52 protein-coding genes, 1 tRNA gene and 4 pseudogenes (1 of these 57 cut by a window edge) are annotated in these 57,052 nt (G+C 61.5%); 33 read left to right on the forward strand and 24 right to left on the reverse strand.

Annotated elements, in window-relative coordinates:
* Positions 1-395 precede the first annotated feature (395 nt).
* Complete coding sequence (locus QRN22_RS24210) at positions 396-1,022, forward strand: LysE family translocator (protein ID WP_042552123.1); 627 nt, start codon at positions 396-398, stop codon at positions 1,020-1,022.
* Positions 1,023-1,082: 60 nt separating this feature from the next.
* On the opposite strand, the gene QRN22_RS24215 is transcribed toward QRN22_RS24210, so the two are convergent.
* From QRN22_RS24215 to QRN22_RS24235, 5 genes are all read right to left on the reverse strand, one after another.
* On the reverse strand, positions 1,083-2,705 hold the full coding sequence (locus QRN22_RS24215) for a methyl-accepting chemotaxis protein (protein WP_042552115.1): 1,623 nt from the start codon (positions 2,703-2,705) through the stop codon (positions 1,083-1,085).
* A gap of 208 nt (positions 2,706-2,913) precedes the next feature.
* A complete protein-coding gene (locus QRN22_RS24220) occupies positions 2,914-3,468 on the reverse strand; it encodes a DUF4124 domain-containing protein (RefSeq protein WP_052493744.1) in 555 nt (184 codons plus the stop codon).
* A 230-nt stretch (positions 3,469-3,698) separates the two neighbouring features.
* Positions 3,699-3,971, reverse strand: coding sequence for a type II toxin-antitoxin system YafQ family toxin (locus tag QRN22_RS24225; protein WP_042552112.1), 273 nt, complete (start codon positions 3,969-3,971; stop codon positions 3,699-3,701).
* Positions 3,971-4,231, reverse strand: coding sequence for a type II toxin-antitoxin system RelB/DinJ family antitoxin (locus QRN22_RS24230; protein WP_042552111.1), 261 nt, complete (start codon positions 4,229-4,231; stop codon positions 3,971-3,973). The genes QRN22_RS24225 and QRN22_RS24230 overlap by 1 nt, the downstream gene beginning before the upstream one ends.
* A gap of 694 nt (positions 4,232-4,925) precedes the next feature.
* Complete coding sequence (locus tag QRN22_RS24235; protein WP_042552110.1) at positions 4,926-5,198, reverse strand: hypothetical protein; 273 nt, start codon at positions 5,196-5,198, stop codon at positions 4,926-4,928.
* Between the two features lie 120 nt (positions 5,199-5,318).
* Between QRN22_RS24235 and QRN22_RS24240 the strand changes: the two genes are divergently transcribed.
* From QRN22_RS24240 to QRN22_RS26720, 8 genes and pseudogenes are all read left to right on the forward strand, one after another.
* Positions 5,319-5,534, forward strand: coding sequence for a helix-turn-helix domain-containing protein (locus QRN22_RS24240; protein ID WP_042552109.1), 216 nt, complete (start codon positions 5,319-5,321; stop codon positions 5,532-5,534).
* Positions 5,535-5,638: 104 nt separating this feature from the next.
* The gene (locus QRN22_RS24245) at positions 5,639-5,842 is read left to right on the forward strand and encodes a hypothetical protein (protein WP_156152640.1); all 204 of its coding nucleotides are present in this window, start codon (positions 5,639-5,641) and stop codon (positions 5,840-5,842) included.
* Positions 5,802-6,020 carry a hypothetical protein gene (locus QRN22_RS24250; RefSeq protein WP_156152639.1) on the forward strand — a complete coding sequence of 73 codons (219 nt, stop codon included), beginning with the start codon at positions 5,802-5,804 and terminating at the stop codon, positions 6,018-6,020. Before QRN22_RS24245 ends, QRN22_RS24250 begins: the two co-directional genes overlap by 41 nt.
* Positions 6,021-6,282: 262 nt before the next feature.
* The gene (locus QRN22_RS24255; RefSeq protein WP_042552107.1) at positions 6,283-6,543 is read left to right on the forward strand and encodes a hypothetical protein; all 261 of its coding nucleotides are present in this window, start codon (positions 6,283-6,285) and stop codon (positions 6,541-6,543) included.
* Positions 6,544-6,727: 184 nt separating this feature from the next.
* The gene (locus QRN22_RS24260) at positions 6,728-7,594 is read left to right on the forward strand and encodes a hypothetical protein (RefSeq protein ID WP_042552106.1); all 867 of its coding nucleotides are present in this window, start codon (positions 6,728-6,730) and stop codon (positions 7,592-7,594) included.
* 2 nt (positions 7,595-7,596) lie between these two features.
* Entirely contained in the window at positions 7,597-8,604 is a 1,008-nt protein-coding gene (locus QRN22_RS24265; RefSeq protein WP_042552105.1) for a GGDEF domain-containing protein, read from the forward strand.
* A 291-nt stretch (positions 8,605-8,895) separates the two neighbouring features.
* Positions 8,896-9,525, forward strand: a pseudogene (locus QRN22_RS26715) (PAS domain S-box protein); the annotation flags it as partial.
* Between the two features lie 150 nt (positions 9,526-9,675).
* Positions 9,676-10,110 (forward strand): annotated as a pseudogene (locus QRN22_RS26720) (methyl-accepting chemotaxis protein); the annotation flags it as partial.
* Between the two features lie 138 nt (positions 10,111-10,248).
* On the opposite strand, the gene QRN22_RS24280 reads toward QRN22_RS26720, so the two are convergent.
* Complete coding sequence (locus QRN22_RS24280) at positions 10,249-10,785, reverse strand: hypothetical protein (protein WP_042552103.1); 537 nt, start codon at positions 10,783-10,785, stop codon at positions 10,249-10,251.
* Between the two features lie 356 nt (positions 10,786-11,141).
* Between QRN22_RS24280 and QRN22_RS24285 the strand changes: the two genes are divergently transcribed.
* Positions 11,142-11,762, forward strand: coding sequence for a LysE family translocator (locus QRN22_RS24285; RefSeq protein WP_042552102.1), 621 nt, complete (start codon positions 11,142-11,144; stop codon positions 11,760-11,762).
* On the opposite strand, the gene QRN22_RS24290 is transcribed toward QRN22_RS24285, so the two are convergent.
* Positions 11,759-12,544, reverse strand: coding sequence for a class I SAM-dependent methyltransferase (locus QRN22_RS24290; protein ID WP_042552101.1), 786 nt, complete (start codon positions 12,542-12,544; stop codon positions 11,759-11,761). The two genes, QRN22_RS24285 and QRN22_RS24290, sit on opposite strands and share 4 nt — an antisense overlap.
* Positions 12,545-12,878: 334 nt before the next feature.
* On the opposite strand from QRN22_RS24290, the gene QRN22_RS24295 reads away from it, so the two are divergent.
* The 3 genes from QRN22_RS24295 (at position 12,879) to QRN22_RS24305 (ending at position 16,645) form a co-directional block, all read left to right on the forward strand.
* Positions 12,879-15,425, forward strand: a complete 2,547-nt coding sequence (locus QRN22_RS24295; RefSeq protein WP_042552100.1) for an HWE histidine kinase domain-containing protein — start codon at positions 12,879-12,881, stop codon at positions 15,423-15,425.
* 141 nt (positions 15,426-15,566) lie between these two features.
* On the forward strand, positions 15,567-16,052 hold the full coding sequence (locus QRN22_RS24300) for a hypothetical protein (protein WP_042552099.1): 486 nt from the start codon (positions 15,567-15,569) through the stop codon (positions 16,050-16,052).
* A 149-nt stretch (positions 16,053-16,201) separates the two neighbouring features.
* Positions 16,202-16,645 carry an EF-hand domain-containing protein gene (locus QRN22_RS24305; protein ID WP_042552098.1) on the forward strand — a complete coding sequence of 148 codons (444 nt, stop codon included), beginning with the start codon at positions 16,202-16,204 and terminating at the stop codon, positions 16,643-16,645.
* Between the two features lie 68 nt (positions 16,646-16,713).
* Here QRN22_RS24305 and QRN22_RS24310 read toward each other — a convergent pair whose 3' ends face one another.
* Positions 16,714-17,109, reverse strand: coding sequence for a winged helix-turn-helix transcriptional regulator (locus QRN22_RS24310; protein ID WP_042552121.1), 396 nt, complete (start codon positions 17,107-17,109; stop codon positions 16,714-16,716).
* A gap of 94 nt (positions 17,110-17,203) precedes the next feature.
* Between QRN22_RS24310 and QRN22_RS24315 the strand changes: the two genes are divergently transcribed.
* From QRN22_RS24315 to QRN22_RS24325, 3 genes are all read left to right on the forward strand, one after another.
* Positions 17,204-18,124: an aromatic alcohol reductase gene (locus QRN22_RS24315; RefSeq protein ID WP_042552097.1), complete on the forward strand. Its 921-nt coding sequence runs from the start codon at positions 17,204-17,206 to the stop codon at positions 18,122-18,124.
* A 134-nt stretch (positions 18,125-18,258) separates the two neighbouring features.
* Positions 18,259-18,600, forward strand: coding sequence for a barstar family protein (locus tag QRN22_RS24320; protein ID WP_285404296.1), 342 nt, complete (start codon positions 18,259-18,261; stop codon positions 18,598-18,600).
* Between the two features lie 51 nt (positions 18,601-18,651).
* On the forward strand, positions 18,652-19,083 hold the full coding sequence (locus tag QRN22_RS24325) for a hypothetical protein (protein WP_042552095.1): 432 nt from the start codon (positions 18,652-18,654) through the stop codon (positions 19,081-19,083).
* 86 nt (positions 19,084-19,169) lie between these two features.
* On the opposite strand, the gene QRN22_RS24330 is transcribed toward QRN22_RS24325, so the two are convergent.
* From QRN22_RS24330 to QRN22_RS24340, 3 genes are all read right to left on the reverse strand, one after another.
* Positions 19,170-19,628, reverse strand: coding sequence for a DNA glycosylase family protein (locus tag QRN22_RS24330; RefSeq protein ID WP_231570104.1), 459 nt, complete (start codon positions 19,626-19,628; stop codon positions 19,170-19,172).
* 178 nt (positions 19,629-19,806) lie between these two features.
* Entirely contained in the window at positions 19,807-20,424 is a 618-nt protein-coding gene (locus tag QRN22_RS24335) for a nitroreductase family protein (protein ID WP_042552093.1), read from the reverse strand.
* An 85-nt stretch (positions 20,425-20,509) separates the two neighbouring features.
* Complete coding sequence (locus tag QRN22_RS24340; RefSeq protein ID WP_042552092.1) at positions 20,510-21,298, reverse strand: SDR family NAD(P)-dependent oxidoreductase; 789 nt, start codon at positions 21,296-21,298, stop codon at positions 20,510-20,512.
* Positions 21,299-21,439: 141 nt separating this feature from the next.
* Between QRN22_RS24340 and QRN22_RS24345 the strand changes: the two genes are divergently transcribed.
* Complete coding sequence (locus tag QRN22_RS24345; protein ID WP_042552091.1) at positions 21,440-22,324, forward strand: LysR family transcriptional regulator; 885 nt, start codon at positions 21,440-21,442, stop codon at positions 22,322-22,324.
* Positions 22,325-22,400: 76 nt separating this feature from the next.
* Here QRN22_RS24345 and QRN22_RS24350 read toward each other — a convergent pair whose 3' ends face one another.
* Complete coding sequence (locus tag QRN22_RS24350) at positions 22,401-24,425, reverse strand: methyl-accepting chemotaxis protein (protein ID WP_042552090.1); 2,025 nt, start codon at positions 24,423-24,425, stop codon at positions 22,401-22,403.
* A gap of 599 nt (positions 24,426-25,024) precedes the next feature.
* Here QRN22_RS24350 and yghU point away from each other — a divergent pair.
* A complete protein-coding gene (gene yghU, locus QRN22_RS24355; RefSeq protein ID WP_042552089.1) occupies positions 25,025-25,870 on the forward strand; it encodes a glutathione-dependent disulfide-bond oxidoreductase in 846 nt (281 codons plus the stop codon).
* Positions 25,871-25,903: 33 nt separating this feature from the next.
* On the opposite strand, the gene QRN22_RS24360 is transcribed toward yghU, so the two are convergent.
* Positions 25,904-29,518 (reverse strand): transporter substrate-binding domain-containing protein, encoded by a 3,615-nt coding sequence (locus tag QRN22_RS24360; protein ID WP_052493742.1) that lies wholly within the window; start codon positions 29,516-29,518, stop codon positions 25,904-25,906.
* 44 nt (positions 29,519-29,562) lie between these two features.
* Positions 29,563-30,189: a response regulator gene (locus QRN22_RS24365; RefSeq protein ID WP_042552088.1), complete on the reverse strand. Its 627-nt coding sequence runs from the start codon at positions 30,187-30,189 to the stop codon at positions 29,563-29,565.
* Between the two features lie 218 nt (positions 30,190-30,407).
* On the opposite strand from QRN22_RS24365, the gene QRN22_RS24370 reads away from it, so the two are divergent.
* The 10 genes from QRN22_RS24370 (at position 30,408) to QRN22_RS24415 (ending at position 42,948) form a co-directional block, all read left to right on the forward strand.
* A complete protein-coding gene (locus QRN22_RS24370; RefSeq protein WP_042552087.1) occupies positions 30,408-31,604 on the forward strand; it encodes an EAL domain-containing response regulator in 1,197 nt (398 codons plus the stop codon).
* Between the two features lie 440 nt (positions 31,605-32,044).
* Positions 32,045-32,782 carry a pilus assembly protein gene (locus QRN22_RS24375; RefSeq protein WP_042552086.1) on the forward strand — a complete coding sequence of 246 codons (738 nt, stop codon included), beginning with the start codon at positions 32,045-32,047 and terminating at the stop codon, positions 32,780-32,782.
* Positions 32,783-32,826: 44 nt separating this feature from the next.
* The gene (locus tag QRN22_RS24380) at positions 32,827-33,330 is read left to right on the forward strand and encodes a CS1 type fimbrial major subunit (protein ID WP_042552085.1); all 504 of its coding nucleotides are present in this window, start codon (positions 32,827-32,829) and stop codon (positions 33,328-33,330) included.
* 91 nt (positions 33,331-33,421) lie between these two features.
* Positions 33,422-35,947, forward strand: coding sequence for a CS1-pili formation C-terminal domain-containing protein (locus tag QRN22_RS24385; protein WP_052493741.1), 2,526 nt, complete (start codon positions 33,422-33,424; stop codon positions 35,945-35,947).
* Positions 35,948-36,009: 62 nt separating this feature from the next.
* Positions 36,010-37,191: a hypothetical protein gene (locus tag QRN22_RS24390; protein WP_179537621.1), complete on the forward strand. Its 1,182-nt coding sequence runs from the start codon at positions 36,010-36,012 to the stop codon at positions 37,189-37,191.
* A gap of 448 nt (positions 37,192-37,639) precedes the next feature.
* The gene (locus QRN22_RS24395) at positions 37,640-38,620 is read left to right on the forward strand and encodes a Bug family tripartite tricarboxylate transporter substrate binding protein (RefSeq protein WP_042552084.1); all 981 of its coding nucleotides are present in this window, start codon (positions 37,640-37,642) and stop codon (positions 38,618-38,620) included.
* Between the two features lie 118 nt (positions 38,621-38,738).
* Entirely contained in the window at positions 38,739-39,197 is a 459-nt protein-coding gene (locus tag QRN22_RS24400; protein WP_042552083.1) for a tripartite tricarboxylate transporter TctB family protein, read from the forward strand.
* 3 nt (positions 39,198-39,200) lie between these two features.
* A complete protein-coding gene (locus QRN22_RS24405) occupies positions 39,201-40,715 on the forward strand; it encodes a tripartite tricarboxylate transporter permease (RefSeq protein ID WP_042552082.1) in 1,515 nt (504 codons plus the stop codon).
* A 585-nt stretch (positions 40,716-41,300) separates the two neighbouring features.
* The gene (locus QRN22_RS24410; protein ID WP_082045697.1) at positions 41,301-42,362 is read left to right on the forward strand and encodes a serine hydrolase domain-containing protein; all 1,062 of its coding nucleotides are present in this window, start codon (positions 41,301-41,303) and stop codon (positions 42,360-42,362) included.
* Positions 42,363-42,645: 283 nt separating this feature from the next.
* Positions 42,646-42,948, forward strand: coding sequence for a hypothetical protein (locus QRN22_RS24415; RefSeq protein WP_042552081.1), 303 nt, complete (start codon positions 42,646-42,648; stop codon positions 42,946-42,948).
* Positions 42,949-43,027: 79 nt separating this feature from the next.
* Here the strand turns inward: QRN22_RS24415 and QRN22_RS24420 are convergent, their stop codons facing one another.
* From QRN22_RS24420 to QRN22_RS24430, 3 genes are read right to left on the reverse strand one after another with little or no spacing between them, the layout of a single operon-like run.
* The gene (locus QRN22_RS24420; protein WP_042552080.1) at positions 43,028-43,513 is read right to left on the reverse strand and encodes a hypothetical protein; all 486 of its coding nucleotides are present in this window, start codon (positions 43,511-43,513) and stop codon (positions 43,028-43,030) included.
* Between the two features lie 2 nt (positions 43,514-43,515).
* Complete coding sequence (locus QRN22_RS24425) at positions 43,516-43,980, reverse strand: ankyrin repeat domain-containing protein (protein ID WP_042552079.1); 465 nt, start codon at positions 43,978-43,980, stop codon at positions 43,516-43,518.
* A 44-nt stretch (positions 43,981-44,024) separates the two neighbouring features.
* Positions 44,025-44,780 (reverse strand): hypothetical protein, encoded by a 756-nt coding sequence (locus tag QRN22_RS24430; protein WP_042552078.1) that lies wholly within the window; start codon positions 44,778-44,780, stop codon positions 44,025-44,027.
* A 185-nt stretch (positions 44,781-44,965) separates the two neighbouring features.
* Between QRN22_RS24430 and QRN22_RS24435 the strand changes: the two are divergent.
* Positions 44,966-45,097: pseudogene (locus tag QRN22_RS24435) on the forward strand (phage integrase); the annotation flags it as partial.
* On the opposite strand, the gene QRN22_RS24440 reads toward QRN22_RS24435, so the two are convergent.
* Together QRN22_RS24440 and QRN22_RS24445 are read right to left on the reverse strand one after the other, a co-directional pair.
* Complete coding sequence (locus QRN22_RS24440; protein ID WP_156152638.1) at positions 45,068-45,316, reverse strand: hypothetical protein; 249 nt, start codon at positions 45,314-45,316, stop codon at positions 45,068-45,070. The pseudogene QRN22_RS24435 and the gene QRN22_RS24440 overlap by 30 nt on opposite strands.
* A gap of 410 nt (positions 45,317-45,726) precedes the next feature.
* Positions 45,727-45,816 (reverse strand) — tRNA-Ser (locus QRN22_RS24445).
* Positions 45,817-46,108: 292 nt separating this feature from the next.
* Here QRN22_RS24445 and imuA point away from each other — a divergent pair.
* From imuA to QRN22_RS24465, 4 genes and pseudogenes are all read left to right on the forward strand, one after another.
* A complete protein-coding gene (imuA, locus tag QRN22_RS24450; protein WP_042552077.1) occupies positions 46,109-46,729 on the forward strand; it encodes a translesion DNA synthesis-associated protein ImuA in 621 nt (206 codons plus the stop codon).
* A 1-nt stretch (position 46,730) separates the two neighbouring features.
* Complete coding sequence (locus QRN22_RS24455; protein ID WP_042552076.1) at positions 46,731-48,143, forward strand: Y-family DNA polymerase; 1,413 nt, start codon at positions 46,731-46,733, stop codon at positions 48,141-48,143.
* The gene (locus tag QRN22_RS24460) at positions 48,140-51,220 is read left to right on the forward strand and encodes an error-prone DNA polymerase (RefSeq protein WP_285404316.1); all 3,081 of its coding nucleotides are present in this window, start codon (positions 48,140-48,142) and stop codon (positions 51,218-51,220) included. Before QRN22_RS24455 ends, QRN22_RS24460 begins: the two co-directional genes overlap by 4 nt.
* Positions 51,221-51,680: 460 nt before the next feature.
* Positions 51,681-51,890 (forward strand): annotated as a pseudogene (locus QRN22_RS24465) (hypothetical protein); the annotation flags it as partial.
* 625 nt (positions 51,891-52,515) lie between these two features.
* Here QRN22_RS24465 and QRN22_RS24470 read toward each other — a convergent pair.
* From QRN22_RS24470 to QRN22_RS24490, 5 genes are all read right to left on the reverse strand, one after another.
* A complete protein-coding gene (locus QRN22_RS24470) occupies positions 52,516-52,971 on the reverse strand; it encodes a GNAT family N-acetyltransferase (RefSeq protein ID WP_042555012.1) in 456 nt (151 codons plus the stop codon).
* 71 nt (positions 52,972-53,042) lie between these two features.
* Positions 53,043-53,471 carry a group I truncated hemoglobin gene (locus QRN22_RS24475; protein ID WP_042555011.1) on the reverse strand — a complete coding sequence of 143 codons (429 nt, stop codon included), beginning with the start codon at positions 53,469-53,471 and terminating at the stop codon, positions 53,043-53,045.
* Positions 53,472-53,473: 2 nt separating this feature from the next.
* The gene (locus QRN22_RS24480; RefSeq protein WP_419761287.1) at positions 53,474-54,295 is read right to left on the reverse strand and encodes a DUF3034 family protein; all 822 of its coding nucleotides are present in this window, start codon (positions 54,293-54,295) and stop codon (positions 53,474-53,476) included.
* A gap of 41 nt (positions 54,296-54,336) precedes the next feature.
* Positions 54,337-56,643: a bifunctional diguanylate cyclase/phosphodiesterase gene (locus QRN22_RS24485; protein ID WP_042555009.1), complete on the reverse strand. Its 2,307-nt coding sequence runs from the start codon at positions 56,641-56,643 to the stop codon at positions 54,337-54,339.
* Positions 56,630-57,052, reverse strand: partial view of a hypothetical protein gene (locus QRN22_RS24490; protein ID WP_042555013.1) — the 3' portion only. The gene runs 258 nt beyond the window's last position; only the last 423 of its 681 coding nucleotides appear in the window; its start codon lies off the right edge, out of view; its stop codon occupies positions 56,630-56,632. Before QRN22_RS24490 ends, QRN22_RS24485 begins: the two co-directional genes overlap by 14 nt.

Here is a 57,052-nt window from a genome sequence, read left to right on the forward strand (position 1 = left end):
CGCAGGCGGCGTCTGGGCGAGCGCCATGAACGGCACGGCGGCGAAAAACAACGGGGAATACGAGCGCATGACATCCATACCTGGAAAATAAGTTCATCCTTGAGGCGAGGCATTTTGCCACCACCTTTGCCATCAACCTGAGACCTGCTGCTCACCTTCCAACCCGGCCATGTGTCGTGATTCACAACCTCAGCGAACGTGGCCTGGTTGACCGGCCGTCCATACTCCGATGGACGTGGTCGTTTTTTAGCCTAGCAAGAAAGCCAATTTATTGACTAGCCGCGGCCAGTGGCTATCAGGTGACGGGGCGGGCACCGTTGACGATTTCCTTCAATACAGCCCCATCGCGCGCCCCACAAACTTCCGGCATCTTTTCTCGAGAAGCGATGCCCGCCATGCAGCAGTTCCTGATCATTGCCGCCGCCCACTTCCTGGCGCTGCTTTCCCCCGGCCCGGATTTCTTTCTGGTGGCCCGTACGTCGCTGTCCGCCGGTTGGCGAGTGGCCAGTGGCGCGTGCCTGGGCATCGCGCTGGCCAACGCGGTGTTCATCGTGGCGGCGTTTACCGGAGTGTCGGTCCTGCAGCCAGGCAGCGCAGCCTTCATCGTGCTGCAGCTGGTTGGCTGCCTGTATCTGCTCTACCTCGGCGTGCTGTTCATTCGCCACGCGGGCAGCAGCGTGCTGCAGGCAGCGCAAGGCACCGCAGCGGCCAGGCCAATCACCTGGATGCAGGCGGCCGGCATGGGTTTTCTGTCGGGCATCCTCAACCCCAAGAACGCGCTGTTCTACGTCAGCCTGGCGAGCATGCTCGGCAACGCGCACGGCAGCGCCGGCTGGAAGCTGTTCTATGGTGCGTGGATGTTCGCCGTGGTGCTCGGCTGGGACCTGCTGGTGGCGCTGGCGATTGGCAACGGGCGCGTGTTGCAGCGTTTCCAGCGCGCGCTGCCGCTGCTCGAACGGCTCTCGGGGCTGGTCTTGATCGCCCTGGCACTGGGAATGCTGGGCCTGTTGCTGATCGGCTGATGGCACCCGGGCAAGCGCTCACCGCACACCCGATGGCAGGCATGCGGCGAGGAGCGGCGGTCAGTCCCGGAGGCGCGCGGCCAGGGTCGACAAGTCGCCGGACAGCCCCTGCATGGCGCGGCTTGCCGACTCGCTGCGCTGCAGGTCGGCCTCGTTGCTCTGGGCGATGGAAACGATCTCCGCCAGGTTGCGGGCGATGTCTTCGGCGACCGAGGTCTGCTCCTCGGCAGCGGTAGCGATCTGCCGGTTCATGTCACGGATCGCCTCCACCGCCTGGGTGATGCTGTGCAAACGCTCGCCGGCCATGCCGACCTGAGCACGGCCCGCAGCGCTCTGCTGCGCACCGGCATTGATGGCCGCAGTGGCTTCCTTCGAAGCGCTCTGCACATTGGCGATCAATTGGTGGATTTCGCTGATCGAGCTCGCGGTGCGGACCGACAGATTGCGCACTTCGTCGGCCACCACCGCGAAGCCTCTGCCCGCATCACCGGCCCGGGCGGCTTCGATGGCCGCGTTGAGGGCCAGCAGGTTGGTCTGATCGGCGATGCCGCGGATCACATCCAGCACACTGCCGATGCGCTCGCTGTCGCTTTCCAGGCGGGTGATCACCTCAGAAGTACGGGTGATCTCACTGTGCATCTGCTCGATGGTGGCGATAGTGCTGGCCATGGTCGCCTCGCCTTCCCCGGCAGCCTGATCGGCTTCGTCAGCGGCACGGGCCGCCGCAGCGGAATGCCGCGCCACTTCATCGGCCGTCGCACTCATCTCATGCATGGCCGTGGCGACCTGATCGGTACGCGAAAACTGCTCGCGAATGCCGTGGCCGATATGCCCGGCCACGCTGCTCAGGTCGTGGGTGGCAGCATCCAGCTCGCTGGTCCCGCGACGCAGTTGCTGGGACAGCGCCTGCATGAACTCGCGCAGGCGATTGGCGGCCTGGGCCAGGTGCCCTACTTCATCCTCACGGCCTTCGCTCAGGCGCTCACCGAACTGCCCACGGCTGAGCAGATCGAGCTGCCCGGTGGCCTGCAGCAGTGGTGTGGTGATGCGCCGGTTAACCAGCCAGGCACTGAACAGCGCCAGCAGTATTCCCAGCCCAAGCATCGCCAGGCTGCCGAACAGCACGCTGCGCCGGGCTATCTCGCTCAGTTGCGTGGCGCTCGCCTGGCTGCGCTCGTGCAGCTCGTCGACCAGCAACGACAACTGCTCGGTGGTCGCCCGGTCGATGCCCTTCACTGCCGCGTCGCCGGCCTGAGCGGAAAACCCGGCCGCGGCAAAGGCCTCATACCCACGACGATAGGCCTGGCCCATTTCGGCATGTGCACGGCGCAGTTCGCTCAATCGCTGGCGCAGCTCGGCGCTGCCTGCGGTTTCGATCAGGTGACCAATCTGCGCCTGTACGCGCCCCTCTTCTTCCTGAAACTGCTGCCAGTAACGGTTGCGCTGAGTCTGGTCAGCGCCGCGCAGCAAGACGTTCTTCCATTCCTGCACCTGAATCTTGAACGCCAGGTTGGCGGCATCCACCTGACGCGCCTCTTCGAGAGGGCCACCGAGCAGCGCCTGATAGCCATCCAGTTGCCGCGACAACAGCGCGAAACCCGCCAGCGCAATCAACAACATCAACACCAGACCACCGCCAATCAGCAACACCAATTGGGCACGCAGCGAACGACCAAGGCTCATGGAAAACTCGAACAGGAGGGGGAAGTGCGATGATTTTATGAAGGCTGTGTTACGGATATGTTGCAGTGCGGTAACCAGCGGTCAGGCGCACGGCACTGCGCAGAAAATCACCCAGCCGCCGATGCCCTCCGACTGTTCGCGAGCGCGATGAAGAATGTACGCGCGTCTTGGCAAGCAGCGCCCAATACGGCGCCGGCGCAGCTGAAAGTCAGCGCTTGTTCATCTTCTTCCTGGCCTCTTCCATGCCCTCCTCCATCGCCGCGGCGGCCAGGCCCGAGCAGACCATCACGCCGGCCCCGCGGGACAGGCATTCGTAGCGCTGCTGGTCCTCACCCGAACTGGTGACGCAGTTCTGCATGCTGATCCGCTCCTCGATGCCGGCGAAGTTCTTCTGCCCTTCCGCGTACTCGGCGGCAGTGATTCGCCCGGCTTCCTTGCGCTCCAGGGCCATCTCCTTGAGGTTCTCGATATCGATGGCCGTCCAGCGCATGGCGCTCTTGCACATCTCTCGCTTCGAGACCTTGGCTGGAGCGGCGTCAGCACCAGCACTGCGGGCTGGCAATGCAGGGGGGGCAGCCGCTCGGCCATCGCCCACATACCCATGGTTGATGTTCACAGGCTCGGCATGCCGCTCAGAGGCAGGGGGCTGGCTGCCGAAATGCTTCTGCCCATTCTCATCCACCCAGGTGTACACCTGGCTCAACGCCTGCGCGGAAAGGATGCTGCACAGCAGGAACAACGGAAGCGTCTTGCGACCGAGCATGAGTCATAAATCCTTCTACGAGGCGCGGGTTGCGCAGCGGGCAATCTAGAGCCGGGGGGGTTGGTTTGCCAAGAGACAACCCCGAGTTTCGCAGTCGGGGCTTTTGCAATGTGACGGGGATAAAGATTTGCAGCGTTCTCTGGGCGGTTTCGCCGCGCGCGTAGCCTCTGCCAATGCCTGGCTCGGTTTGCCTGAACCTGCCGATGCATCACTACGCGGGACGCATCAAACTACTTATTGAAAATATCGGCGTGTGTGCCGGTCCTGGCCAACTGGAGTTCGTCACCCTCCACCCGGTAAATCAGCAACCAGTAAGGCTCGATGTGCGCATCACGAAAACCCTTCCAGTTACTCTTCAGCGGGTGGTCAAGGTAGCGACTCGGTAATGGTTGCTGTTTCGCGAGCAGATTCAATAACGTCTTCAACTTGCCCATATCCTTGCCACGTTTCTGCGCCAGTTTGAAGTCTTTCTTGAAGGCGCTGGAAGGTACGAGCGTCAGCATCAATCACTCAGCTCATCGAACAGCGCATCAACGGACTTGGTCTTGCTGCCCTTGCCTGCGATCAACTCGGCGATGGCGGCAGCAGTGGCTTTGTTCGGGGTGCGGTCATAGGGTAGATCCTGGCCAGCTGCGATCTGAGTCATCATCAGCCGTATGGCTTCGGAAATGCTGAGACCCTGCTCAGATAAACGTCGGGCGGCGGCTTCTTTGGTGGCGGTATCGATCCGCGCACGAACAACGGTATCGGCTGTGACTGCCATGACGATGGCTCTCCTGCTTGATGTAGCTACAATTGTAGCTACAAAAAACGATACAACTATCGATTTCGAGTATTCAGGTTGATCCGTGCCTTGCAATTCCTATGCTCGATGCTGCCCTTCGCATAGGGGCAGTAATCGCTGAGCCTGGGATCTGCTTTGCCGACGACTACGACCTCTTGGCGCTTTTGCCGCGGCGGTACCAGCTCGCTAGCCACTCTGGTAGATGGCACAAGGTTCCTGGCACCTTGAGGCACATAATTGGCATCACTGAATGAGGTTTGCCGATCATGCTGTTCTTGCGCACGAGCACGTGACCACTCCTGAAGTTCTGCCTGGGCATCTCGATGCGCGTCATCGCTGGGCCTGATCCAGTTCTTCTCGTCGATCCTGGGGGATTCATAGGGCTGTTGATTGGCAGGCTAGGAGGCATGCACAGCCTCGGGCTTGCGTAACGCGTCAGCGCTAAAGCGCGACAGCTGCGCATGCGTTGCAGCGCTCGTCGTCATCTGCCCGGAAGCCAGATAAAGGCCACCACCAGTGATGCACAAGCCAAATGCCAGCGATACGCCCCAAACTGCGGCAGTTCCAGCTTTGCGCCGGATTCTCGAGGGCGCGTCGTCCCAATCTGCATTCATTCAATACCCTCCATGGCAAATCAATCGGCCGCGTCACGCTGCTGCCACGCCTTCGATGATTAATGCGTGTCCTGATCATCCTTGTCCGGGTCAGCCTTGTTGCACTCAGGGCTGATCTGCCCTTTGTCCGGCATGGCTTCACCGGTCATGAGCCACCATCGGTATTGCGGATGCGTCTTGCCTAACAGTTCGATTTCCCCGGGACCAAGCCGCGCTTTGCCCCGTTTGATGTTCTGCCAGCGCACATAGTCCTTGCTTCCCACCGTCGCCAACTCTTTGAGACTGGTGTTGTTGAGCAATAGAAGCGCCCTATCGGCCATCCCGTTTGCCATTGAAAAACGCCATTAATGTCTTATATACATCACAAGCGTCACGTGTATTATATACATGTGTATTTTTAACACGACGCAATTAAGTACTCGCAATATTGACATGAATAGGCACGGAACGACATGGGACTGGAAGAGCTGGACGCCTCCAAGTTGATAGGCCCGCAACAGGACGTTGAAACCATCGAAACCTGGGCAGATCGCAATGGCATCACTTACGACACCGCCCGCAGCTGGGCCATGCGCGGTGTACTCCCTACGGTAAAACTCGGTAAACGGCGCCTGGTGAACAGCGCGATGCTAAGGCGCTGGCTGCTCGGGCAGGAGTGGTCATCATGAGCGGCGGGCAGGGACCCGCGTCTGGCCTTTACCGTGGTCTAGGTTTGCTCTGCCTGTTGGTCAAAAGCCGCAGCGGCAAGGCGCGCGCCCTTCCCGTGCATACCATGCACCCGGTCCCGCCGCGTGCCGCCCTGAGAGGGCAATGGGCGTTGCGCTGCTACCCCTACCTGCTGATGCGCGAAACCCATGCCCGGCCCGCTGCGGCCGAGGTACTGGATCGCTGCGCCCGCCAGCGCCGCGGCAACGCACTGCGCCGTGCCCTGGGGTATGTTCGAGCAGGCCATGCCAGCCATGCGCACGGGGTCTGAGCGCCCGCTGGCGAAGGTGCTCGGTAACTGGGCCTGCCCGCTGGTGATCGGCATCGCCTTGGGTTCGGTCTTCAGTATTCTGCTGGCTGGCGAAGCCATGCTGCGCATGGACCAACAGTTATTCGACGCCATCAATCGAGTGATTCTCTCCTGCCTGAATGCGCAACAGGAGGCCTGATAAGCATCGATATATCCCTATACAAACTGTAGTTATCTGCTGATCAACTTCGATACATCTATCGCCTTTGAAGATCGGGTCGAATAATCTTTCGTAGTTCCCCGTTTCATGCCGGCGTTCAACATGGTAGATGCTGAATCACCCAGAAATGGTTACTCGGGCAGCATGGATATGCCATGAGTGGATGCGTAGCCTGCACTTATTCGAATCCGCGAGTTATTCGCGCGGGTTGCGGATTTTGTCAGGAATCAATCGAGTGCCTATGAACCTTCTTCTTAAATCACTGACGCGTACTTTCCAAGGCATCTACAACGTCAACACCGAGCGGCAGCCCGACCGACTTACCATTGTCTGCGAAGACCTGGATGGAAACGTCATTGCCGTGCGTGTATTCAGTGACGGGCAACTCAGAAACAGGCTCTTGGTCATGCAGGTGATGCTCGATCTCGAAAGAAGCCTGTTGCGCGCACGGGAATCACTTTGCAGCCAATCGAAACCAGCGCCTGATAATCCTTGCGCATGAACAAGCGGCGTCCCACCCGTTTCAGCTTGGCGCGTTTTTTGGTGCGCGCCCTATTTCTTCAAGGGTAGCAGCGATTTCTGGAACATTTCTGGGTAATCGTGGCGTTACTCCGAAGCCTGTGTATAGTGAGCCCTCAATGATAGCCACATGACATCTATGAATTATCGTGTGGCCTGAGGCCTATATGAAACACGCATGCATTCGGGAACGTGTAGATCGTATCACTAAACAATTACTGAATAGCGATATCGAAGCGGTCATCAACGATCACTACGATCTGATGATGGCCAGGTACAAATTAAACCCCCTGTTCTATAAAACACTTTTCAAGAGCGATCGCTACATGGTGGCGCTGGCCTTGCTATCGAAGTTCTATTCGACCAAAGGCATGACGCTTTCCGTCGTAAGGTCTTTCTGTGAAGAACGTGGGTATTTGTCAAAGAATACATTGGAGTCCTACTTTTCATTCTTCCTGATCACCAAACGCATGACCATAATTACCCACCCCAGCAATGGGCGCCTGCGCGTATACGAACCATCGGCTCAGGCTCTGGCCGAAACGAAAGCGATTCTGGACACCCATTTGCTACCCCTGGCGTCATTGAGCATGGAGAATCTGAGGTTTCTCACTACCTCCAATTCGTCATGCAGGTCCGAGCACTTCCTGAGAGGCTTCGCACAGCTTCTCGATGCCAGATGCACGCTGGATATCATCGTCCCGGACGCGCATTGGATGTTGAACAGAGATGGCGGCTACATGTTGGTACTTGCGCTGTACATCGACATGTCGAAGAACCGTAACGAACAGGGTGGTTACAAATCCTCAACCTACGCGGCATTGTCTTCACTGTTATGCGTATCCAGTACGCACCTGATGCGACTGGTTCGAGAGGGCGAAACCAGAGGTTATTTCAAAAATCATAAAAATATCGTCGAAGTAACCCCGAAGTTCGAGTCTTTCGTGCGAACGATGATGGCCTGCACATTTGCCATCACTCTAGTCAGCGTAGAACTGGGTGAGGTTCAAGAGCTTGGCTCCTTTGATGAGTGACTATGATTACCCTGACATTGGATCAGCAACGAACGATCGCGTTGCTGCGCAAAGGAATCGCCACTACTCAGTTACTGGCAATAATGAGTTGGGGGATTGTGCAATTGATTCGTGGCGCGGATTTTTTCTCGGCGTTCACGTTGCTTCCCCTGATGGCCCTGTTTTTTCTTCTTCTCATGCAGGCGTACGCGAAATCGATAGTTGCGTGGCGTTTCAGCGGCCTGTTGTTCGTTGCCGTATTCGTACTCAGCTATAAATTTTTATTCGACAGGGAGCCCTACCTGCACACCCATTTCTCTCTTGCATTCTCAATCATCTGCGTGACAGGTGAATCGCTTTTGATTCGGAAGAAAATAGACTTCGTGATCGCGGCCATTGCAACCTGGGCCATCGTCTTTCCGTTAACCGAGAATTTGTCAGGCAGTTCAGACCAGACCTACATCGCCGTTCTCTTCGTGAGTTCCATTTCGCTAGGGCTGATCAATAACCGAACTTACTGGCAGTCACTGGAAGACACGCTGGCGGGCGAGGCGCACTACAGAATGATTGCCGAAACGGATTACCTGACCTCGATCTACAACCGGCGTGCCTTGATGGAAAAGCTGAAGACTTTCACGGAAACCAGGCCCGGGGGCTTCTTTCTGATGATTGATGTCGATGACTTCAAAAAGATCAATGACGCCCATGGCCACGATGTGGGCGATCAAGTGCTCTGTGCCATGGCGAGTTGCTTTCGGGCCGTAGAGGGAAGTGCTGTCTACGGGCGCATTGGCGGTGAAGAGTTCGCGGTGGTCATCGATACGCTATCCGAGCAGACCGCCTTGGCCTATGCGCAACGATTGCTGGATGCAGTCAGGCACGGTGAGTGGTCTCCCGTGGGCTTCACCATCAGCGCTGGGCTGGTCCCGTTCGCGAAGGGAGAGCCGCTTTCCGACATTCTGGTGCGCGGTGACCGATGCCTGTACCGGGCAAAGCACACCGGAAAGAACAGAGTCAGCACCACCTGCTGAGTTTCTTCGCCGCAGGTGCAACCGTTACAGCGATTCTTGCGCGGCCGTACGTTGCGTTCACCCAGTTCAGTTCAAACAAAAACTCACTGCAGGCACAGACAAACCAACCCCAAGCATCGCGATGGCACGCCAGCCGCGAGAGAAGCTGCAACCTGCATCATGCATATATGCAGAGCCAGATAGACGCCTGAGTAGGCACTTTCACTCATTTTAGGAGCGAGCATGTTCAATCGACATCTGAAGCATGATCTGACGAAACTGGCTAACGATCTCGAGCAGTTGCAGCAGGCCATGGAGCTTTTGGAAGTGCAGTGCCCGACGATCAAGCTCGACGGTGAGTGCAGGGTCATCTCGGTAAGCGATGCACTGTGCGGCTTGATGGGCCTCGCCCGTGAACAGCTGCTGGGAAAAGGCATTTTCGATCTGCTTTGCATTGGCGAACTGGATAAAACCAAATTGAAAGGCCTCGCTGCGGGACCTTACCCGCAAGATGTGCTGCCCTTGCAATGCAACTATCACGGCGCCAGCAGGGCTGGCACCAAGCTGAATATCCGCTGGTTCCATTCGAGAACCGACAATGGGAAGCGAACCATACTGGGCTATGTATTCAGTGATGGCCTCGAGCTCTCGGCCGCGCTGACCAAATCCACTGCCGTCATCCAGTTCTCGCTCGATGGCCGCATTCTTTCGGCCAACCAGAACTTTCTCAACTCGATGGGCTATGCCTTCAATGAAATCGAAGGCAAGCATCATCGAATGTTCTGCACGCCCGAAGACATCGCCTCGCCCCATTACACCGAGTTCTGGAACCAACTCAACCGTGGCGACTTCGTCGCCGGGCGATTCAGGCGTATCGACAAGAAGGGCAAGACCGTCTGGCTTGAAGCCACTTACAACCCTATCGTCAATGGCAAAGGCCAGCTCTACAAAGTGGCCAAGTTCGCCAGCGTGGTAACTGATCAGGTCGAGAAAGAGAACGAAGTCAAACATGCCGCCGAGGTCGCCTACGAGGTATCGCAACGCACCGATGTAAGCGCGGAAAACGGCACTGCCGTGGTCGGAGAGGCCGTGGTGGCCATGAAAAAGATCGCCGAGCAGATGCAGTCCGTCACCCAGAGCATGGACGCGCTCGGCTCGCAGTCGGTGTTGATTAGCGCCATCGTGGAAACCATCAGTGGCATCGCCGAACAGACCAACCTGCTCGCACTGAATGCGGCGATCGAAGCCGCGCGGGCGGGCGAGCAAGGGCGCGGTTTTTCCGTCGTCGCGGATGAAATCCGCAAGCTGGCGGCACGAACCAGTTCCGCGACTCAGGAGATCGTCAACGTCGTCGACCAGAACCAGGAGCTGGCCAAGCGCGCGGCCGTGAATATCCAACAGAGCCGCGACCAGGCCGGCAAAGGCCTGGAGTTGGCTGAACAGGCGGGCGTCGCGATCACCAACATTCAGCAAGGCGCAAGGCAAGTGGTCGAGGCCGTCAGCCGTGTGGCACTGGACCTTCGCTAGGAACAGCAGCGCCCTGGGTCATGGGCAGGGCCTTCAGAATGCTCTGAAGGCCCGAACAGGCCACGAATCACCCGGTAGCGATGGTGGTCCTCGCCGCATCGCCATGAGCCTCTACACGAGCGACCGAGCTGGCTCGGTTCAAGGTCCGCATTGCCAGCGCCCCTCGAGGGTACGGCTCGGGTTGTCCTCGAGCAGGTAGGTCGCGGTAGCGGCATGGTGAGGCGACTCACCGCCGCCACCACCCTCCGCGTCGCCATTGAGCTTGACCTCGATCGCCAGTCGATCGCCTTTGAACGTCGTGCCGTGCAGCATGCCGTCGAAGCCACCAGGCGCCTGAATCGCCTCGACACGGTCACCGAGCTTCGCCACGCCCTGCGCATCGGCCGTACTGGCAACGTTGCCCGCTACATGGAGATAGGCATTACCCGCCACCGAGAAGGTACACACCAACTCACCCGGCAGTTTGGCCCCGGTGATGTCCTGCTCGCTCAAGGGCGCCAGCTTGGTCGATGCCCCGCTCTCGACGGATGCCCCCGGCGTGACGGCCTGGGCCTGGGCCTGGGCCGTCTCCTCCTCCGCCGAACACCCCACTTGAAGGGCCAGCGCGGAAAACAGCGCCATGCAGACCATTGCGTTTCGGCCCTGCCGGCCAACACCGTGGCGATTCTGAAACATCACGTCCTCCGTCATTCACATCTTCGTCTGGCAAGTAAGCTCAGCAGCGGATAATCAGCACGCGAGCAGCCTGCCTTTCAACCGACCGCATCGATGAAGGGACGTTTCTGCTAAATCTTGGTGAGCCATGGGGCGAGTCTTTTAAGGAGACTGGAAAGCACGCTGCGCAGGGTTATGCCGAACGGCAAAGGGCGCTATCCATTTGGAAACGGCAATTCAATCCGGTGCGTGCGCGTCAGTGGCGTCATGGTGAAACCTGGCCCGATCTTGCCAGACGCTGGGCGGCCTACAGGTGCAACTTCTAAGGGGGCACATTTTAGGAGTAACCTTCCTCCACCTCTCGCAGAGACTCATCCATGTCAATTTCCGACAGCCTCCTGGCTTTCACCCTTGCAGCGACGCTCCTGACGCTGACGCCTGGCCTCGACACAGCGCTGGTACTGCGAACGGCCACGGTGGAAGGAAAACAACAGGCTATTCGAGCGGCTCTGGGCATCAATGCAGGCTGCCTGCTTTGGGGCGCAGCCGTGGCTTTTGGACTGGGGGCACTTATTGCCGTGTCAGAGTTGGCGTTCAACGTTCTGAAATACTGCGGCGCAGCCTATCTGGCATGGCTTGGGCTAAATATGCTGGTGCGGCCTCGGAAGTCGTTATCACCGGCTGAGGGAGATGAGAAGGCAAGTCCGAACTGGTTTTTGAAAGGGATGATGGGAAATGTCTTGAACCCCAAAATAGGGATCTTTTACGTATCCTTCCTTCCACAGTTCATTCCACAAGGCCAGCCATTGGTTACCTGGACATTTGGCCTGGTGAGTATCCATGTCGTCATAGGATTGCTCTGGTCGATCACTCTAATTGCAGCGACACAGCCTCTGGCCAAGGTGTTGCGCAGTGAGAGCGTAGTTACATGGATGGACCGTGCGACCGGCCTGATTTTCGTCCTGTTTGCAATGCGTCTCGCCTTCAGTAAACGCTAGGCTCGCCTCGTGGCCACTGCAATCAACGCCGTCGAAGGAACAGAGAGGACAGGTCGATCAGCGGCCAGTCGGCGTACCTCGCCGATCACTGCTGCCTTGTCGGCAGCGCTCAGGCTCGTCCAGTCAGGCGACATGCCGAAAAGCTTGTCGGGCTCATCGAGCGCGGTGACATCGACCTGAAAGTCATGGGTCACGCTTTCGATAACCGGGTTGCTGTAACCCGCCTCGATCAACGCCGCGGCAAAATCATCCGGCTCGCTCAAGGCCAGTACGGCCTCGGGCATGGTCATCCCCACGCGCTCGGGAAATAGGTTGCGGCGTATACTGCCAAGCAGCAGAAAGGTCGCCGCGCCCTGCTTCTGCCAGCTAGCGACCACGCCAAAACCACCTGGCCGGGTTACGCGCTGCATCTCTGCCAGGCCTTTGCGCCAGTCGGGAAACATGATCACGCCGAAGATCGAGAACACGGCGTCGAAGCTGGCATCCGGCAGGTCGAGTGCCTGTCCGTCCATCACCCGCGTTTTTACGTTAGGCAGCCCTTGCGCAGCCACACAGGCCAACATGGCCGGCGAGAAGTCGGTCGCCAGCACCTGCGCCCCCGTTCGTGCAGCCGCCAGTGCCAGTGCTCCGGTTCCTGCCGCGACGTCGAGTACATGGCTGTGCGGCCCCAGTGCAAGGCGGGCCAGCGCCGCCCGTGCAAAGTGCGCAGTGAATGGCTCGGCTGTCTGCTGATAGTGCCTGGCTGCCACATTCCAGTGATCTGGATTCTCGTACTCGTTCATCGCGCTCGCCCCTTCATGTAACTACACAAGTAGCATGAAGACGATCTTTTGCCAACGCTGGATTCATGAACAGTACCGACATGGCCAACGCTGTACGGGCCCCGCAAAGGCCATGGCCAGCGACTGTTTCCGGTTCTTTGCCAAGGAGGGTGAGGGTGCAGCCAATCGTCATGAATGTCGTGCAAGCACGCCGAACCTCGGCGATACCGCCCTGAGTTGTCCTGCAGTGACGAACGCTGGATTGCCCTATAAACTGATTTTGCGGTGTTTTTCACCGCTCGATTTCCTTCGGTAGCCACTCAGGCAGCCGGCCTTCCATCAACCGGCAGTGCCAATGACTCTCGAACCTCGCGTTAACCTGACCAACTGTGATCGCGAGGCGATCCAATTTCCGGGCAGCATCCAGCCGCACGGCTGCCTGCTGGCCTGCAACGCATCGGCGAGCATCGTCCTGCGTCATTCCGCCAATGCCCCGGACATGCTCGGTGCGGCAGGCGATCTGAACGACCAGCGACTGGAAGCGGTGGTCGGGGTAGAAGCCGCTCATTCGATACGCAACTCGCTTGCCCGTACCCGGGAAGGCTCGCGCCCGGTGCTGACATTCGGCCTAACGCTGGCGTCGGGCCGGACCTTCGACATCGCGGCGCATCTGTTCAAGGGCACCGCGATCATCGAGTTCGAGCCCTGCGGCGCGAGCATCGCCGAACCGATCGAGCTGGCCCGCACGCTCATCGCGCAAGTCCGCGAGATCGATCGGACCGACAAACTCTTTCGCGATTCGGCACGCATGGTCCGCGCCATGCTTGGCTATGACCGGGTGATGATCTACCAGCTTGGCGCCGACGGTGCCGGCAAGGTGATTGCCGAGTCCAAGCGCAGCGACCTGGAGAGTTTCCTGGGGCAGTATTTCCCGGCCTCGGATATCCCTCAGCAGGCCCGCGCCCTGTACCTGCGCAACCCGATCCGGATCATCTCGGATGTCAGGTTCAAGAGCGTGCCGGTGCTGCCCGCGCTGGACCTGTCGGGCGAGCCGGTGGACCTGTCCTACGCCCATCTGCGCAGTGTCTCGCCGATTCACTGCGAGTACCTGAGCAACATGGGTGTGGGCGCATCGATGTCGATCTCGATCATCATCGATGGGGCGCTCTGGGGCCTGATCGCCTGCCACCATTACGCACCGCGCACGCTGACCATGGGGCAGCGGGTGGCGGCCGAGATGTTCGGCGAATTTCTTTCCATGCATATCGAGACGCTGCGCGCACGGCAGAAGCTGGAGGCCGCTGCCCAGACCCGTCAGGTGCTCGATACCCTGCTGCTCGATGCCAACAGCGCGACGGACATGGAAGAGTTCTTCCGCTCGCGCATCACGGATTTCAAGGCATTGATCCCCTGCGACGGGATCGGCATGTTGTTGCAGGGCCGCTGGTCCGAGGAGGGGCTGACCCCGCCCAAGCTCGCCGCTCCGGCATTGCTGTGCTTCATCGAAGGGGTCGCGCAGGGCCGTACCTGGGCCTCCAATCGCCTTTCCATGGCGCACGTGGCTGCCCAGGATTACGCCTCGGACGTCTCGGGCGTGCTGGTCATTCCCATGTCTCAGCACCCAAGGGACTACCTGATCCTGTTCCGCAAGGAAGTGGTCGAAACCCTGGACTGGGCGGGTGACCCGAACAAGACCTACGAGAGCGGATCCTTTGGTGAACGCCTGACACCTCGCAGGAGCTTCGCCATCTGGAAAGAGACGGTGCATCACCAGTCACTGCCCTGGACCGAGCAGGACCGCCAGTTCGGCGAGGCCATTCGCGTTGCGATCGTCGAGGTCGTGCTGCACAACAGCGAGCTGCTCGCCAACGAGCGGCTGAAGGCGGACGTGCGCCAGCGCATGCTCAACGAGGAGCTGAACCATCGGGTCAAGAATATCCTCGCGCTGATCGGCGCCCTGGTGGCCCACCCCACCGCGGAGGCGCAGACCCTCGGCGGTTATGTAGCGACCTTGAAGGGCCGCATCCAGGCACTGGCGCTGGCACACGATCAGGTCGTGCGTGGCGACGGCGGTGGCAGTCTCGCGGCGCTGCTCAATGCCGAGCTGTCGCCTTACCGCACGTCCGCCGATGCGATCGAACTGCACGGGCCCAATGTGGTGCTCGATGCCCGGGCTTACTCGGTCATGGCACTGGTCCTCCATGAACTGGCCACCAACGCCGCGAAGTACGGCGCGCTGTCTCGCGCGAGCGGCAAGCTGGTGGTCACCTGGTCAGTCGATGCTGGCGGCGCTTGCGATATCGCATGGAGAGAAGCCGGCGGCCCGCCCGTCAGAGCACCGGCGCATACCGGCTTCGGCTCCGTGCTGATCGACCGCAGCATCCCGTTCGACCTCGGTGGCACCAGTGCCCTGGAATTTTTGCCTGAGGGCCTCAGGGGCCATTTCAAGATTCCGGCCAAACATCTTTCTCTCGCAGACCCGGCCGAGACCGAGCAACCGGCAGCGCTCATCGCCCTGCCGACCCTGGACCTCAAGGACCTGGCCAACTCCAGCGTGCTGATACTCGAGGACCAGTTGGTGATTGCGGTCGGTCTCGAACAGATCCTGGCCGACGCCGGGGTCGAGGACGTGATCACGGCCAGCTCGGAAGTCGAGGCACTGAGACTGCTCACCAGCCGAAGACCGGATGTGGCAGTGCTGGACATCAATCTGGGCACGGGCACATCGCTGGCCGTCGCCGAGGAACTGCAGCGCCTGCAGATCCCGTTCATCTTCGCGACCGGCTACGGCGACAGCATCGCTCTTCCCGACGAACTGAAAGACGTCTGCATCGTTCGCAAGCCCTACGATGCCGCCTCGATTCTCGTGAACCTGCAAGGCTTGATCGATCGACCATCGTGATCCTCTGCCCGATCGACGTGCGGGCCACACCGCGAACTGCCATTCGCGCCTGGCAGGTCGATAGCGGCTGCCAGGTGCGCGGGAGACCGAATACAATGGGCGCCCGATTATCCTGGCTGCACGGACAAGGACCTCGCCCCCATGGCTTCCCCTGACAAACAGCAAAAACGCGCCCAGCGGGCCAAAGCCAAGGCCAAGCAGAACCGTATGGGCAAGCCGAAGCCCAATCTCCTGCACCCGGTTCTGGCCAACCCGCTGATCAACGAACCCTTCGATGATGTCGACATCGACCTGAGCACCTTCGATTTCAAGGATATTCAGGAGAACGGTTTCGACCCGGCACATTTCGATGACCTGTTCCAGGCCATGAAAATGGCCGAGGGCATCAGCTTGTTGGCAATGAGCCTGGTGTTCCTGCAATACCCGGTGCTGGAGCTGGTGATCGCCGAGGAAGAGGAAGACCCGGCAACCGACTTCATGATGGGGCTGCTGATCGTCTACCGCGCGATCTTTCACGATGAAGACGAAGACACGGCAGTGCAGTGGATCGGCAGCGATACGTTCCAGGCGGCCTACAACGAAGCCTCGATGATCCTGCAGAAGAGAAATGCCCGCGCCAGCACCTGACGGCGCAGGCGGCGTTATGCATCGCCAGCCAGGTCGACCCCACCGACTAGCACATGTGAGCTATGGAACATGAGCGCGGCCGCGGCTAGGGTGCCGAGCGAAGCGGCCCACCGTGCCGCCTTCTCATATCGACCTACAGGGAGTTCAACATGCCATCGCTTACCCGCACGCTCGCCAGCGGCCTGCTTCTAGCGCTCGCAGCCAGCAACGTGGCCGCAGCGGGGATCGACGAGATTTTCCGTGAGCAGGACAGCAACGGCGATGGCGCGCTATCCGTCGAGGAAGCTCGAGCCGCGGCGCCAGCGACCTTCCGCAGCATCGACCGCGATGGTGACGGTATCGTCACGGCAGAGGATATCGCGGCCTATACGGTCGCCGAGGGTGACCCTGACATGGTCTGGCCTGCCCAGGTGCTGGCGTCGGTGGCACAGGCAACGCTCGAGCTTTGGGATGGCAACCGCGACGGCAAGGTGACCGAGCAGGAGTACGCGCAAGCTGCAGTCGATCTGATGCTGCTCGCCGACACGGACGGCGACCGCCGGGTGACCCGTGAAGAGTTGCAGCGTTTTCGTGGCGAGCCGGTCACGCCTTGAGTGACCGGCGCCCACCTCGATCAGTCAGGCGCAGCAAACACCACCAGCGTCGATAAGCCCCGGCACGCTCACACCTGGTCGAATCGAACACGCGCTGCGCGAAAGTCTTCAGCGTGCTCCAGCAGCCAGGTCCACAGCGGCACCATGCGTACCAGAAAACTTCGCCCCAACGGGGTCAGCTCGTAATCGACACGTGGCGGCACCTCGCCGTGGTCGCAACGGGCGATCAATCCGTCCCGCTCAAGTTGTCGCAGGCTACGGGTCAGCATGCGCTGGGTAATACCCGCCAGGCGGCGACCGATTTCCGCGTGCCGCAGTTTTCCCTCTACCCCCAGTGTATGGACGATGCCCAGTGACCAGCGATTGCCCGCATGGGTCAGGACTTCGCGCTTGAGCCCGTCGTCCTCGTCACTCAGTGCGTCGCAGGTGGCTTGAGACAGGCGAATCACCTCTTCTTCGGTCATTGCGTTCATGCGGTATCACTCGTGTGCCTTCTTCTGAATGTTCGCCAATGGTGACAGGATAAAAACATCACTGACCATTCACTGCGAGTAACCGATGCAACCACAGTCTCCCGTTAAAACCGACAACATTCTCGTCCTCGGCGCCGGCGAACTCGGCATGGCCGTACTGCGCGAACTGGCCGCCCAGCCGGCAGCGCGGGTAACGGTCATGCTGCGAGCAGCCGCCCTCGACACCACCTCGCCAAGCAAACGCCAGACGCTCGAGGAACTCGACAACCTGGGCATCGAGGTCGTGTCGGCCGATGCCGCAAACGACGCCGAAGAGACGCTCGCCACCTTGTTCAGTGGTTTCGACACGCTGGTCAGTTGCCTGGGGTTCGCCGCCGGGCCAGGCATACAGCGCAAGCTGGCCAGGGCAGCGCTGATGTCGGATGTGAAGCGTTTTGTACCCTGGCAGTTCGGTGTGGATTACGACGTGATCGGCCGCGGCAGCCCGCAGAATCTGTTCGACGAACAGCTGGACGTGCGCCAACTGCTGCGCAGTCAGTCAAAGGTGCAATGGCTGATCATCTCCACCGGCATGTTCACCAGCTTTCTGTTCGAGCCGGCGTTCGGCGTGGTGGACCTGGATCAGAACACCGTGCGCGCGTTGGGCAGCTGGGAAACTGCCGTGACGGTCACCACGCCGGAAGATATCGGCCGTCTGACCGCTGCCATCCTGTTCGAACCGGAGCGGGTCGATCAGGTCGTCTTCACCGCGGGCGACACCCTCACCTACCGGCAACTGGCGGACACCGTCGATCGGCTACTCGACCGCCAGGTCCAGCGCGTGGAATGGACGCTGCCCGCACTCAAGGCCGAGCTGGCGGCAGCGCCCGACGACTCGTTGCGCAAGTACCGGGCGGTGTTCGCCGAAGGCAAGGGCGTCGCATGGCCAAAGGCGGACAGCTACAACGCACGAGCGAAGATCGATACCGTCGACGTCGCGCAATGGATCGAACGGCACTTGCGCTGATGCGCGATTCCGGCTGGGGCTTGAGCGGATCGGGATCTGGCGCCTAGTCTAAAGCGGTGCTTGGTGCATCAATTCAACGTCACCCGCCCATCCAGACATGGGCTCGGCTTTGCGAGAGAGGCGTTCATTTCACGATGGAGGTAGAGAAGATGGTGACGGTGGATGCGGACCTGATTACGGACTGGCGGACATTCCATGAGGTGTTCGTAGAAGCGTTCGGCTTCCCGAAGTTCTATGGCCATAACATGGATGCCTGGGTAGATTGCCTTTCATACCTCGATGACCCCAACGCTGAAATGACCACGGTGCACGTTCAACCAGGCCACACGCTCTCGTTGGTCGTCGACAATGCCAGGGATCTCAAGCGCCGTTGTCCCGAGCTGTTCGAGGCGCTCGTGGAATGCACCGCGTTCGTCAACTGGCGCGTCGTCACTACTGGCGGTAGTCCGCTCCTGGCCCTGGCCTTCTATGCCTGAGCCTGGTGCACCCTCGGCGGCGGAACGCTATCAATCCCCCGAGACCGAACCATGCAAATCGATAGTTACTGGCCCTTCCATCTTTTCGGCGCGACCTTTGCCAGTGATGCAGAGGCACGCCTGTATGTATTCGAACAGTGGGAGCCAGAGCCTCCTGAAAACGCGTCCGAAGCTGAATATGACGCATGGGAGGACCGTAATCCGAACTGGCGACTGGCTGAAGAGCTGGAATTCTACATGGACTCGGATTTCGTCGAGCTTGCAGATGCACCTTACAACGTCACTTCGCAAATCCGCAGCACAGTCGAGCGGGCACTGGTTAGCGACAAAGCCGCGGCATTCACTCACTTCATCATGGTCGGGCCAGATGCCATCTGGGGTGATCGTCGCCCAGCGGCCACTCGAGCGAAGCCCGTAGCACGCTCGCCCGAGAGCACAGCGACAATCACCTACCTCGGCCGATTCAATTGGGCAGACAGCTGATTCCGAACCAGCCGACGCCTTGCCATGCTGCAGTGCAGACGCCCGGCAACGGCTCAGGCTCGCTGGCGATGGGTTCGAACGCCCTCTCAGCCTGCCGACGAACTGCCGTACAACCCCGGTTCCGCCTCTGCCATGAAGATCTCCACGGTCTTCGGCCCTATGCCCTCGAACGCCATGAGCCGACGTGCAAAGTCGCCCGGACCGGGGCTTCGCAGACGCATGGTGGTGAGTTCACCGTCGTATTCGTCGAGCAGTTTTCTGCCGAGTTTCAGGAGGCGCTCGGCGGTAGAGAGGTCGTATCGCACGTAACGCGCCTGCCCGAGCATCCGCACCAGCTCATGCTGGCTACAACCGACCAGTTTCGACGGAGTGTCCACCCGGCGTTGCTCGACGATGACCCGGTAGGCCCGTTCGGCAACGGATTGCTGGATGGGCTTAGCGAACAGGAAGCTGGCAAGCAACCACTTGAACAGAGCCGCCTCCTGCACGCCGTCGAGCCCGGGCTTGAGCCCGAGTTGCTGCGCGGTAATACGCTTGTCGGTCACCCGTGCCCTCCTTCCGGACCTCATTGGACTCTGCCAGTTGACCGCAGCAGGCAGCCGCAAGGTTCAGGTATCGGAGCAGGGAGTCAACGTGCTGATCGGCGCCGCTCGTCTTCAGAGGGCGCCGAACGCCAGGCAAGAGCGCCTGAATGCAGCGGGCAGGCGCTCTTGAATGGGCCGGTCAGACGATGGTCAGCACGTCCTCGAGCGGCCGCCGCGGTTTCTGTGGCCAGTTACCGGGCAGCGGGTGCCCTACCGTGAGCAGCATCACGGGTATTTCATCCTCGGCCAGGGAGAACGCCTGCGCCACCGCTTCGGCATCGAAACCGATCATCGGCGAGGCCCCCAGCCCCAGCGCGTGGGCCGCATGGATCAAGGTGCCTGCGCCGAAGGTGGCGGTGCGTATCGCTTCGTCACGCTGGCGCTGGGGTTGCTCGAAATACAGCCCTTTCGCGGCAGACTCCCAGAGCGGCAGCATGCTCGCGGGCATGAAGCCCGCGTCGACGCTGGGCATCAGCCGGTGTTCGAGGGTTCGATGATCGGCGAGTTGCCCGCAGAGAATGAAGGTCACTGCAGCCTCGGTGACCTTGGCCTGGTCCCAGGCCAGAGCGCGCAGACGAGCCTTGGCTTCGGCGCTGCGCACGGCGATGAAGCGCCAGTTCTGCAGATTGAACGCGGTGGGCGCGGTGGTGGCCAGCCGAACCAGTTCCTGGATCTGGGCTTCGTCGATACCGCGGGAGGCGTCGAACAGGTTGATCGTGCGCCGCTCTTCGATTGCCTTGATGATCGATGTATTCATGAGAAACTCCGGGCGAGACAGCGCCGCCCCGGATCGGGCAGCGTCGGCTCTCGATTGACGTGAAGGGGAACGCGCTTGCTTGGCGTCAGACGATGCTGTCGACGACACCACCATCCACGCGCAGCGCCGCACCGGTGGTGGCCGAAGCCTGTTCCGAGCTGACGTAGATGATCATGTTGGCCACCTCATCGACGCTGGATGCTCGGCGGATGATCGAGGAGCCGCGATGGGCGACGACGAAGTCCGCCGCCACCTTCTCCAGGCTCTCGCCCGAGCGTTGCACCGCCGGCTCGAGCATCTCGGCGACACCTTCCGAGAGCGTGGGGCCGGGCAGCACGGAGTTGACCGTCACCCCGGTGCCCGCCAGGCGTTTGGCCAAGCCTCTGGCCACGGCCAACTGCGCGGTTTTGCTGAAGCCGTAATGGATCATGTCAGCGGGAATGTTCAGGGCCGACTCCGATGAAACGAACACGATGCGGCCCCATTGGCGCTCCACCATCCCGGGCGCGTAAGCCCTGGAAACGCGCACGCCTGACATCACGTTGGTGTCGAAGAAACGCTGCCATTCGCTATCCGGTGTTTCGAAGAAATCCTGCGGGTTGAAGATGCCGAGGTTGTTGACCACCACATCGAAACTCGGATGTTCGGCCAGCAGTTGCTGGCAGCCTTCGTCATGGCTCAGGTCGGCAGCGAAGCCCACGGCATTGGCCGCCAATGGCCCCAGGCGCTGCAGGGCGGCCTGCACGCTCGCCTCGCTGCGCCCATTGATGACCACCCGCGCACCTGCCGCGAGAAAGCCTTTGGCGGCGGCAAAGCCGATGCCGCTGGTGGACCCGGTGACCAGAACATGGCGACCGCTAAAATCGATATTCATTGCTGAAACTCCTGATCCAGTTGATGGGTTTCATGCTGGCGCATTTTGCCCCTCTCGATAACCGGGGCAGACTCAAGATGACTTTTCGAGATACTCGAACTATGGTCTTGCACTTCCCTCCTTTCTTCGAGGCTTACCGGGATGGACACGTTCGACGCACTACGCCTGTTCGTCAGCATCGCCGAAACCGGCAACCTGAGCGCCGCCGCCCGTCGAAACTCGGTAGCGAGCTCGACGGTCACACTGGCCCTGCAGCAATTGGAGGAGCAGACAGGTACGCCACTGATCATCCGCTCCACACGCAAGCTGACGTTCACCCACGAGGGTGAACAGTTCCTGGCCAACGCCAGGCGACTGCTCATTGACTGGAGCAACTCCATCGACTCCATACGTCCGGAATGTTCGCTGAGAGGACCAATACGCATCACCGCAACCAGTGATTTCGGGCGCCTGAAACTGGTTCCCATCATTGACCGGTTCATGGAGCTGCACCCCGATATCCAGGTCACCTTGCTGTTGAGCGATGGAGTGGTCGACTTCATCGAAAACAACCTGGACATAGCCCTACGCAACGGCCCGCTGGTGGACTCGAACCTGGTGTCTCGGGGGCTGATTCGCAGCCAAAGAATCATCTGCGCGACACCTGGCTATTGGCAGTCCAGGGGCAAGCCGGAGCACCCCGAGCAATTGGTCGAGCACAACTGCTTACTGCTGCACCGCCCGGGCGTGGCTTTCTCCACCTGGCCCTTCTTGGTCGACGGCAAGACGGCCTCGATCCGCGTCAGCGGCAACCGCATCGCCAACGACGGTGGCGTGCTGCGTAGTTGGGCCATGCAGGGCTACGGAATCATGATCAAGAATCGCTGGGAGGTGCGCAGGGAGTTGGAAAGCGGCGCGCTGGAAACGGCTCTGGACGACTTCGCCCTGCCCCACGTCGACCTGTACGCCGTGACGGCGACCAGCAACCCAAGCCGCCGAGTGCGGGCGATGGTCGAGTTTCTTGCCGATCAGTTAGCGAACGATTAGCGGCCTGCTGCAAACAGTTGCTTGCACTGAGCAACCGCGGCAGGCCTAGATGCCGCGGAGCCCCGGAACGACCTGGTTAGATTTTGAACCGGGAGACTACCGTTCGCAGCTCGCCTGCCAGCTGCGAGAGCTCATCAGCGGTAAGGGCGTTCTCCTCTATCCCCTCGATCAACACGACGCTGCCATTACGGATTTCGGTGACGTTACGGTTGATGTCCTCCGCTACGGCATGCTGCTGCACGGCTGCGCTGGCAATCTGCGTATTCATGCCGACGATTCGCTCGACCTCATCGTTGATCGCTCCCAGGCTAGTTGATGCCTGATCGGCAGACAGCACACACTCCTGCGCTCTGTTTTTGCCCGTCTTCATTTGCTCCACGGCGGCCGACATCGCGAGCTGCAGCTCCTGGATGATTCGGCGGATCTCTTCGGTCGAGCCCTGCGTACGCGATGCCAGCGTTCGAACCTCATCGGCAACCACGGCAAAGCCACGCCCCTGCTCACCGGCACGGGCTGCTTCAATCGCTGCGTTCAAGGCCAGCAAGTTGGTTTGATCCGCGATGTTGCGGATGACTTCAATGACCCCGCCGATTTCCTGACTGTGCACGGCAAGGGCCGAGACCTTTTGCGCGCTGAGATCGACCTCGCTGGCCAGGGCTTCGATGGTCATGCGGGTGCCCGCCATGACCTCAAGACCGTGGGCCGAAGCCTGACTCGCCTGTCCGGCCGCGCGCGCAGCACCCTCGGTGTTCTGTGCCACGTCGGCAACACTTGCGGTCATCTCGTTGATCGCGGTGGCGACTTGCTCGGTTTCCCCTTGCTGCGCGTTCATCGATTGCTTCGCACGATCGATGGACAGGCCCAGGCGCTGGGCTGCATCCGATACCATCTGCGAGCTTCGCTCGACCTGGGCCAGCGAAGTACCGAACGCCTGCACCATGTGATTGAGGCCCGTGCCCACATCCGCCATTTCATCCTTGCCCCGCACCTGAACGCGAGCAGTAAGATCGCCCTGGGCGATGAGACGCGTGGCACTCAACACGTCACCGATGGCTCTGCGCATCGAGCCGTAGATGCCGCAGAAGGCGTATACCAGCAGCAACCCCATGAAGATGAACATACCCAGGATGAAAAGCCTCTCGGCTTCCCGGTCATGAACCCTTCGATCCAGCGCGGCCAGCAGCTCGTCCTGGAGGACGTCCTGAGCCTTGTACAAGTCGGCTACCACGGCATTGCCCTTGGCCGCCAAACCTTGTGTGCCATTCATGGTTTCACGCGTCGAGTCGAGCAGCATGTCGAGGTCGGCACGGAAGCCATCCAGCGCCTGAAGGGAGCTGGATACCGGCGACTGAATCTTGTCGGCTAGCGCGGGCTCTCTACGACGCAACAGGCCAAGGCTCTGCTGGAGATCCTGGCGGATCTGGCTTTCCTGCTTGAGTAGCGCGCTCAGCGAAGCGCGCGTGCCATCGGTCAAGGGCTGCCCCTCACGCAGGCCGCTAGCCAGACCACGAAGCTGGCCGACGACGTTGATCTGTCGCGGCAATCGCAAGGTGCTCTGATCGATCATGAACAGCGAGGCATAGTCTTCATCCAGCACCATTCCGGAAGTGGCGCTGACTAGATAGACGAAATTAAGTGTTTGGGAGAGCTGATCGTTCCAGGCATCGAACATCTGTGCCTGGTCGGGACTGCCTTTGGCCCGCTCGATCAGTTGCTGCACGCCCGAACGCAGGCGCTGTACGCGGTCGCCGGTTTCCAGAGTCGCGTTGAGCTGCCTGTCCGTGATTTCCAGTTTCGAGAACGCATCCTGCAGCTTCGTCTGGTTGGCCGCCAGGTCGGCCTGAGCCGTCTGATCACCGCTCAACAGTCGGTTGGTGAGCGCCCGTTGCAACATCGACAATCGAAGGACGGGGGTGACATCCATTAGATAGCGCTGACCGACCTGCTCGGCACGGATCCCATCGATGCTGTTGTTGAGCTGGTCGAGGACTCGTACGCCAAGCAGAGTCAAAGGAATCAGGACTATCACAGCGAGCAGTACGAATTTTGCCGGGAAACGGAGCCGGCTCGTTATATGTATGGCAGGAGCAAGAATGTTCATAAGGTTCTCAGAGCCCGAACGGGTCGATTTGAATGTTTTTGGGGTGAGAACAATCCGTTTCTCGGGGGTAACGTGGCTTCTGTGGCCACTTTGACGAGCCTCTTGTAAACGGCCGACCGCGAGAAATAGCCAAAAGCCATCACTCTGATATCACTGTGACATCTAACCCATAAATAAAGTTGCAACCAAAGATTGCTGGAGGCAGAACAGGCAAATGCGTAACGCAGCTACCGTGTTAGTGCACATGCCGCCTGGACTCGGTTTGCTTCATAAAAGCGCTCCACCAACGCTGGACGGGAGTCACTCGTCGAGACGTGTCGCGCCCGGCGAACGTAACCAAACATTTCATAAAATCTATCGGCGGCAATGCTCGTAACTTTACAAGCGCTGTAAACCATAACGCCGCCGTGCGAGCCGGGTGCGGCCGGGAAGCGCCTTTCGAGATAGGGTCACAGGCTGATCTGCGATCACCCGGCCCCTGGTAAGAAACATCAGTCGACTCGATGATCGACATGCACGAAACGCATTCGAATACCGGGCGCAATCCGGATAGCCTTGGCGTCGAATGCATTGCTCATGACAGTGACAGGGAGGAATCGATGACCCAATCTACCTACGTACCGCCAAAGGTCTGGAAGCACCTCGAGGCTTCCGGTGGCCAGTTCTCCAGGATCAACCGGCCCGTTGCCGGCGCGACCCACGACAAGGCGCTGCCGGTCGGCAAGCACCCGCTGCAGCTGTATTCGCTCGCCACGCCGAACGGTGTGAAGGTGACCATCCTGCTCGAGGAGCTGCTCGCACTGGGCCACGGCGGCGCCGAGTACGATGCCTGGCTGATCCGCATCTCCGAAGGCGACCAGTTCTCCAGCGGCTTCGTGGGGGTCAACCCCAACTCGAAGATTCCCGCACTGCTCGACCAGAGTACGGATACCCCCATCCGCGTGTTCGAGTCCGGCTCGATCCTGCTCTACCTGGCGGAAAAATTCGGCGAGTTCCTGCCCAGGGACCCGGCAGGCCGTACCGAAACCCTCAACTGGCTGTTCTGGCAAATGGGCTCGGCGCCCTACCTGGGTGGCGGCTTCGGGCACTTCTATGCTTATGCGCCGGAAAAATTCGAGTACGCGATCAACCGCTTCACCATGGAGGCCAAGCGTCAGCTCGACGTCCTCAACCAGCGGCTCGCCGAGAACCGCTACCTGGCGGGCGACACCTACACCATCGCCGATATCGCCGTGTGGCCCTGGTACGGCGAGCTGGTGAGGAACAACGTGTATTCGGCGGCCGAATTCCTCGCCGTTCATGAATACCCGCACCTGCTGCGCTGGGCCGATGAAATTGCCAAACGCGACGCGGTCCAGCGTGGCAAGCGGGTCAACCGCACCTGGGGCGACGAAGCCGAGCAAGTGCCCGAGCGACACCAGGCTTCGGATCTGGAAAAGGCCTGACAGACAGCGGTTTGCGACTGTGCCCTGAACTGATTACAGGGGGCCACCGCCCCCTGTAGCAGCGTGTCGCTCAAGCGCTCCGCACAGCGATTGCATCTCGCTGGCCAGCGCCTGGATGGCCGGGTGCAAGGGTGCTTCGGCGGGCTCCAGTCGACAAGCGTTCTCCAGTGCTTCGCAGCGTTGCACCAGCGGCTGCGCGCTGACGATACGTGCGGCCCCCTTGATGCGATGCGCCAGCTCGGCCAGGGCATCGCGGTCCTCCGTGGCCGCCAGTTCCTGCAGCGTCCGTAGATCTTCGGTGGTGCTCGACCACAACTCGTCGAGCAAACGGCGGGCGAGCGCCGGATCCCCTCCGGTCAAGGTATCCAGAGCGCTCGGGTCGAAGGCTTCGGCGAAGCCCTGCTCCGCCTCTGCAGCACGGTCGATGGCGCGAATCGACGCAAGGCGCTCGCCCAGCGCGACCAGGCTGATCGGCTTGAACAGGCAGTCATTCATGCCGCTGTCGAGGCAACGCTGGCGCTCATCCGGCTGAGCATTAGCGGTGTAACCGAGAATGCTGCAGGGCGGCAGACCCTGCGCCTGTTCTTCGCTGCGGATGGCGCGGGCCAACGCGTAGCCGCTCATCACCGGCATGTTGCAGTCGCTGATCAGCAGGTCGAAGTGTCCGCCGCTCCAGGCCGCCAGCCCCGATGCGCCATCACTGGCCTCGCTGACCTCATGCCCGTAGAACGCCAATTGCTGGCAGAGCAGCAGACGGTTGGCGGCATGGTCATCGACCACCAGCACCCGTAGATGACTGCGCGCAGTTGGCACTTCCTCACGGACAGGTTGCGTGTCCAGCGCAGCGGGCTCCAGGGTGGCCAGGTTCAGCTCGACTTCGACCCTGGTGCCCTGGCCCGGTGTACTGCTCAATGTCAGCCTGCCGCCCATCATCTCGCACAGCGAGCGACAGATGACCAACCCCAGGCCTGCGCCGTGGCGGCTGCTCAGACCATTCTGGCGGGCCTGGGCGAACGGCTGGAACAGGCGTGCCTGATCGACGCTGGAAATGCCGATGCCGGTGTCCTCCACGAGCAACTGGACCGCTATGCGCTCCTCGCCAACGGCCTGACCGTGGATGTGCACGCTTACCTGACCAGCGTCGGTGAACTTGATGGCGTTACTGATCAGGTTGGACAGCACCTGCTTGAAACGCAACGGGTCGATCAGCACCTCGCGGCTCACGCTGGCATCGATATCCAGCAGCAGGCCGATGTTCTTCTGCCGCGCCACGCCATCGAATACCCGGGCGACCGATTCCACCAGCACCCGCAGGTTGGCGCGCTCGGGAGCCAGGCCAAGACGCCCTGACTCGATGCGGGCGATGTCGAGGATGTCGCCGATCAGTGCCAGCATGTCCTTCGCCGATTCATAGGCGACCTCGATGGCCTGGCGATCGAGTTGGCCTTGCTCGGCATGCTTGAGAGCCAATTCCAGCATGCCGAGCACTGCACTCATCGGCGTGCGGATTTCGTGGCTCATGGTGGCGAGGAAGGTGCTCTTGATGCGATTGGCTTCATCGGCCCGCTCTCTGGCACTTTGCAGCTCTTCCAGCATGGCCTGCCGCTCGCTGATGTCCAGCCAGCCGCCGATGATGCCCTGCACGTCGCCATGGCTGTCCTGGTAGGGCAACAACCAGTGATAGATGGTCAGCATGCGCGTGCCGATGCGCAGCTCGCGGTCCTGGATCAGCGCCAGCCCGTTATCCATGACCCAGCGATAATCATCCAGGTAGGTGTCGCCCTTGTCGGTATCCAGGCCGGCTGGCAGGCTGTCGGCGAGGGTCTTGCCGATCACGGCTTCGCGCTCGACGGCAAAGGCCTGCAGGTAGCTGTCGTTGCAGATCAACATGCGCCCGGCTCGGTCGCGCACATAGATGGGATGAGGCGTTCCGTTGATCAGCACCTCCATGAAACGCAACTGATCGGCCAGGTGCTGCTTGGCCAGCAGGCGCTGCTTGATCTGCCGGCGCAGGTAGAAATTCCATACCAGCGAGACCAGCAGCAGGAGCACGGCGACGGCGACTATCTGATAGATCAGGTCGCGGTAGTCTCGCCAGGACTGGGTGGAGACCACGGCATTGGTACGCCAGCGGTTGTTGAGCGCATTGAGCTCGTCTGGCGGAATGTCGAGCAGCACCTTGTCGAGGATGCCTTGCAACTCGGTTTCGCTCCTGCGCACGGCGAAGGCAGCCTGGGAGGGTTTCAAGTCGATAGCGGCGGCAACGCGCAATTGCTCGTCGTACATGCGCCGGATGTAGTAGTTCGCACTGCTCAGGGCATGTACGGTGGCGTCCGCCACACCGTCGCGGACCAGCGTGAACCCCTCCAGAGCGCTACCGGTCTGCAGCAGTTCGATCTGCGGGTAATTGCGGCGCAACTCGCCGAGCAGCGTGTGCCCCCTCGGGATCGCCAGCTTCCTGCCGTTAAGCGAGGCCAGGCCGTCCAACGCCTGCGCTTGCTTGCGGGTGACCAGAACGAAGGGGTTGACCAGATAAGGGCGACTGAAGCGCAGGTATTCCTCACGCTCGGCGTCGGGCGTGGAATCAGCCAGCATATCCGCCTTGCCGTCGCGTACCGCCCGCAGCAGTTCGCCGATACCGACCTTGCGCTGAATATCGAACTTCAGCCCGCTGCGCAACTCGATCAGGGCCAGCAGATCGGCGGTGCTGCCGCGATAGTGACCGTCGATGTCGACATAGGACAGCGGCGCCAGGCCACTGTCTACCGCCACCCGCACCACCGGATTGCGCGCTAGCCAGCGCTGCTCGGCCGCACTGAGGCGCAGGCCGCCGGTGTTCAGCGACTGCCCGCCGCTCCAGCGTTTCTGGATGCTCTGGCGCTGATCGAGGGGGATCGCTGCCAGAGCGGTATCGACGATCCGCCTGAGCACAAGGTCATCGGGGCGCAGTGCGAAGCCATAACCGATGGCTTCCTGCTGCCCCAGTTGGGCGATGCGCACGCTGTTGGAGTAGTTCTGCTGGATCAGGTACTGCGCCACGTTGGCGTTGCTGAACATGGCGTCGGCCTGGCCGAAGGCTACGGCTGCCATGGCCTGTTCCTCGGCAGCGTAGCGCTCGACGATGGCGCCCGGATAACGTGCCTCGATACGTGACAGCGGCAGGTAGTCGTAGCCCACGGCGAGTTTGCGGCCGGCGAGCGTCTGCGCCGTATGCGACTCGCCGATACGGCTGATCAGCACGGACTGGTCGTCGCAATAGGCGACGCTGAGGGCGACACCCGCCGTTTCCACCTCGAACTGGTTGGAGCTGCCCAGCAGGTCGATCTCCCCTGCGCTGAGGGCCTCCAGAGCCGCGGTTCGGTTGGGGTAGCGCCGCACACTGATGCGGGTATCGAGCAGTTGCGCAATCAGGTCCGCGTAGTCGGCCGTCAGTCCTTCGTAGTCGCGACCACTGTCGCTGATGTCGAAGGGTGGGTAGTCCGGCGCCGAAACGCCCAGACGAAGCTCGTGCCTGAGGCGCAGCCAGCGCCAGTCGGCTTCGTCGAGCTGGATATCCTGCACTTCGGCCTGGGAACGCCCGAGCAGCTGCAAGGTATCCGGCTGTACCTCGACGGCGAGGGCAACCGCCCCGGCCACCCATAGGTACAAACCGCACAGCGCCCGAGCGAGCCAGGCACACGACGCCCCGCTCGTCATGTCAGCCTGTTGCGTTTGGCGAATTCGATGAGTTCCACCAGCGACGTGGCGTTCAGTTTCTGCATCAGGCGTGTCTTGTAGGTGCTGATGGTCTTGTTGCTCAGCAGCATGCTGTCGCCAATCTGCTTGTTGCTCAGGCCGCTGGCCAGCTGTTGCAGCACCATCATTTCGCGGTCCGAGAGGCTGTCGATGCGTTCCTGGTCGCTGGCCAGGGCATCTCGGTGGCGAACCGTCGTCAGGGCGTCCTTGGGAAAGTAGCTATAACCGGCCAGCACCGCTTTCGCTGCGCCGAGCAGTTCGCCCAGGTCTTCCTGCTTGCAGACGAAGCCCGCCGCCCCCGCCTGCAGGCAACGCAGCGCGAACAGGTTGCTGGGCTGGGCACTGAGTACCAGTACGCGCAGTGGCAGGCCAAGCGAATCCAGGCGGGCGATGACTTCCAGACCATCCAGCCGAGGGATGCCGATATCCAGCACCACCAGATCCGGGGCGAACTCACGAGCCAGTTGCAGAGCATCCACGCCATTGTCGGTTTCGCCGACGATCTGGAAACCATCGCGTTCCAGCAGCAGGCGAACTGCCAGGCGGATCACCGGATGGTCGTCGACGATGAGCACTGTTTTCATACGACCTCTCATTTATCCGCCAAGGCCCGAAACTGCCCAGTACACGGGGCGAATGCTCCGTCACCCATGCTGAAAGATAGCGGCACTTTACGCAATGGCAGACGAGCCCTGCGCGCACGACAAAGGATATTTCCTACAGGTCGTTAGGCAGCGTCCTGCTCTGCGCCCGCGCACCCGGCGCCAGACTGGCTCGCCTTATCAACTCGGGAGCCAGGCAGATGCGAGACCTGTGCGTGCTTATTCTGGAAGACCACCCGTTCCAACGCTCGGTCGCGGTCAGTGCCATGACGCAGTTGGGCGTCGGCCACATACTCGACGCCGCCGATGGCAATGCAGGGCTGAGGCTGCTTGGCCAGCACGGCCCGGCCGATATCGTGCTGTGCGATTTGCGCATGCCTGGCATGGACGGCCTGGCATTCCTGCGCCATGCCAGCCAGGCAGGCCTGGTCAAGGCGGTCATGCTGTATAGCGGAAGCGAGGAGCCTGTGCGTCGCGCCACGCTGCGCATGGTCGAACTGCTCGGCCTCGAGGTGCTCGGCGACCTGGGCAAGCCGCTGCCACTGGATACCCTGCAGGCGCTGCTCGAACGCTACCGCGCCAGCCAGGCGCAACCGTTTCCCGGGCTACCCGAGGTATGCGAACTGCCGAGCCTGCGCGAGATCGAACGTGGCCTGCGCAATGGCGAATTCCAACCGCACTTCCAACCCAAGTTCATGCTCGACAGCCGTGAGCTGATGGGAGCCGAGGTACTGGCACGCTGGGCCCACCCCGAGCGCGGCCTGCTCTCCCCGGACCGTTTTCTGCCCATGATCGAGAGCTGCGGCCTGCTCGACCAGTTGTTCATCCAGCTGTTCGAACAAGGGCTGCGGCTGCGCAGCGAGCTGGCGAAGCGGCAGTTGCCCCTGGAGCTGGCGTTCAACCTGAACCCTTCGCAACTGAATTCGCCGCAGTTGTACGAGCGGATCGAACGGACCGTGAATCGCTATGGCTCGAGCGCCAAGGGCGTGCACTTCGAGATAACCGAGCAGGGTCTGATCAAGGCGCCGGCAAGCAGCCTGGAAAATCTGTTGCGCTTGAGGCTGATGGGCTGCGGCCTGGCCATCGATGATTTCGGCACCGGGTTTTCTTCGCTGCAACGGCTGCATGACCTGCCGTTCGACCAGATCAAGTTGCCGGGCCATTTCATCAGCGGCCTCGGCACGGATCCCTACAGCGCCGCGATCATCGGCAGCACGCAGGAACTGGCGGACTGGCTGGACATGAGCCTGGTGATCGAGGGCGTGGAAACGGCCGAGCAACGTCGCCACCTGATCGAGCTGGGGTGCAGCATCGGTCAGGGTTACTGGTTCGCCAGGCCCATGAGTGGCCCCGACCTCCTGCACTGGCTGAGCATCTCCGGATACCTGCCCGTCTGATCACGCACCGCGCGTGTGGTGCGCAGCCACCTCGTGCTCAACCAACGCCGTGATAGGAACCACAGAACGGTATTGCATCCTCCCTCCTCACGTTTTACCCCCTGATGACCTGCCTGTTATCGGTGGCCTGCGAGCAGTCATCCGCTGCAGCGCCACCGCACGGCTGGCTCAGCAGCCCCCCGCGGCGATACGCCCCCCTCCCCAACAACCCAACCCCGCAGGGTCGCTTTCCCAGCGCCCCTGCAGCGCACGCGCCTACACCAGGGCCGGGCCAGCCATTCCCGCCGCACGCACGGCAGCCTAGGAAATTTCCTACAGCCCGCCAGGCTGCGCCCGACAGTCGCAGACCCTGCCAGAACGAATAATTGCCTCACTTCTTCAGCCCGCCCGGCCCTGATGGCGACTCGGCAGGTTCACCCATTTACTCACTGGCACAGGCTATGAAACGACTTCTACTCGCAGCGCTGCTCACCCTGCCCTCGCTTGCCCACGCGGGTGCCGACATCAATATCGGTGCCATGTACGACTACCTGGACGGCAGCAAGAGCACGCTGCTCAAACGGGTGCGCAACAGTGGCGATGCCAGTGCGTTCGTGCGGGTGAGCGTTGCAGAGCTGATCTATGACGCCTCCGGCAAGGCCAGGGAAGTGCCGGTCAGCATCGCCAATGGCTCCAGCGTGGAAACCCGCGTTCTGGTCGCCAGCCCGGCACGCCTGATCGTGCCAGCCGGGGGGATGCAGGCGATGCGCATTCTCTACACCGGCGAGCGAGACAAGGAGCGTTATTTCCGCCTGCGTTTCGAGCCCGTGCTGCCGCAGCAGGACGATGGTTTCGGCCTCTCCCAGGCAGAAAGCGACCAGTACCGGGAAAGCCTTTCCGCAGGCGTCAACATCCTCGCCGGTTACGGCAGCCTGCTTTTCGTACGCCCCCAGCACCCCCGCTACGCCACGCAGATCGAGCGCCAGGCCGAACGCTTTCTGGTCCGCAACGACGGCAACAGCAGCGTGGTGCTCGACAACTTCAATGACTGCTCCAGCGACGGCAAGCAGTGCGAGGTACCGAGCAAGTATCACGTGCTGCCCAACAGCGTGCGCACGTTCGAGCGCAAGGCCGGCCGCTTGTATTACTTCGACCTGATCGAAGGCGACAAGACCCAGAAGATCGAGCTCAAGCCTTGAGCTCGACCTGGTTTTCACCCACCCCCCACACGAGGTTAAACAGCATGAAAAAATTTCTGATGATCGCCCCACTGGCATTGCTCGGCGCAAGCGCCGGCGTACTCGCCGAGGACGCGGTTCAGCATCAGGTTACCGTCGTCGCGACCGTGCCGACCGAAAACTTCTATGTCGTACCACCGGCCGGCGACAGCTGGATGAACGATGCCCAGGAGCTGTACTGGAACCCGAGCAACGGTGCCCTCAGCAGCGTGCGCAAGCAGCTCGAAGCGAAGAGCACCGTTGGCCCCATCAGTGCCTACCTGAGCGCCCCGGCAGTGATGTCCAGCGGTTCCAACAACATCGACCTGAACGTGAAACTGCGCGGCATCGACCTGAGCACCACTGCCACCGAGGTGGTACCGGCAGCCGTGGCTCGTACCGGCGCGCGCGTGGATGTGGAAATTTCCGCCAAGCCGCTGGCTTCCGGCAGCTATGCCCCGGGCCGCTACCAGGGTGTGGTCGGCATGATCTTCGAGACTACCGCCCCTGAGGCTGCACCAACCAACTGAGGCTCGATGCGCGCTCGCGCATCACTCCCTTACCGCCCCTTCTCGAGCACGGACCCGAGAGGGGCGGTCTTTTCCGAATCTGGGGTGAGTCATGTTCTCGATGTCTTTCCTGACGCGATCCATTCTGCTGTCGCTAGGTTGCGGTGCGGCTACGCTACTGACTGCGCAAGCCGTCGCGGCGACCTCGACGCCAACGTCGGCACTGAGCATCCTGACGCAGGCACAAGGGCTGCCGGCGGACTTCGCTGAAAACCTCTTCGAGGTACCCCTGGCCGTGCGTGTCGACCTCGATGGCCGGCTGCTCGGCGAGGCCATGGTGATGCTCGGACGCGACGACAGCGTGCGCCTTATCGAATTCAACGACACCACGGATAGCCCCTTCACCCCGGCCGAACGGCAACCCTGGGTCGACCTGCTCGGCAACGCTCAGCCATTGGGTGCGTGCCACACATCCTGCCCATCGGGACTGCTGGCCCTGCACTACAGCCTGGCCACTTCGCAGCTGTCGATCCTCACCGCGAAGGCCGAGGCCGACCCGCAACAGCAGCGTTACTACTCACTGCCCGAAGGGGGTAGCAGAGGCCTGATGCTCTACAACCAATTGAATCTTACCGGTGGCCAGCAGCAGGAGACCGCCGGTCGTTACGCCCTGGAAGCGCAAGGCAGCCTCGGCAACTGGACCACCGTCGCAGGCGCGCAAGTACACCGAAGTGCCACCGGCAACGGCGAGGAACCGCTTCGCTACTACGCCCAAAACCTTTATGCGGAACGCCAGGACGCCGGAAATTTCTGGCGTCTGGGCTACTTCACCCCGGACGCTCACGGCGTCATGCGCCAACCGCAGATGCTCGGCAGCAGCCCACAAACCACACTGGGTTTGATGTACGGCAGCAGCGACAGTCTGGCCGTGGACAGCAGCAGCCCCAGCGCCACACCGATTTATGTCACGCCCAACCGTCCTGGTGTGGTCGAGCTCTATCGCAACGGCGTACTGCTCAACAGCCAGCCGGTACAACCGGGCCTGCAGGCCATCGATACGCGCAGCCTGCCAGGTGGCATCTACGAAGTGGAAGTGCGCCTGGTCGAGGATGGCCGGGTCACCTCCAACGAGGCGGCATTCATCTACAAGCCGAACAACTGGCATGACCCGGACCAACCCTGGCGCTACAACCTTTACCTGGGGCGTCAGAGCGACCTGCTGAGCAACTGGGAGAAACGCGGCGAGGACGCTCTCACCGCTGGCGTCATCGCCAACTACCTGCTGCATCCGCGCGCCGTACTCGGCCTCTCCGCCCAACGGGTGGACCAGACCTCGCAACTGGGCACCTCCCTCGACTGGAGCGTGCTGGACAACCTGAATCTGTACGGCAACCTGTACAACAGCGGCAGCCAGGGCCACGGCTTCGATCTGCAAGGCATCTACAGCTACACCAGCGGCAGCCTGGTGGTCAGCCACAGCCGCAGCACCCTGGAGCGCGGCGACGGCTCGCGTACCGCACGCAGCTCGGCCGCTGAAACCCGGCAGAGCGCCTTGTCGTTACAGCACCGCGTTACCTACAAGAGCAGCGCGACGTTACGCCTGGCCCATAGCAGCGGCGCCAACCAGGGCACCGGCGTCGATCTGGGCTGGCTGTACAACGGCAGCTTGCTGGGCAGCGATGCCAACTGGAGACTCTCGGTATTCGACCGCCCCGGTACGCTCAGCTCCGGTGAAGCGCGCAACCGGGGTTTCGATGTCACCCTCAGCCTGGCGCTCGGCGGACCAGGCAAACGCATCACCGGCAGCTTCGGCAGCCGCGCCTCGCGGGATGGCGGGCGCGAACAGAACGCTGCGGTGACCTACCAACAGAGCTTCGATGACGGTGCCCTGCGCAGCGTATCCGGCACCCTGAACGCAGACAGTTACGGCACCGGCCTGTCCGGCAGCGCGTACTACCAGGGCGACCTGGCCAGCGGCGACATCTACCTGCAGCGCTCTTCCTACGACGATGCCCTGAGTGGTGGCCTCAACCTCACCAGCACCGTTGCCCTTGGGGCCGGCACTCTGGCGGCAAGCGGCGACAGCCAGTTGTATGCCGCCGGGATGATCGTCGACGTCGAGTCGGACAATGCCGCCATCGCCCTGCGCGCCGATGACATCAACGGCCACAGCAGCGTGCTCAAGCCCGGGCGCAACGTGATCCCGCTCACCGCTTACAAGAGCGGCACCGTGCAGTTCGACTTCGCCGGTAACGACGCCCCTGCCGCCGTCATTCAACCGCAAGCGGTGAGCTACCACCTCAATCAGGGCGGAGTGAGCTACCAGAAGATCCGCGTGATGAACACCGTCACCGTCATGGGCCGTCTGCTGGACGCCCAGGGTCAACCGCTCAAGGGCGCACTGATCAGCAACCATGCCAGCCGCAGCGTCAGCGAGGCCGATGGCTTCTTCGCCGTGGAGATGAGCGAGTCCACACCGACCCTGGACGTGCAATGGCAGGGCAAGGCGCTGTGCCAGATCCGCCTCGACAAAGGTGATTACCGACGCGAACAGGACAGCCAGCTGGTTGGAAACCTGGTGTGCGCCGCCAACGACCTGGCAGCCGGCCACTCCGCTACTGAAACCCCGGACAGTTGATGAAGAAGGCTTACACGATGAAATGCCCAACACTATTCGGCAGGTCGTTAGTGCCTGTCGCCATGCTCGGCCTGTTGCTAAGCACCAGCGTCCAGGCCGCCGACGCGACCATCAGTGCGCGCTTCGATCCGAACCTGCAGGATGCCTCGCACAACAGGTTCACCAACACCACGCCCCAGGCAGGCTTCTGCCAGCGCTGGCCGGAGACCTGTACCCAGTACAAATACTTCTCGGTGGGTATCGGCGGCGTGACCTTTAACAAGCGGGCGATCAAATTGGCGTCCGATGTGCGCAACCGCTTCTATGTCAAGGCACCGGATAGCCGGCAGGTCCGTGTGGTGAACGAGGCAGGCGATTCCTTCATGGTCGAATTCCGCATCTCGGCAGTCAGCCAACGTACGGAAAACGACCCGGCACCTCAGCTCGACAACCCTGTCTGGTCAGCCGTGCAAGGAGGCTGTAGCGCTTGGCGTGTCTACGCCCAGACAGGCAATGCGTCGAGCTACGCGCAATACATCTGGCAGGTCAGAAATCCCAGTTCGCCTGGGGGCTGCTATGTCGACGCAACGGCCCAGAGCGCCGGCTTCGCCAAGAACCTGCGCGTCTCCGAACTGGCTGTCGGCTATGAGCTGATCACCCCGACTCCGCTCAGCCTGGCCAATGGTGTCTACAGAGGCCAGGTCACCTATCGCATCGGCAACAATGGTGATTTCGACTTTGGCAACAACATCACCGGTCTGAGCAAAAGCACCATCAGCATCGACTTCGAACTGACCGTCAAACACCAGGTCAGGATCGAGTTCCCGCCGGGCTCGGACCGTGCAGTGCTGGAGCCGCAAGGCGGTTGGGGCAACTGGGTACACCGCGGCCAGCAACCGACCCGGCTGCAGCGCGACCTGCCATTTCGCCTGTGGTCCGGCGGCCCGTTCAATATGTACCTGAACTGCCAGTACAGCGCCGGCAGCAGTTGCGCGATCCGCAACCAGAACAATCGCCAGGTACCGATCGATGTCGCCGTCACACTGCCCAGCCATGTGGCCCTGGCCAATGGCGGCGCGGTACGCCGGGAAAACCTGCCGGTCGGGCGCGCTGCCGCCAAGCACTTCAGAAGCCTGTCGACCGGCTTCAACCAACCCGCCCAACTGCATTTTGAAGCAACCCAGGCCGCTGTGAAGGAGATGCTCAAACAGCCGGGTAGCACTTATCAGGGCGATGTCACGATCATCTTCGATGCCGAACTCTGAGGGCGTGGCTTTTGCCAAAACCCGGGTTCTGCATGCAAGCCCCCTGACTGTCGCGCTGGATATCAGGGGGTTTTGAGGGGAGTGCTCGAACGATCCCGGGCACGCCATCAGGCGTCTCAACGGCACAAACATCTTTTCGCTGTGCATGCAGCCATGAAAGCTTTACGAAAGGTTTCTGGCGTATTACTGCTACAACCGGTGAACCATCGGCGGACGGCTATTAAAAAAAGGCCGCCTAACAATAAAATCAGTGGAGAGCCATCCCATGCTCGTCACCAACCGATGTGCCATTCGTGCCCTTGCCTTTTCCCGCTATGCCATTCCTACACGGCCACCTGCGCCCGGTTTGACCGTGGCCGCTGCCTGACCGCGGCTGCGCGGCATACCCCCATCGCAGCGCTTGCGATGTAGCTAGCTCCTATTACAAAAACAATCAGAGGTGCGTTCCATGAATCCCATGTTTCGTCGTTTGCTCCTGTCCGCCTGCTGCGCGCTGGTGGCTGGACATGCCTTGGCCGAGGAGCCACGCCGTCCCGAGTGCATCGCACCGGCGGCCCCCGGTGGCGGCTTCGACCTGACCTGCAAGCTGGCGCAGAGCGCGCTGGTGCAGGAGAAGCTGCTCTCCTCGCCGATGCGGGTAACCTACATGCCGGGCGGCATCGGCGCCGTGGCGTACAACGCGGTGGTCGCCCAGCGGCCCGCTGATGCGGGCACGATCACGGCCTTCTCCAGCGGCTCGCTGCTGAACCTCGCCCAGGGCAAGTTTGGCCGTTTCGATGAAAACGCGGTCAGGTGGCTGGCCGCTGTCGGCACCAGCTATGGGGCGATCGCGGTTCGTTCCGACTCGCCCTACAAGAACCTCGGCGATCTCATCAACGCACTCAAAACAAACCCGGGGAGTGTGGTCATTGGCGCTGGCGGCACCGTGGGCAGCCAGGACTGGGTGCAGACCGCGCTGATCGCCCAGGCCGGCGGCGTCGATCCCAAGAAGATGCGCTACGTGTCGATGGAAGGCGGCGGCGAGTTGGCGACCGCCCTGCTCGGCGGGCACATTCAGGTGGCGAGCACGGACATCGCCGACTCCGTGCCTCATGTCGAGTCAGGCCACATGCGCATTCTTGCCGTGCTCGCCGACACGCGTCTCGAAGGTCCCATCGTGTCGGACATTCCCACCGCCAAGGAGCAGGGCTACGACGTCACCTGGCCGGTCATCCGCGGCTACTACCTGGGGCCGAAGGTTAGCGATGAGGCCTATGCCTGGTGGAAGAACGCCTTCGACACGCTACTCGCCTCCGAGGACTTCGCCAAGCTGCGTACCGAGCGCCAGCTCTATCCCTTTGCCATGACCGGCGAAGAGCTGGATGCATACGTCAAGAAGCAGGTCGCCGAGTACAAGAACCTGGCCCGCGAGTTCGGCCTGACCCAGTAAGCGCGATCGTACGCCCCCCTGTTCAACGGGCTTGCCCGTGATCACCGGCGATGCCGTTGCCTGGGCAGGCAACACCGCCACGGGGCGCTCTGCGCTCTATATAACGAGGATTCTCCCCATGATCCTGCAACGCATTTTCGCGGTTTCCCTGCTGGTGGTGTGCATGGCTCTGGCCGTCATGGCCTGGCCCTATCAAGCCCCGTTCTCCTATGAGCCGGTGGGGCCGCGAGCCTTTCCACTGCTGGTGCTCGGCCTGATGGGTGTGGCGCTGCTGTACCTGGCGATTCGCCCCACGCCCGTCACGCGCTCGGAAGACGAGCCGGAGTTGGACAGTGCGACGCTGACCAAGGTGATCGCCTGTTTCGCGCTGCTGCTGGTGTTCGCAGCCGCCTTCGAACCCCTGGGCTTCATTCTCAGCTCAATACTCATCGGCGTGCCCATGGCCAGGCTTTACGGCGGCCGCTGGCTGACCAGCGCCCTGGTGGTGGGAGCCATGAGCGTACTGCTGTACTGGCTGTTCGACCGTGTAATGGATGTCCCCCTTCCCCTTGGCCTGCTGGCCGCGCTGGAGAACTGATCCATGGAAACCTTGAGCTATCTGGGGCACGGCTTCGGTATTGCCCTGACTCCTTACAACCTGATCACCGCCCTGATTGGTACCCTGATCGGGACCGTGGTCGGTCTGCTGCCGGGCCTGGGGCCGATCAACGGCGTGGCCTTGCTGATCCCCATCGCTTTCGCCCTCGGCCTGCCGCCGGAGTCGGCGCTGATCCTGCTGTCGGCGGTGTACCTGGGTTGCGAGTATGGCGGCCGGATCAGCTCGATCCTGCTGAACATCCCCGGTGAAGCATCCACCGTCATGACCGCACTGGACGGCTACCCGATGGCGCGCCAAGGCAAGGCAGGCATCGCCCTGTCGCTGTCGGCCTGGAGCTCCTTCATCGGCGCGCTGCTGGCGACCTGCGGCATGGTGCTGTTCACCCCACTGCTCGCCGCCTGGGCTGTGGCCTTCGGGCCCGCCGAATATTTCGTGCTCATGGTCTTCGCTATCGTCTGCCTGGGAGGCATGGCCGGGGATAAGCCGGTAAAGACGTTCGTTGCAGCGCTGATCGGCCTGTTCCTCTCGGCGGTCGGTATCGATGCCAATAGCGGCGTGTATCGTTTCACGGGTGACAGCGTGCACCTGGCCGATGGGATCCAGTTCGTGGTGCTGGTGCTGGGCCTGTTCTCCATCAGCGAGATCCTTCTGCTGCTGGAAAAGACCCACCACGGCCATGTCGCGGTCAAGACGACCGGCCGCATGCTGTTCAATTTCAAGGAAGCGGCCTCGGTGGCCATGGTCAACCTGCGGTGCAGCCTCTCGGGCTTCATCATCGGCGTGCTACCGGGAGCCGGCAACACGCTGGCGAGCGCGGTGGCCTATATGACGGAAAAGCGCATTGCAGGGGCCAGCGGCAACTTCGGCAAGGGTGATATCCGTGGTTTGGCAGCGCCGGAAACCGCCATCGGGGCCTCCACGTGCGGCGGCCTGGTACCGATGCTGACCCTCGGCGTACCGGGTTCGGGGACCACAGCGGTGATGCTGGGTGCGCTCACGCTATACAACATCACGCCTGGCCCCCTGCTGTTCGAGCAGCAACCCGACATCGTCTGGGGCCTGATCGCGTCGTTGTTCATCGCCAACGTCATGCTGCTGGTCCTGAACATCCCCATGATCGGCCTGTTCACCCGCATTCTGGCTGTACCCACCTGGGCGCTGGCGCCGGTGATCGCGATCATCACCGGGATCGGCGTCTACGCGGTGCATGCGACCACCTTCGACCTGTTCCTGATGGTCGGCATCGGCATCCTCGGCTACATCATGCGCAAGATGGACTTCCCACTGTCCCCGGTTCTGCTGGGGTTCATCCTTGGCGGCCTGATGGAGCAGAACCTGCGCCGTGCGTTGTCGATCTCCAACGGTGAGTTGGGCATCCTGTTTTCCAGCCCGATCTCCATCGGAACCTGGGTGCTCGTGGCGGTAATGCTCGCCCTGCCGATGTGGCGCGGCTGGCGTCGTCGCGTGCGTCGCGTTCAAGCCACTACGGCGGGCTAACGTACAGGCTTCGTGCCGACATTCGCCCTGAACGCTGGTGCCAAAGACACAAACCCCAGATTTCTGTTCTGAAATCTGGGGTTTTGTGTTTTCGGGGATGGCGGGGCAACAGGGATCTTGAAACCGCTTGGGACGATTTCGTCACGCTTCGACGCACACCGTTGGCGGAGAAAAAACCAAACCCATGGCACCGCTGACGGAGCGGTGCCTGGCCGTTGGCGTGGTTTGATGATCGCGCTTGCGGCGCCTCTGCAACGATGCCCCCCACGAGTAGGTAGGCAACGTCGGATTCCGAGCTGGCCGGACAGGTCACGACGATGGTAGAACCTATGCAACATTCAGCGGCGGTGCTTGAAAGAGGGCCCGCAACAGGCTGTGTGAAAACGTAGCGAGCGAAGGTTAGGCAAGGGCTGGGCGCCCCCGCAAACCGGCGAAACGCAGCGCAGTTGGCCCGCGGGGCGAACGTAGCGAGTCAAAAGCGCAGCTCAAGAGGTGTAAATGAGCATTTTGAGCTGGCTTTTAACGCCGCATAACCGAGCGCAGTAGTTTTCACACAGCCTGGCAAGCCTCGGAGCCAGCCCAGCCATGATCGTATCCACCACCTCCCCATCGAGCCGCGCACGTGCTGTGTTGACGTACGGTGCCCTCGCCTTCGTCCTGATACTGGGCACACACGTGCATGCCGCGGCCGCACCGCAAACCACCACGCTGGACGGCATTCTCGATCAAGCTGCCGCGCTGGTGCCGCTGGAGACGGTAATGGTTGCCCGCGACGGGCAGATCATCGCCGAACGCGGCTATCGGGGGCACCGTACCACCGCCGCCACCAATATAAAGTCGGCGTCCAAGCTGGTGATATCGGCGCTGGTCGGCATCGCCATCGACAAGGGCGTTCTCGCGGGCACCGACCAGCAAGTGGCATCGCTGCTGACGGCGGAGTTGCCGGCCGATCCCGATCCACGCCTGCAGCGGCTGACGGTTGGCAACCTCCTCTCGATGCAGGCCGGGCTGGGCTCCACATCCGGCCGGAACTACGGCGCCTGGGTCGGCAGCCGCAACTGGGTACGAGCGGCCCTTGCGCGCCCCTTCGAGGACGAACCCGGCGGCCGAATGATCTACTCGACAGGCTCCACGCACCTGCTTTCCGCCATACTGACCCGCCAGAGCGGGCGCTCGACGCTACGATTGGCGCGTGATTGGCTCGGGCCTCTGGACGACTTCCAGATCGCCAGTTGGACCCGCGATCCGCAGGGCATCTACATGGGCGGCAACGAGATGGCCATGAGCCCGCGCTCCCTGCTCGCCTTTGGCGAACTCTACCGTCGCGGCGGCGTTACGGCGTCTGGCCAGCGCCTGGTCTCGCAGACATGGATCGATGCCTCCTGGCAGCAGCGCACGCAGTCGCCCTGGACTGGCGACGGGCATGGCTATGCCTGGTTCCTGACCCGTATCGCAGGCGAAGACATCCGCTACGGCTGGGGCTACGGCGGACAGATGCTCTACCTCGTGCCGCGACTTGGCTTGACCGTCGTGATGACCTCGGACGAGCATGCCTCAGCAGCCCACAGTGGCCACCGCAGTGACCTTCATCGTCTGTTAGCCAGCATCATCACGTCCGTTGCACAAGCTCCGCGAACGCCGGGGTAGTGCGTCACACACACAACGGTATAACTGCCATCGTCAAAGAAGCGCTCTTCAACCTAAAACGGGAGCTTGAATGACGTGACAGCTACATGGCTGCGGTCAAGCTGCCCACCTACCGGCCTCTCAGGTAATGCGCGATCTCATGCACGACTACATCCGCCACCAGCAGCAAACTATGATATTGCCGGGCCTCAGCGTGTCATTTCGTGACTATGCGGCGCAGGGTTTTCGACACGTTCCCACGCTGCCGGTAAGATCAGCTGATCAGTAATCCTCAAGGAATGAGATGCTGTCTTTCGATAATCCTAAGCCGCAACGTCTGCGCAAAATTGGTTTTGCCCTACTCTTGATCGTTGCCTCTGTTGCGTTTATGCGGCCAGTTGATGAAGCCGGTCTTACTATAGCGCTACTGGTGTTTCCACCGTTTTTTCTTGCTTTTATGGCACTTGACGCATGGTGCATAAAAAAGTTCGGTGATGATCTTTTATTTAGGTTAATCAACAGGGTTGTCTTGGCATGCGTAGGCGCTGGTGTAATCGGTGCTGCAAACTACCTTAGCCCTGGCATTAGCCAGCATTTTGCATGGTAGTACTTCCTGATTAAATATTTTAAGTATTCATCCACGAAAGCACTCTTACCGTTCATAAAAATTGACTATTCCGCACCTATTATCCCGAACGTTTCACTTCAACTTTATTCTGGTGCGTATTAGGCAAACCGAAATCTGACCACTTGAGCACTCCACACGTATCAAATACGAAACGATAGTTACTGTCGCTTCCGACAGGGAACATTGGCTCGATTGCTGGGGAAACCTCAACCGTGATATCTCCATCTCCGGATAGTGCTTTCCAAAAAGGCTTTTCTTCTCTAATCACATGGCAACAAGAAGGGTTATCGGGTGAAAAATCCCAGTTAGGGTATAGCTTTTCTTTGGTCGAGATCGTCACCCTTTCCCCGTCCTCATCTACCACAGTCATCTCAGAGCCAAGCTCTTTTTCAATTGCCAAATTGACCGTGCGAATTAGCTCAGCATCAGAAACATCCAGATTTTTCTTGCTGCACAAAGCCTGCTCGGAAGCATAAAGCAAATAGCACACTGCAAACACCAAAATTGGGATAAGCATAAAAACCATGGTTAAGATTTTTTTCAATTTTACTTTAATATCCTGATAATTTCTTTACGCTGCTCACTCGGGCTTATCTTGTTCAACAGCTCTGCGAATTCGATGCTGTTTTTCCCATTCGCCCAAGGTCGAGATCCAGATATACGCGCAGAGGGGTTTGCACCAGCCTTAAGCATAAAACGCAGTAAGTCGGGCTCTGCTAGCAATACAGCAACATTGACTGGCGACATTCCAGCGCTATCAGGTTCCTCAATAGAACAACCGTGTGCGATGAAGGCAGAGATCAGCTTCAAGGTGTTCTGCTTGTCGTAAGCGGGGATATTGTAGGCCGACGCCGTCCATGCGATGGCTGGCTCCTCTCGCCCCTCATGCATTACTACGCACTCTCCTGAATCGGCGGCCTTGCGGATACCTGAAAGCTCGTCGGCATGTGCAAGCTTTAGATTCAGTAAAATCACTGGAAGGCAGAAAATTTCGAGCAATCCCTTTTTCACAAGCTATTCCTTAATTATGTATCTACTTGCGCTGGCGTGGCCTACTAACCCATCGGGCTAAAGCTGTTAGCGGCTACACAATAGCGATCTCTTAGCTTATCGCTTCGATCCTGCCGGTCATTATTGTATTTAGCACGCCACGTCCGGCACTCTTCGTGATAATGCTGTTTGGCAGCCTTACGGCATTCGCGGTAGTCGATTGATCCGCGTTTATGATTTGCACAAACAGTGGTGCCGTCGATGTGGTTATTGACGGATATCCATTCGGCCAGATAGTTGGTGCCGCCATTCCAGCTTTTGATCCATTCGGCGGTATGCTCGCGCTGCACGGTACGTTGCTGCTGCCTTGGTCGCTCTGCTGAAGCAATCTGTTGTACTGCTGGTGCGGGTACTGCTTTGTATGTATTTACAGGCTGCTTCGGCGCGTAGTTGTTATCGTTGAAAACCGTTTGCCGCTCGTATGTTTCCTGGGCGCGTTGGCGTGACCATTCTTCAAGCTCGCGATTGGCTTGGATGGTCTGTTGGGCTTGGCTGGATCTGATCCAGTCTTGATCGTTGCCTTGTAGCGCTTCGGCGGGTGGCTGCTGAGGCTGTAAAGGCTGCTGGCTGAATACGGGTTCGCCACCAAAGCGGATTGCCTGCTTTAGCTGAGCCACGTCGATCACGATGGGTTTTGCGAATACTGCGACCAGTCCGCAAAAGATGGCTGAGCCAACACCAAGGATCGCCAGCGTTCGCCACGGACCTTGTTTGCGGCGTGGTCGTAGGTAACCAAGCATATCGTCCTTGTCAGCTCTCATCACTATTCCTTGTGCTCATAAATAAATCTTTCCCCTTTTACGAAAATTGACACGAATAGACATGGAACGACATTGGTCTGGAACAGCTGGACACCAACAAGCTGATAGCCCCGCAAAAGGACCTTGAAACTATCGAAACCTGGCGGAACGCAACGGCGTCACCTACGACACAGCCCGCTCCTCAGTCGTTAGCGATGACGATGCGGTATGCGCACTTGGCACCCGATCACCTGCAGGATGCTATCAAGCTGGGCCCGAACTCTTGGAGAAGCGCGTTCCCGCCAGTTTTACTTGAGGATGGCAATCTTAGCTCCTAATGACTCAAGTGTATGAATCAGTGCCTCAGCTGCCTCGGTGTTCACCTCATTGATTTCACACAGCTCTTTTTTCATGAGCGCGCGTGCGGTTCTTTTTAAATCTGTGCCTCTAAGTGAGGTGCAAAGCCCGAGGCGATAAACGAATACCTCAAGCGGCCAGCTATTTTCTCCAGCCCAACGCCGATCATCTGACCATGATTCAATGCACAGTGTCGCCATGGTGCCTCTAACGTTTGGTTAAGGGGTGGTCTTTAGCCTGTCTCCGTAAGCGAAACGAACGGTTTGAACCGTTTGTTATGCGTCACAGCCTCGATTCCAAAGCTGGCCTTCGCGTACTACTTGGCAGTGGTAGCACCCACTTTCTTTGCCATTGATGTTGTACCACTCATGACTACCTCCCGCTCGTTCGCAGTCAGGGCCTTTGGCGGCAATGCCCCAATCAATTAGAAGCCAGGGCAGGTGGCCTCTGAGCCAAGTTCTAAAGCGATATGGCCTGTCGGAATATTGAGGCATTGGCACACTTTCCTTGTGAGACATGACTACGATTAACGCGATTTCGACACTTTGCATGCCGCAGATAGCAAAAACCCCCGAAACTCTATGAGTTTCAGGGGCTTAGGCTTTATGTATGGCGGGAAGATAGGGATTTGAACCCTAGGTACCATCGCTGATACAACGGATTTCGAATCCGTCCCGTTCGGCCACTCCGGCATCTTCCCAGGCGGCGCGCATGATATCAGCAGAAATCGGTTTGGCGAAGCCCATCGGGCGATTTTTTTCGCTTGGTTTCAATTGCTTGCCTCATTCGCTGGCAGCGAACCGCCCTCCTTCGGGCCGCAGGCCTTGAGTACGGAGCCTTGCAGGCCATTGCGGCATTGATCGACCTGATGCCGGTAAGCCGTCTGCCTGGGATCGGTCGGGGTGCAGGGTGCTCCACTCGGCGGATACTCCCTTGTTGGAGAAACAAAATACTGTACATTTGAACAGTATTTTTTCTGCTAGCCGATTGCCATGTCTTCTGTCGTAGCCCTTGATCATTTGCTCAACGAGCGCCGTATCTGGCGTGGCCAGAGCGTTGTCGCGCCCAGCGGTCACCAGCCCACCGGTAACGTGGCGCTGGATGCGGCGCTGCCCGGTGGTGGCTGGCCGGAAGCGGCGTTGAGCGAGCTGCTGGTTGCGGCACCGGGTATTGGCGAGCTGCGTTTGTTGCTGGCGACGCTGGCACGTTTGAGCGCTGCCGGTGAGCGGGTGGTGCTGATCGCTCCACCCTACCTGCCTTACCCCGGCGCCTGGCTGGCAGCAGGGGTGGAGCTGAAGCAGTTGACGCTGATCCAGGCGTCTGCCCGGGAGGCCTTGTGGGCTGCCGAGCAGTGTCTGCGCTCGGGCAGTTGCGGGGCGGTGGTGCTCTGGCCGCAGCGTGCCGATGATCGGGCCTTGCGTCGCCTGCAGATCGCTGCGGAAACCGGGCAGACCCTGGCCTTCGCCTACCGCCCGCTGCATGAGGCGCAGAACCCTTCGCCGGCGGCCTTGCGCCTGACCATAGAAGCGCAACCGGCTCAGGTGCGCGTGCTCAAGTGCCGTGGCGGACAGCCACCGGCACGCACGTTTCCCCTGAGCGCCTGGGGTCGATGACATGCGCTGGGCCTGCATTCTGCTGCCACAACTGGCCATGGACGGGGTATTGCGTGGCCGCGAAGACGCCGACACACCGCTGGTGCTGCTCAGCGGCACACCGCAGCGGCGCCTGTTGCAGGCGGTAACCCCATCGGCCCGGGCGCTTGGCCTGCGCCCGGGGCAGACGCTCACGGCTGCGCAATCGCTGAACTGCGCGTTCGCCACCACCGAGTACGACCCTGCCGATATCGAGCGCTGGCGCACTTTTCTCGCCGCCTGGGCCTATGGTTTCAGCTCCCAGGTCAGCCTGCACTACCCACGCTGCCTGCTGCTGGAGGTGCAATCCAGCCTGGCCCTGTTCGGTCCCTGGCGGCGCTTCGAGGCGCGCTTGCGCGAGGAGCTGACGGCGCTGGGCTTTCGTCATCGCATCACCCTGGCACACAACCCGGCTGCAGCGCGCATGCTCGCCAATCTCCACGATGGCCTGGCGGTGATGGACGAACAGGCCCTGCACCAGCAGCTCGCGGCCATGCCTCTGGATCGCATCGGCCTGCCCGTCGAGCTGGTCACGGCCCTCACGCGCATGGGTCTGCGCCAGGTGCGTCAGTTACAGGCGCTACCCCGTGACAGCCTGGCGCGGCGCTTTCCTGCCGAGTTGCTGAGCCGCCTCGATACGCTGCTGGGCCTGCGCCCACTGGCGCTGGATTATTACCGGCCGCCGGATGTGTTCGACACGCGCCTGGAGCTGCACTTCGAAGCGGAGTCGACCCAGGCCCTGCTGTTTCCGCTGCGTCGCCTGACCGCTGACCTGGCCGCCTACCTGGCGGGCCGGGACTGCGGCGTGCAGCGTTTCGTGGTGCACCTGGAACACCGCGAGGGGGATGCCAGCCTGCTGCCGGTGGGCCTGCTCAGTGCCGAACGGGAAGCGGCGATGCTGCTGGAGTTCACCCGTGGCCGCCTGGAACAGCTGCAACTGCCCTCGCCGGTGCTGGCAATCCGCCTGGTGGCCAATGATCTGCCGGTGTTCGTGCCGCAGCACCAGGCGCTGTTCGACGAACGCCCGCAGCAGACCCTGGGCTGGGAGCAGTTGCGCGAGCGCCTGCGGGCGCGCCTGGGTGACGACGCCGTGCAGGGCCTGAGCGCCCATGCCGATCATCGCCCCGAGAAGGCCTGGCGTACGCAGACCATGAGCAGTGCCGTTACCGGGCAATGCGCGGCCCGGCCCAGCTGGCTGCTGCCGGAACCTCAGGCGCTGCAGGGAGCCGGGCTGCGCGTTCTCAGCGGCCCGGAGCGCATCGAGTCCGGATGGTGGGATGGCGAGGACGTGCGCCGCGACTATTACCTGATCGAGACCCGCAGCGGTCAGCGTGGCTGGGCGTTCCGTGCGGTCGGCGAAGATGGCCCGCTGCAGCTGCATGGCTGGTTCGCATGAGCCAGGTGGCCTACGCCGAGCTGCACTGCCTGTCGAATTTCAGTTTTCAGCGCGGTGCCTCCAGCGCCGAAGAGCTGTTCGAGCGCGCCAAGCTGCTTGGTTATCGCGCCCTGGCGATCACCGACGAATGCACCCTGGCCGGCATCGTGCGCGCCTGGCAGGCCGCCAGGAAACATGAGGTGGCGCTGATCGTTGGCAGCGAGATGACGCTGCCAAACGGTGCCCGGCTGGTCCTCCTGGCCGAGAACCTGAGCGGCTACCAGGCGCTGTGCGGGCTCATCACCCGGGCCCGTCGGCGTGCGGAGAAAGGTCATTACCGGCTGCTGGAGGAAGACGTTCCAGCGACGCCGGACGGCTTGCTGGCCATCTGGCTACCACGCCCCGGTGACGACGCCACAGCCGGTGCCTGGCTGCAGGTACGCTTCGCCGAGCGCCTGTGGCTGGGCGTAGCCTTGCACCGTGGCGCCGATGATCGGGCCCACCTGCAGCATTGCCTGGGCCTGGCTGGGCAACTGGGTATCACTGCGGTGGCCTGTGGTGACGTGCACATGCACGCCCGTGGCCGCCGTGCCCTGCAGGATTGCATGACGGCGATCCGTCATCACTTGCCGGTGGCCGAAGCCGGCGCGCACCTGTTCGCCAATGGCGAGCGTCACCTGCGCCGCCGCGAGGAGCTGGCCGAGCTGTATCCGCCCAGGTTACTGGCCGAAACCCTGCATATTGCCGAGCGCTGCCGATTCGATCTTGGCGAGCTTGAGTACCACTACCCTCACGAACTGGTGCCCGCCGGTCATGACGCGGCCTCCTGGCTGCGCAAGCTGGTCGAGGATGGTATCCCCGGCCGCTGGCCAGCAGGCCTCAGCGAGGCGATCCGCGGCCGCATCGAGCACGAACTGCAACTGATCGGCGAACTGGGTTACGAGAGCTATTTTCTCACCGTGCACGATATCGTCCGCTTCGCCCGCAAGCAGTCGATCCTCTGCCAGGGCCGCGGTTCGGCAGCCAACTCGGTGGTGTGTTTTGCCCTTGGCATCACCGAGCTGAACCCGATGCACAGCAAACTGCTGTTCGAGCGCTTCCTGTCCCGAGAGCGCAACGAGCCGCCGGATATCGACGTGGACTTCGAGCATGACCGCCGCGAGGAAGTCATCCAGTACGTGTTCCGCCGCTATGGCCGCGAGCGGGCGGCGCTCACGGCGGTGGTCAGTACCTATCACGGTGCCGGGGCGATTCGTGACGTGGCCAAGGCCCTGGGGTTGCCGCCGGATCAGATCAACGCCCTGGCCGCCTGCTGTGGCCGCTGGAGCGACCGTATCCCGGATGCCGAGCGCCTGCGCGAAGCCGGCTTCGACCCGCAGAGCAAGGTGCTGCACCGCGTGCTGGTGCTGGCCGGTGAGCTGATCGGCTTTCCCCGTCACCTCTCGCAGCACCCTGGCGGTTTCGTGATTTCCGAGTACCCGCTGGACACGCTGGTGCCGGTGGAAAACGCCAGCATGGCCGAGCGGACGGTGATCCAGTGGGACAAGGACGACCTCGACGCGGTCGGCCTGCTCAAGGTCGACGTGCTCGCCTTGGGCATGCTCAGCGCCCTGCGCCGCTGCTTCGACCTGCTTGCCGACTACCGCGGCAAACGCTGGACGCTGGCCACGCTGCCCCCGGAGGACAAGGCCACCTACGCGATGATCAGCCGCGCGGACACCGTGGGCGTGTTCCAGATCGAATCCCGCGCGCAGATGGCCATGCTGCCGCGCCTGCGCCCCGCGACCTTCTACGACCTGGTGATCCAGGTGGCCATCGTGCGGCCGGGGCCGATTCAGGGCGACATGGTGCATCCCTACCTGCGCCGGCGTAACGAGGAAGAGCCTGTCACCTACCCCTCCAACGAACTGCAGCCCGTCTTCGAGCGCACTCTGGGTGTGCCGTTGTTCCAGGAGCAAGTGATGGAGCTGGCGATCATCGCCGCCGATTACACCCCGGGTGAAGCGGACGAGCTGCGCCGCTCCATGGCGGCCTGGAAGCGTCATGGAGGCCTGGAGCACCACCGCCAGCGGCTGACCGAGCGCATGCTCGAGAAGAGCTATCCACTTGAATACATCAACCGCATCTTCGAGCAGATCAAGGGCTTCGGCAGCTATGGCTTTCCCGAGTCCCATGCGGCCAGCTTCGCCTTGCTCACCTACGCCAGTTGCTGGCTCAAATGCCATGAACCGGCGGCGTTCGCCTGTGCGCTGATCAACAGTTGGCCAATGGGTTTCTACAACCCCGATCAGGTGTTGCAGGATGCCCGCCGCCACGGCTTGCGCATCCACCCGGTGGACGTGCGCTACAGCCAGTGGGATTGCACCCTTGAGGCCATCGACAAGGCGCAGCCAGCCATTCGCCTCGGCCTGCGCCTGGTGAAGGGTTTTCGTGAGGACGACGCCCTGCGCCTGGCTGCCGCCCGCCACGTTGCGCCGTTCAGCGATGTGGCCGACCTGTGCCAGCGTGCCCGCCTGGACAACACCGCACGGGCGCGGCTGGCCGATGCTGGCGCCCTGCAGGCACTGGTCGGCCATCGCCATCAGGCGCGCTGGGCCATCGCCGGTGTCGAGCCGCAGTTGCCGCTGTTCGCCAGCCTGCCGGCACAGAGGGAAACCGCCATCGAGCTGCCGCGCCCCAGCGTTGGCGAAAACCTGCTGACCGACTACGCGACGCTGGGCACCACCCTCGGCCCGCACCCGCTGTCGCTGCTGCGCAGCAAGCTCAGGGCGGCGCGCTGCCGCAGCCGGCGCGAGCTGCAGCAGGTAGAGCCCGGACGCATGGTCAGCGTGGCCGGTCTGGTCATCGGCCGCCAGCGCCCACAGACCGCCAGCGGCGTGACCTTCGTCACCCTGGAAGATGAGTTCGGCATGATCAACGTGCTGGTGCGCCTGGAACTGGCCGAGCGCCAGCGCAAGACACTGCTGCAAGCGCGCTTGCTGCGCATCGATGGGCATCTGGAGGCCGCCAATGGTGTGCAACACGTGATCGCTGGAAGGTTGGTCGACCTGACCGACTGGCTACTGGGGCTGGATGTGCGCAGTCGGGATTTTCATTGAGGTTGGAGTAGATGAAACCCTTACGGTTGGTGGGCTGAAGCCCACCCTACTCCCAGAGGCATCAACCGTAGGGTGGCGCTTTAGCCCACCAAAGCCATTCAACGCCGAGGGTGGCTGGAGGGTCAGAGCATGCGGTTCAGTGCTTCGGGCTGTGGCCGTTGTTGTGGTGGGCTGAAGCCCACCCTACCCCAGGGGCATGACCGTAGGGTGGCGCTTTAGCCCACCAAAGCCATTCAACGCCGATGGTGGCTGGAGGTTCAAAGCATGCGGTTCGGAGCTTCGGGCTGTGGCCGTTGTTGTGGTGGGCTGAAGCCCACCCTACCCCAGAGGCATCAACCGTAGGGTGGGGCTTTAGCCCACCAAAAGCCATTCAACGCCAGTGGTGGCTGGAGGTTCAAAGCATGCGGTTCAGCACCTCGGGCTGTGGGCGCTGTTGTGGTGGGCTGAAGCCCACCCTACTTCCCTGGAAGATGAGTTCGGCATGATCAACGTGCTGGTGCGCCTGGAACTGGCCGAGCGCCAGCGCAAGACACTGCTGCAAGCGCGCTTGCTGCGCATCGATGGGCATCTGGAGGCCGCCAATGGTGTGCAACACGTGATCGCTGGAAGGTTGGTCGACCTGACCGACTGGCTACTGGGGCTGGATGTGCGCAGTCGGGATTTTCATTGAGGTTGGAGTAGATGAAACCCTTACGGTTGGTGGGCTGAAGCCCACCCTACTCCAGAGGCATCAACCGTAGGGCGGCGCTTTAGCCCACCAAAGCCATTCAACGCCAGTGGTGGCTGGAGGTTCAAAGCATGCGGCTCAGTGCTTCGGACTGTGGGCGCTGTTGTGGTGGGCTGAAGCCCACCCTACCCCAGAGGCATCAGCCGTAGGGTGGGGCTTTAGCCCACCAAAGCCATTCAACGCCGATGCTGGCTGGAGGGTCAAAGCATGCGGCTCGGAGCTTCGGGCTGTGGGCGCTGTTGTGGTGGGCTGAAGCCCACCCTACCCCAGAGGCATCAACCGTAGGGTGGGGCTTTAGCCCACCAAAAGCCATTCAACGCCAGTGGTGGCTGGAGGTTCAAAGCATGCGGTTCAGCACCTCGGGCTGTGGGCGCTGTTGTGGTGGGCTGAAGCCCACCCTACCCCAGGGCATGACCGTAGGGTGGCGCTTTAGCCCACCAAAGCCATTCAACGCCAGTGGTGGCTGGAGGTTCAGAGCATGCGGTTCGGAGCTTCGGGCTGTAGGTGTTTTGGGTGGTGGCTAAAGCCCACAGCAGAAACGGATCGCCAATTACCGCAGGGCTATCGCTTATGGCTCGCGGCGCATACCGATATGCGGGATGTCGTCTTCCAGATATTCGTCGGTCACTGCGACGAAACCGTAGCGGCCGTAGTAACCCTGCAGATGCGCCTGGGCCGACATAGAGACCGGGACGCCCGGCCATCGCTGGGCGCAGGCCTGCAGCGCCTGCTCCAGCATGCCGTGCCCGAGGCCGGTGCCGCGTGCGCTTGCAGCGGTTACCACACGGCCGATCACCACTTCTCCGTCATTGAGCGCCGGATCGAGCAGGCGCAGATACGCCACCAGTTCATCGCCCTGCCAGCCCAGCAGGTGGCAGGTATCACCGTCCAGGTCACGACCATCGACTTCCAGATAAGGGCAGTTCTGCTCGACCACGAATACCTGGGTGCGCAGCGCCAGGGCCGCGTACAGCTCGGTCTTGCTAAGCTCGGAATGGGGTTTGAGGTGCCAGGTAACGGACATGATCGGCTCACGAAATAGGCTGAGAGAGGGGTGCAGACTCTAAGCCTATTTCGTCGTGGATAAAACAGCGACTACTGCTCGATGACCTGCCCCCGCAGAGCCGCCAGGCGCGCCAGCAAGCGGTTCTGGGTCGGTGTTGGCACGCCTTCGCTTTCCATCGCCACCTGCAGGTTTTCGACCAGGGCATTGAAGTGACTGGGCGTCAGCTTCTGGCCTTTGTGGCTTTCTTCGAGGGTGTCGCCGGTATAGACGCACGGCCCGCCCGCGATCACGCAGAACTTGTCGACCAGCTTGTCGCGCAGGCCGGCGATGTCGACCTTGGCGAAGAAGTGCACGATGCGCTCATCGCGGGCCACGTTGAGCAGCATGCCCTCGACGATGCGGGTGATGCCGGGCTTCTCGCCGAGCTCGCGGTACAGACTGTCGTCCTTGGCAGGCTGCTGTGCGCAACCGACCAGCAACAGCAGCGACAGGACCGCCACGCAGAATGAACGCAGCATGCTCAGAAACTCCCCTGCACGGACAGATAGGCACCGTTCTGGTTATCCAGCGTGGCGATCTCGCCCAGCCGCGCGTAAGCCAGTACCACGGCCAGATGCTTGTTGGGGAAGTAGCCAATGAACAGATCGGCCCAGTCGCTTTCCCCGGCGAAATTGAGGTTGTCCGGTTTCTCCCGATACTCGACGCCCACTGCCCACTGCCGGTTGAGCAGCACCGCCACGGAGCCTTCCTTGAGCACCGAATGGCGGTCGCGGCGGTCACCGCCGAAGCCCAGCAGGCCCAGCTCGTTGGCACGGCTGTAGCGCACGCCACCGTTGAGCAGCAGGTTGTAGCCGAAGGCGCCGCCGAGAATCAGTCGGCTGGCGGTCAGGTAGCCTTCGGTGTCTTCGTCACGCTGGGCACCGACCAGGCTGGGGATGAGGAAGTCTTTCTGGCGCTTGTGCTGAATGCCCAGCGATACCTGGGGTAGCTGGTCATAGATCAGATCGCCGAACAGCCGCACCTTGATACCGAAGATGTCCTGGCTGAGGCTGTTTTCCGGCAGGCTCAGGTTGCGCGCCAGGTTGCCCAGGTCGAGGCGCTGGCGCGCGTAGGAAAGCTCGATGCGATTGTCATAAGCGGCCGCCACACCGGCCACGTCGAGGCGGTAGTCACCGGTTTCCACCCGCGTGGCGAATACGTCAGCGCCCCACTCGCCCTGCTCGCCATAACCGGCCAGCACCGCCCAAGGGGTGATACCGCCACCGGCTGCGCCTTCCAGGCTGCTGGCACCGCCGGTGGCCAGCAGCCGCCCGTCACCGGCGACAGCAGCCGTGGTGAGCATTGCGAACAAGAGGCCGCCAGTCAGTTGGAACAAGGACATGGTCAATACACCAGGGAAACGGGAGAAGTTAAGGGCCGCTGCATCCAGGCCTCGAAGGCCTGCGCGGCCAACGGCCGGCTGATCAGATAACCCTGCACGCTGTCACAATGCCAATGCTCGAGCAGATCCAGGCTGCGCTGCAGCTCGACGCCCTCGGCGACCACCTTGAGCCCCAGGCTGTGGCTCATCTCGATGGTCGAGCGCACGATCACCGCATCTTCGCTGGTGTCGTGCAGATCGCGGATAAAGGTCTGGTCGATCTTCAGTTCCTGCACCGGCATGCGCTTGAGCTGCGCCAAGGAAGAATAGCCGGTACCGAAGTCATCCACCGACAGGCCGATGCCCTTTTCGCGCAAGCCATGCAACACCTGCAGGGCCACGGCCGGGTTGAGCATCACGCCGCTCTCGGTAATTTCGAAGATCAGTTGTGAACCTGGAATCTGGTAATGCGTCAGCAGGCGACCGACCCGCGTCGGCAACTCGGCGTCGATCAGGTCCTCGGTGGAGATATTCAGCGAGAGCTGTACGACCTGCCCACGCTGACGCCACTCCTGCAACTGGCGGATGCCCTCTTCGATCACCCAGGCGGTCAGCATCTGAATGCTGCCGGTGCGCTCTGCCAGCGGAATGAATTCACCCGGCGAAACCATGCCGAATTGCGGGTGCTGCCAGCGCAGCAGCCCCTCGGCCTGGATTCTGCCCGGGTTGCGGATATCCAGCTTGGGTTGGTAATGCAGCAACAGTTCGTCCTGATGGGCGGCGCGGCGCAGGTCGCGGATCAGTTGCACCTGGCGCTGCTGGGCAACATCGCGGCCACTTTCGTAAAGCTGAATGCGCCCCGCCAGGTGCCCGGCGTCCTGCATGGCGATGGCGGCACGGCGCAGCAACTCTTCCGGGGTAGAGCCATCGGCGGGATAGGCGGCGATACCGATGCGGCAATCCAGGGCGATGTCCAGATTATCGACCCGAAAGGGCTTCATGGAGAGTTGCTGAACCCGGTCGGCGGTAGCCACCGCCCCCTCCATGTCACTTCCTTCGAGGAGCAGCACGAATTCGTCGCCGACCATCCGCGCCAGGCTGTCGGCCGGACGCAGCGCCGCCTTCAGGCGATTGGCCAGTTGCTGCATGACCCGGTCGGTCCCCCCCGCTTCGCAGCTCTCGCTGACCGTACGGAAGTTGCCGATGCCCAGGTAAAGCAAAGCGATGTGTCGCTGCGCCGAGATGGCACTGCCCAGACGCTCGAGGGCCAGGTTGCGATTGGGCAGGCCGGTCAGAGGATCGTGCAGCGCATTGTGCGCCAGTTGCCGCTCACGCTCGGCGACACCCTGCTGCATGCTTTGAAAGGCCTTGGCCAGGCTGCCCAGTTCGTCCGCACGGTCGAGCGCCAGCGGCACCTCGTAGTCGCCCTGCCCGACTCGCTCCGCCGCACCTGCCAGGCGGCGAATCGGCTGCGACAGACTGCGCGCCAGCAACAGCGCACCAACCAGTGAGGCCAGCAGCGCGGCTACGGCGATGAAGAGGATCTTTCGATTGAGCGCCGCGACCGAACCGCGGGCCTGCTCCAGGGAACGTTGCAGCAGTGCCTGCACGCGGAAGCCGTCGCCACTGGCGAGCACCAGACGCTGCACCAGGAAGGGCTCGCCACCATGCAGCACCTCGCCGCTGTCGCCCTCGAAGGCGATCATCGGCATGTCATCGAGCGTACTCACGCGCACGTCGGGCTGCCCCTCCATGCTACCGGTCAGGGTCAGCTCCAGGTGGGTCAGCTGGTTCAACTCGCGGGCGAAGCCTTCATCGATGGCAAACCCCATCACCAGCCGCGCGATGGGCAATGGCGCACTGACGGTGGCCTGTACCAGCAGGTAGATGCTGCCATCGAAAGGCATCAGGAAACTCTGCCCCTGGCTGCCCAGTTGCGTGTTGATCTGCTCGGCCCGCGCCGTCGACAAGGGCGCCAGGGTGCTGGAGGTCAGTTTGCCGTCCATGTCGAACATCATCACCACACCGGCATTGATGCGCGCGCCATGGTTGAACAGCGCCGAGCGGATAGTCGCCTCGTCACCACTGGCTACCGCCTCGCGGAAGCCGAAATCGGTGGTCAGTACCTGGACCGCATCCCTGAGCTGCCGTGAATGCACGTCGAGCAGTTGCCCGAACACGCTGGTGCCGACATCCAGTTGCTCGCGTGCCTGGGTGCGAATCGACGCAGTGGTCGCGGCCTGAACGGCGAAATACAGCGCGCCGATCACCACGAGCAGCAGCAGGATCAGAACGCTGGCGATGCGCGCCTGGAAGCTAGTGCGAACCATGTTCCACGGCTTTCTTGAAGGCGTCCCCGAAGGCACTTGGCGGTGCGCCAGGCGGGTCGGTTTCACTCGGTGCCTCGATCGGCAACTGGAAGCGCTGCTGCACGGGGCCGGCCTCCACCTTCAGGGCAGCGCCCTGTTGCGGCAGCATGTCCGGCAAGGCGGAATGCCACAGGGTCACGCGGTAGTCCCCCGCCGGTAGATTGTCGATGGACAGCTTGCCCTGAGCATCGCTGACGGCGAACCAGGGATCATCGGTGATGTACACGTAGCCGACCATCCAGTCGTGGATATTGCAGCCGAGCACCACCAGCCCTGGCTTGTCGAACACGATCGGCGCGCTGGGCGTGCCCTGATACAGGCGCAACTCGAAGCGCTTGGGTGCCGAGAACGAGTAGACGTGATGGCGGAT

Source organism: Pseudomonas sp. MEJ086 (genome assembly GCF_030209025.1).
In the GTDB taxonomy this organism is placed as follows: Bacteria; Pseudomonadota; Gammaproteobacteria; order Pseudomonadales; family Pseudomonadaceae; genus Aquipseudomonas; species Aquipseudomonas fulva_A.

Coding starts and splice junctions, on each gene's coding strand:
- QRN22_RS24210 (WP_042552123.1), top strand. CDS start 396: ATGCAGCAGTTCCTGATCATTGCCGCCGCCCACTTCCTGGCGCTGCTT.
- QRN22_RS24215 (WP_042552115.1), bottom strand. CDS start 2,705: ATGAGCCTTGGTCGTTCGCTGCGTGCCCAATTGGTGTTGCTGATTGGC.
- QRN22_RS24220 (WP_052493744.1), bottom strand. CDS start 3,468: ATGCTCGGTCGCAAGACGCTTCCGTTGTTCCTGCTGTGCAGCATCCTT.
- QRN22_RS24225 (WP_042552112.1), bottom strand. CDS start 3,971: ATGCTGACGCTCGTACCTTCCAGCGCCTTCAAGAAAGACTTCAAACTG.
- QRN22_RS24230 (WP_042552111.1), bottom strand. CDS start 4,231: ATGGCAGTCACAGCCGATACCGTTGTTCGTGCGCGGATCGATACCGCC.
- QRN22_RS24235 (WP_042552110.1), bottom strand. CDS start 5,198: ATGGCAAACGGGATGGCCGATAGGGCGCTTCTATTGCTCAACAACACC.
- QRN22_RS24240 (WP_042552109.1), top strand. CDS start 5,319: ATGGGACTGGAAGAGCTGGACGCCTCCAAGTTGATAGGCCCGCAACAG.
- QRN22_RS24245 (WP_156152640.1), top strand. CDS start 5,639: ATGCACCCGGTCCCGCCGCGTGCCGCCCTGAGAGGGCAATGGGCGTTG.
- QRN22_RS24250 (WP_156152639.1), top strand. CDS start 5,802: ATGTTCGAGCAGGCCATGCCAGCCATGCGCACGGGGTCTGAGCGCCCG.
- QRN22_RS24255 (WP_042552107.1), top strand. CDS start 6,283: ATGAACCTTCTTCTTAAATCACTGACGCGTACTTTCCAAGGCATCTAC.
- QRN22_RS24260 (WP_042552106.1), top strand. CDS start 6,728: ATGAAACACGCATGCATTCGGGAACGTGTAGATCGTATCACTAAACAA.
- QRN22_RS24265 (WP_042552105.1), top strand. CDS start 7,597: ATGATTACCCTGACATTGGATCAGCAACGAACGATCGCGTTGCTGCGC.
- QRN22_RS24280 (WP_042552103.1), bottom strand. CDS start 10,785: ATGTTTCAGAATCGCCACGGTGTTGGCCGGCAGGGCCGAAACGCAATG.
- QRN22_RS24285 (WP_042552102.1), top strand. CDS start 11,142: ATGTCAATTTCCGACAGCCTCCTGGCTTTCACCCTTGCAGCGACGCTC.
- QRN22_RS24290 (WP_042552101.1), bottom strand. CDS start 12,544: ATGAACGAGTACGAGAATCCAGATCACTGGAATGTGGCAGCCAGGCAC.
- QRN22_RS24295 (WP_042552100.1), top strand. CDS start 12,879: ATGACTCTCGAACCTCGCGTTAACCTGACCAACTGTGATCGCGAGGCG.
- QRN22_RS24300 (WP_042552099.1), top strand. CDS start 15,567: ATGGCTTCCCCTGACAAACAGCAAAAACGCGCCCAGCGGGCCAAAGCC.
- QRN22_RS24305 (WP_042552098.1), top strand. CDS start 16,202: ATGCCATCGCTTACCCGCACGCTCGCCAGCGGCCTGCTTCTAGCGCTC.
- QRN22_RS24310 (WP_042552121.1), bottom strand. CDS start 17,109: ATGACCGAAGAAGAGGTGATTCGCCTGTCTCAAGCCACCTGCGACGCA.
- QRN22_RS24315 (WP_042552097.1), top strand. CDS start 17,204: ATGCAACCACAGTCTCCCGTTAAAACCGACAACATTCTCGTCCTCGGC.
- QRN22_RS24320 (WP_285404296.1), top strand. CDS start 18,259: ATGGAGGTAGAGAAGATGGTGACGGTGGATGCGGACCTGATTACGGAC.
- QRN22_RS24325 (WP_042552095.1), top strand. CDS start 18,652: ATGCAAATCGATAGTTACTGGCCCTTCCATCTTTTCGGCGCGACCTTT.
- QRN22_RS24335 (WP_042552093.1), bottom strand. CDS start 20,424: ATGAATACATCGATCATCAAGGCAATCGAAGAGCGGCGCACGATCAAC.
- QRN22_RS24340 (WP_042552092.1), bottom strand. CDS start 21,298: ATGAATATCGATTTTAGCGGTCGCCATGTTCTGGTCACCGGGTCCACC.
- QRN22_RS24345 (WP_042552091.1), top strand. CDS start 21,440: ATGGACACGTTCGACGCACTACGCCTGTTCGTCAGCATCGCCGAAACC.
- QRN22_RS24350 (WP_042552090.1), bottom strand. CDS start 24,425: ATGAACATTCTTGCTCCTGCCATACATATAACGAGCCGGCTCCGTTTC.
- yghU (WP_042552089.1), top strand. CDS start 25,025: ATGACCCAATCTACCTACGTACCGCCAAAGGTCTGGAAGCACCTCGAG.
- QRN22_RS24365 (WP_042552088.1), bottom strand. CDS start 30,189: ATGAAAACAGTGCTCATCGTCGACGACCATCCGGTGATCCGCCTGGCA.
- QRN22_RS24370 (WP_042552087.1), top strand. CDS start 30,408: ATGCGAGACCTGTGCGTGCTTATTCTGGAAGACCACCCGTTCCAACGC.
- QRN22_RS24375 (WP_042552086.1), top strand. CDS start 32,045: ATGAAACGACTTCTACTCGCAGCGCTGCTCACCCTGCCCTCGCTTGCC.
- QRN22_RS24380 (WP_042552085.1), top strand. CDS start 32,827: ATGAAAAAATTTCTGATGATCGCCCCACTGGCATTGCTCGGCGCAAGC.
- QRN22_RS24385 (WP_052493741.1), top strand. CDS start 33,422: ATGTTCTCGATGTCTTTCCTGACGCGATCCATTCTGCTGTCGCTAGGT.
- QRN22_RS24390 (WP_179537621.1), top strand. CDS start 36,010: ATGCTCGGCCTGTTGCTAAGCACCAGCGTCCAGGCCGCCGACGCGACC.
- QRN22_RS24395 (WP_042552084.1), top strand. CDS start 37,640: ATGAATCCCATGTTTCGTCGTTTGCTCCTGTCCGCCTGCTGCGCGCTG.
- QRN22_RS24400 (WP_042552083.1), top strand. CDS start 38,739: ATGATCCTGCAACGCATTTTCGCGGTTTCCCTGCTGGTGGTGTGCATG.
- QRN22_RS24405 (WP_042552082.1), top strand. CDS start 39,201: ATGGAAACCTTGAGCTATCTGGGGCACGGCTTCGGTATTGCCCTGACT.
- QRN22_RS24410 (WP_082045697.1), top strand. CDS start 41,301: ATGATCGTATCCACCACCTCCCCATCGAGCCGCGCACGTGCTGTGTTG.
- QRN22_RS24415 (WP_042552081.1), top strand. CDS start 42,646: ATGCTGTCTTTCGATAATCCTAAGCCGCAACGTCTGCGCAAAATTGGT.
- QRN22_RS24430 (WP_042552078.1), bottom strand. CDS start 44,780: ATGAGAGCTGACAAGGACGATATGCTTGGTTACCTACGACCACGCCGC.
- QRN22_RS24440 (WP_156152638.1), bottom strand. CDS start 45,316: ATGGCGACACTGTGCATTGAATCATGGTCAGATGATCGGCGTTGGGCT.
- imuA (WP_042552077.1), top strand. CDS start 46,109: ATGTCTTCTGTCGTAGCCCTTGATCATTTGCTCAACGAGCGCCGTATC.
- QRN22_RS24455 (WP_042552076.1), top strand. CDS start 46,731: ATGCGCTGGGCCTGCATTCTGCTGCCACAACTGGCCATGGACGGGGTA.
- QRN22_RS24460 (WP_285404316.1), top strand. CDS start 48,140: ATGAGCCAGGTGGCCTACGCCGAGCTGCACTGCCTGTCGAATTTCAGT.
- QRN22_RS24470 (WP_042555012.1), bottom strand. CDS start 52,971: ATGTCCGTTACCTGGCACCTCAAACCCCATTCCGAGCTTAGCAAGACC.
- QRN22_RS24475 (WP_042555011.1), bottom strand. CDS start 53,471: ATGCTGCGTTCATTCTGCGTGGCGGTCCTGTCGCTGCTGTTGCTGGTC.
- QRN22_RS24480 (WP_419761287.1), bottom strand. CDS start 54,295: ATGCTCACCACGGCTGCTGTCGCCGGTGACGGGCGGCTGCTGGCCACC.
- QRN22_RS24485 (WP_042555009.1), bottom strand. CDS start 56,643: ATGGTTCGCACTAGCTTCCAGGCGCGCATCGCCAGCGTTCTGATCCTG.